54 protein-coding genes and 6 pseudogenes (1 of these 60 running past the window's edge) are annotated in these 55,895 nt (G+C 71.9%); 31 read left to right on the top strand and 29 right to left on the bottom strand.

Annotation, left to right across the window (positions count from 1 at the left end; all coding sequences use genetic code 11):
* Positions 1–53 precede the first annotated feature (53 nt).
* The 6 genes from EFK10_RS43175 to EFK10_RS43200 all read right to left on the bottom strand — a co-directional run bounded on the left by EFK10_RS43175 (position 54) and on the right by EFK10_RS43200 (position 5,614).
* Positions 54–515, bottom strand: a complete 462-nt coding sequence (locus EFK10_RS43175) for a Crp/Fnr family transcriptional regulator (RefSeq protein ID WP_127356256.1) — start codon at positions 513–515, stop codon at positions 54–56.
* A 140-nt stretch (positions 516–655) separates the two neighbouring features.
* A complete protein-coding gene (locus EFK10_RS43180) occupies positions 656–1,168 on the bottom strand; it encodes a flavodoxin domain-containing protein (protein ID WP_127361104.1) in 513 nt (170 codons plus the stop codon).
* Between the two features lie 6 nt (positions 1,169–1,174).
* A complete protein-coding gene (locus tag EFK10_RS43185; RefSeq protein WP_127361105.1) occupies positions 1,175–1,432 on the bottom strand; it encodes an SHOCT domain-containing protein in 258 nt (85 codons plus the stop codon).
* 15 nt (positions 1,433–1,447) lie between these two features.
* Positions 1,448–2,164 carry a CBS domain-containing protein gene (locus tag EFK10_RS43190; protein ID WP_127361106.1) on the bottom strand — a complete coding sequence of 239 codons (717 nt, stop codon included), beginning with the start codon at positions 2,162–2,164 and terminating at the stop codon, positions 1,448–1,450.
* Positions 2,165–2,193: 29 nt separating this feature from the next.
* The gene (locus tag EFK10_RS43195; protein WP_127361107.1) at positions 2,194–4,911 is read right to left on the bottom strand and encodes a bifunctional acetate--CoA ligase family protein/GNAT family N-acetyltransferase; all 2,718 of its coding nucleotides are present in this window, start codon (positions 4,909–4,911) and stop codon (positions 2,194–2,196) included.
* Positions 4,912–5,029: 118 nt separating this feature from the next.
* Positions 5,030–5,614: a CBS domain-containing protein gene (locus EFK10_RS43200; protein ID WP_127361155.1), complete on the bottom strand. Its 585-nt coding sequence runs from the start codon at positions 5,612–5,614 to the stop codon at positions 5,030–5,032.
* A gap of 211 nt (positions 5,615–5,825) precedes the next feature.
* Here EFK10_RS43200 and EFK10_RS43205 point away from each other — a divergent pair, with 211 nt between their 5' ends.
* Positions 5,826–6,701, top strand: a complete 876-nt coding sequence (locus tag EFK10_RS43205; protein ID WP_127361108.1) for a universal stress protein — start codon at positions 5,826–5,828, stop codon at positions 6,699–6,701.
* A 415-nt stretch (positions 6,702–7,116) separates the two neighbouring features.
* Here the strand turns inward: EFK10_RS43205 and EFK10_RS43210 are convergent, their stop codons facing one another.
* Both EFK10_RS43210 and EFK10_RS48210 read right to left on the bottom strand, forming a co-directional pair.
* The gene (locus tag EFK10_RS43210) at positions 7,117–8,820 is read right to left on the bottom strand and encodes a SulP family inorganic anion transporter (RefSeq protein ID WP_127361109.1); all 1,704 of its coding nucleotides are present in this window, start codon (positions 8,818–8,820) and stop codon (positions 7,117–7,119) included.
* 117 nt (positions 8,821–8,937) lie between these two features.
* Positions 8,938–9,108 (bottom strand): hypothetical protein, encoded by a 171-nt coding sequence (locus EFK10_RS48210; RefSeq protein ID WP_164836408.1) that lies wholly within the window; start codon positions 9,106–9,108, stop codon positions 8,938–8,940.
* A gap of 349 nt (positions 9,109–9,457) precedes the next feature.
* On the opposite strand from EFK10_RS48210, the gene EFK10_RS43220 reads away from it, so the two are divergent.
* From EFK10_RS43220 to ppdK, 7 genes and pseudogenes are all read left to right on the top strand, one after another.
* The gene (locus EFK10_RS43220; RefSeq protein WP_127361111.1) at positions 9,458–11,860 is read left to right on the top strand and encodes a phosphoketolase family protein; all 2,403 of its coding nucleotides are present in this window, start codon (positions 9,458–9,460) and stop codon (positions 11,858–11,860) included.
* Between the two features lie 146 nt (positions 11,861–12,006).
* Positions 12,007–12,636: a hypothetical protein gene (locus EFK10_RS43225; protein WP_127361112.1), complete on the top strand. Its 630-nt coding sequence runs from the start codon at positions 12,007–12,009 to the stop codon at positions 12,634–12,636.
* A 26-nt stretch (positions 12,637–12,662) separates the two neighbouring features.
* Positions 12,663–13,032, top strand: a pseudogene (locus tag EFK10_RS43230) (type I glyceraldehyde-3-phosphate dehydrogenase); the annotation flags it as partial.
* Positions 13,033–13,142: 110 nt separating this feature from the next.
* A pseudogene (locus EFK10_RS43235) lies at positions 13,143–13,457 on the top strand (HAD family hydrolase); the annotation flags it as partial.
* 2 nt (positions 13,458–13,459) lie between these two features.
* On the top strand, positions 13,460–15,847 hold the full coding sequence (locus EFK10_RS43240) for a glycoside hydrolase family 65 protein (RefSeq protein ID WP_127361114.1): 2,388 nt from the start codon (positions 13,460–13,462) through the stop codon (positions 15,845–15,847).
* 116 nt (positions 15,848–15,963) lie between these two features.
* Positions 15,964–16,863, top strand: coding sequence for a universal stress protein (locus EFK10_RS43245; protein ID WP_127361115.1), 900 nt, complete (start codon positions 15,964–15,966; stop codon positions 16,861–16,863).
* 39 nt (positions 16,864–16,902) lie between these two features.
* Positions 16,903–19,533, top strand: a complete 2,631-nt coding sequence (gene ppdK / locus EFK10_RS43250) for a pyruvate, phosphate dikinase (RefSeq protein WP_127361116.1) — start codon at positions 16,903–16,905, stop codon at positions 19,531–19,533.
* Here ppdK and EFK10_RS43255 read toward each other — a convergent pair.
* From EFK10_RS43255 to EFK10_RS43280, 6 genes are all read right to left on the bottom strand, one after another.
* Complete coding sequence (locus tag EFK10_RS43255) at positions 19,526–20,167, bottom strand: CBS domain-containing protein (RefSeq protein ID WP_127361117.1); 642 nt, start codon at positions 20,165–20,167, stop codon at positions 19,526–19,528. The two genes, ppdK and EFK10_RS43255, sit on opposite strands and share 8 nt — an antisense overlap.
* A gap of 128 nt (positions 20,168–20,295) precedes the next feature.
* Positions 20,296–21,285 carry an Acg family FMN-binding oxidoreductase gene (locus tag EFK10_RS43260; protein WP_240677828.1) on the bottom strand — a complete coding sequence of 330 codons (990 nt, stop codon included), beginning with the start codon at positions 21,283–21,285 and terminating at the stop codon, positions 20,296–20,298.
* A gap of 268 nt (positions 21,286–21,553) precedes the next feature.
* Positions 21,554–21,802: a hypothetical protein gene (locus EFK10_RS43265; RefSeq protein ID WP_240677829.1), complete on the bottom strand. Its 249-nt coding sequence runs from the start codon at positions 21,800–21,802 to the stop codon at positions 21,554–21,556.
* A gap of 44 nt (positions 21,803–21,846) precedes the next feature.
* Positions 21,847–22,503 (bottom strand): pyridoxamine 5'-phosphate oxidase family protein, encoded by a 657-nt coding sequence (locus EFK10_RS43270; protein ID WP_127361118.1) that lies wholly within the window; start codon positions 22,501–22,503, stop codon positions 21,847–21,849.
* A 22-nt stretch (positions 22,504–22,525) separates the two neighbouring features.
* Positions 22,526–23,596 (bottom strand): zinc-dependent alcohol dehydrogenase family protein, encoded by a 1,071-nt coding sequence (locus EFK10_RS43275; protein WP_127361119.1) that lies wholly within the window; start codon positions 23,594–23,596, stop codon positions 22,526–22,528.
* 48 nt (positions 23,597–23,644) lie between these two features.
* Entirely contained in the window at positions 23,645–24,499 is an 855-nt protein-coding gene (locus tag EFK10_RS43280; protein ID WP_127361120.1) for a universal stress protein, read from the bottom strand.
* 184 nt (positions 24,500–24,683) lie between these two features.
* Between EFK10_RS43280 and EFK10_RS43285 the strand changes: the two genes are divergently transcribed.
* The 4 genes from EFK10_RS43285 (at position 24,684) to EFK10_RS43300 (ending at position 27,240) form a co-directional block, all read left to right on the top strand.
* Entirely contained in the window at positions 24,684–24,881 is a 198-nt protein-coding gene (locus EFK10_RS43285) for a hypothetical protein (protein WP_127361121.1), read from the top strand.
* On the top strand, positions 24,878–25,342 hold the full coding sequence (locus EFK10_RS43290) for a CBS domain-containing protein (RefSeq protein WP_127361122.1): 465 nt from the start codon (positions 24,878–24,880) through the stop codon (positions 25,340–25,342). The genes EFK10_RS43285 and EFK10_RS43290 overlap by 4 nt, the downstream gene beginning before the upstream one ends.
* A gap of 374 nt (positions 25,343–25,716) precedes the next feature.
* On the top strand, positions 25,717–26,136 hold the full coding sequence (locus EFK10_RS43295) for a CBS domain-containing protein (protein WP_127361123.1): 420 nt from the start codon (positions 25,717–25,719) through the stop codon (positions 26,134–26,136).
* A 279-nt stretch (positions 26,137–26,415) separates the two neighbouring features.
* Complete coding sequence (locus EFK10_RS43300) at positions 26,416–27,240, top strand: class I fructose-bisphosphate aldolase (RefSeq protein ID WP_206305822.1); 825 nt, start codon at positions 26,416–26,418, stop codon at positions 27,238–27,240.
* A 170-nt stretch (positions 27,241–27,410) separates the two neighbouring features.
* Here EFK10_RS43300 and EFK10_RS43305 read toward each other — a convergent pair whose 3' ends face one another.
* From EFK10_RS43305 to EFK10_RS43315, 3 genes are all read right to left on the bottom strand, one after another.
* Positions 27,411–27,836 carry an Hsp20/alpha crystallin family protein gene (locus EFK10_RS43305; protein WP_127361125.1) on the bottom strand — a complete coding sequence of 142 codons (426 nt, stop codon included), beginning with the start codon at positions 27,834–27,836 and terminating at the stop codon, positions 27,411–27,413.
* A 513-nt stretch (positions 27,837–28,349) separates the two neighbouring features.
* The gene (locus EFK10_RS43310; RefSeq protein ID WP_127361126.1) at positions 28,350–29,231 is read right to left on the bottom strand and encodes a universal stress protein; all 882 of its coding nucleotides are present in this window, start codon (positions 29,229–29,231) and stop codon (positions 28,350–28,352) included.
* Positions 29,232–29,296: 65 nt separating this feature from the next.
* Positions 29,297–29,599 carry a hypothetical protein gene (locus EFK10_RS43315; RefSeq protein ID WP_127361127.1) on the bottom strand — a complete coding sequence of 101 codons (303 nt, stop codon included), beginning with the start codon at positions 29,597–29,599 and terminating at the stop codon, positions 29,297–29,299.
* Between the two features lie 243 nt (positions 29,600–29,842).
* On the opposite strand from EFK10_RS43315, the gene EFK10_RS43320 reads away from it, so the two are divergent.
* From EFK10_RS43320 to EFK10_RS43350, 6 genes and pseudogenes are all read left to right on the top strand, one after another.
* Positions 29,843–30,520, top strand: coding sequence for a universal stress protein (locus EFK10_RS43320; protein WP_127361128.1), 678 nt, complete (start codon positions 29,843–29,845; stop codon positions 30,518–30,520).
* A 291-nt stretch (positions 30,521–30,811) separates the two neighbouring features.
* Positions 30,812–31,573 (top strand): hypothetical protein, encoded by a 762-nt coding sequence (locus EFK10_RS43330; RefSeq protein ID WP_240677830.1) that lies wholly within the window; start codon positions 30,812–30,814, stop codon positions 31,571–31,573.
* Between the two features lie 563 nt (positions 31,574–32,136).
* A complete protein-coding gene (locus EFK10_RS43335) occupies positions 32,137–32,388 on the top strand; it encodes a hypothetical protein (RefSeq protein ID WP_127361129.1) in 252 nt (83 codons plus the stop codon).
* Positions 32,389–32,502: 114 nt separating this feature from the next.
* Positions 32,503–32,793: pseudogene (locus EFK10_RS43340) on the top strand (hypothetical protein); the annotation flags it as partial.
* Positions 32,790–33,260 (top strand): pyridoxamine 5'-phosphate oxidase family protein, encoded by a 471-nt coding sequence (locus EFK10_RS43345; RefSeq protein WP_240677831.1) that lies wholly within the window; start codon positions 32,790–32,792, stop codon positions 33,258–33,260. The pseudogene EFK10_RS43340 and the gene EFK10_RS43345, both read left to right, overlap by 4 nt.
* A gap of 241 nt (positions 33,261–33,501) precedes the next feature.
* Positions 33,502–34,386 (top strand): universal stress protein, encoded by an 885-nt coding sequence (locus EFK10_RS43350; protein WP_164836410.1) that lies wholly within the window; start codon positions 33,502–33,504, stop codon positions 34,384–34,386.
* On the opposite strand, the gene EFK10_RS43355 is transcribed toward EFK10_RS43350, so the two are convergent.
* From EFK10_RS43355 to EFK10_RS43390, 8 genes are all read right to left on the bottom strand, one after another.
* Entirely contained in the window at positions 34,368–34,640 is a 273-nt protein-coding gene (locus EFK10_RS43355; RefSeq protein WP_127361131.1) for an acyl carrier protein, read from the bottom strand. The genes EFK10_RS43350 and EFK10_RS43355 overlap by 19 nt on opposite strands.
* A complete protein-coding gene (locus EFK10_RS43360) occupies positions 34,637–36,028 on the bottom strand; it encodes a dihydrolipoamide acetyltransferase family protein (protein WP_127361132.1) in 1,392 nt (463 codons plus the stop codon). The genes EFK10_RS43355 and EFK10_RS43360 overlap by 4 nt, the downstream gene beginning before the upstream one ends.
* A 1-nt stretch (position 36,029) precedes the next feature.
* A complete protein-coding gene (locus tag EFK10_RS43365; protein ID WP_127361133.1) occupies positions 36,030–37,025 on the bottom strand; it encodes an alpha-ketoacid dehydrogenase subunit beta in 996 nt (331 codons plus the stop codon).
* A 2-nt stretch (positions 37,026–37,027) separates the two neighbouring features.
* Complete coding sequence (pdhA, locus tag EFK10_RS43370) at positions 37,028–38,113, bottom strand: pyruvate dehydrogenase (acetyl-transferring) E1 component subunit alpha (protein ID WP_127361134.1); 1,086 nt, start codon at positions 38,111–38,113, stop codon at positions 37,028–37,030.
* The gene (gene acsA, locus EFK10_RS43375; protein WP_127361135.1) at positions 38,110–39,903 is read right to left on the bottom strand and encodes an acetate--CoA ligase; all 1,794 of its coding nucleotides are present in this window, start codon (positions 39,901–39,903) and stop codon (positions 38,110–38,112) included. The genes pdhA and acsA overlap by 4 nt, the downstream gene beginning before the upstream one ends.
* Before the next feature lie 159 nt (positions 39,904–40,062).
* Positions 40,063–40,260 carry a DUF2180 family protein gene (locus tag EFK10_RS43380; protein ID WP_127361136.1) on the bottom strand — a complete coding sequence of 66 codons (198 nt, stop codon included), beginning with the start codon at positions 40,258–40,260 and terminating at the stop codon, positions 40,063–40,065.
* Between the two features lie 273 nt (positions 40,261–40,533).
* The gene (locus EFK10_RS43385; protein WP_127361137.1) at positions 40,534–41,685 is read right to left on the bottom strand and encodes a site-2 protease family protein; all 1,152 of its coding nucleotides are present in this window, start codon (positions 41,683–41,685) and stop codon (positions 40,534–40,536) included.
* 18 nt (positions 41,686–41,703) lie between these two features.
* Positions 41,704–42,546 carry a CBS domain-containing protein gene (locus EFK10_RS43390; RefSeq protein ID WP_240677832.1) on the bottom strand — a complete coding sequence of 281 codons (843 nt, stop codon included), beginning with the start codon at positions 42,544–42,546 and terminating at the stop codon, positions 41,704–41,706.
* 206 nt (positions 42,547–42,752) lie between these two features.
* Here EFK10_RS43390 and EFK10_RS43395 point away from each other — a divergent pair, with 206 nt between their 5' ends.
* The 11 genes from EFK10_RS43395 (at position 42,753) to EFK10_RS43440 (ending at position 51,821) form a co-directional block, all read left to right on the top strand.
* Entirely contained in the window at positions 42,753–43,208 is a 456-nt protein-coding gene (locus tag EFK10_RS43395) for a hypothetical protein (RefSeq protein WP_127361139.1), read from the top strand.
* 5 nt (positions 43,209–43,213) lie between these two features.
* Entirely contained in the window at positions 43,214–44,125 is a 912-nt protein-coding gene (locus EFK10_RS43400; protein WP_240677833.1) for a V-type ATPase subunit, read from the top strand.
* On the top strand, positions 44,112–45,533 hold the full coding sequence (locus EFK10_RS43405) for a V-type ATPase 116kDa subunit family protein (RefSeq protein ID WP_206305824.1): 1,422 nt from the start codon (positions 44,112–44,114) through the stop codon (positions 45,531–45,533). The genes EFK10_RS43400 and EFK10_RS43405 overlap by 14 nt, the downstream gene beginning before the upstream one ends.
* Entirely contained in the window at positions 45,530–45,952 is a 423-nt protein-coding gene (locus EFK10_RS43410) for an ATP synthase subunit C (protein ID WP_127361141.1), read from the top strand. The genes EFK10_RS43405 and EFK10_RS43410 overlap by 4 nt, the downstream gene beginning before the upstream one ends.
* A 2-nt stretch (positions 45,953–45,954) precedes the next feature.
* On the top strand, positions 45,955–46,176 hold the full coding sequence (locus EFK10_RS43415; RefSeq protein ID WP_206305825.1) for a V-type ATP synthase subunit F: 222 nt from the start codon (positions 45,955–45,957) through the stop codon (positions 46,174–46,176).
* Positions 46,173–46,700, top strand: a complete 528-nt coding sequence (locus tag EFK10_RS43420) for a V-type ATP synthase subunit E family protein (RefSeq protein ID WP_127361142.1) — start codon at positions 46,173–46,175, stop codon at positions 46,698–46,700. The genes EFK10_RS43415 and EFK10_RS43420 overlap by 4 nt, the downstream gene beginning before the upstream one ends.
* Entirely contained in the window at positions 46,688–48,472 is a 1,785-nt protein-coding gene (locus EFK10_RS43425) for a V-type ATP synthase subunit A (protein WP_127361143.1), read from the top strand. The genes EFK10_RS43420 and EFK10_RS43425 overlap by 13 nt, the downstream gene beginning before the upstream one ends.
* A 60-nt stretch (positions 48,473–48,532) precedes the next feature.
* Positions 48,533–49,915 carry a V-type ATP synthase subunit B gene (locus EFK10_RS43430; RefSeq protein ID WP_127361144.1) on the top strand — a complete coding sequence of 461 codons (1,383 nt, stop codon included), beginning with the start codon at positions 48,533–48,535 and terminating at the stop codon, positions 49,913–49,915.
* Complete coding sequence (locus EFK10_RS43435; RefSeq protein WP_240677834.1) at positions 49,912–50,607, top strand: V-type ATP synthase subunit D; 696 nt, start codon at positions 49,912–49,914, stop codon at positions 50,605–50,607. Before EFK10_RS43430 ends, EFK10_RS43435 begins: the two co-directional genes overlap by 4 nt.
* A gap of 146 nt (positions 50,608–50,753) precedes the next feature.
* Complete coding sequence (locus EFK10_RS51575) at positions 50,754–50,873, top strand: GAP family protein (protein ID WP_240677835.1); 120 nt, start codon at positions 50,754–50,756, stop codon at positions 50,871–50,873.
* Between the two features lie 270 nt (positions 50,874–51,143).
* Positions 51,144–51,821 (top strand): CBS domain-containing protein, encoded by a 678-nt coding sequence (locus EFK10_RS43440; RefSeq protein WP_127361145.1) that lies wholly within the window; start codon positions 51,144–51,146, stop codon positions 51,819–51,821.
* 99 nt (positions 51,822–51,920) lie between these two features.
* On the opposite strand, the pseudogene EFK10_RS51580 reads toward EFK10_RS43440, so the two are convergent.
* From EFK10_RS51580 to EFK10_RS43460, 4 genes and pseudogenes are all read right to left on the bottom strand, one after another.
* A pseudogene (locus EFK10_RS51580) lies at positions 51,921–52,031 on the bottom strand (Acg family FMN-binding oxidoreductase); the annotation flags it as partial.
* Positions 52,028–52,123, bottom strand: a pseudogene (locus EFK10_RS43450) (IS5/IS1182 family transposase); the annotation flags it as partial. The pseudogenes EFK10_RS43450 and EFK10_RS51580, both read right to left, overlap by 4 nt.
* An 86-nt stretch (positions 52,124–52,209) precedes the next feature.
* Entirely contained in the window at positions 52,210–53,127 is a 918-nt protein-coding gene (locus EFK10_RS43455; RefSeq protein WP_127361146.1) for a DUF1918 domain-containing protein, read from the bottom strand.
* A 192-nt stretch (positions 53,128–53,319) separates the two neighbouring features.
* Complete coding sequence (locus EFK10_RS43460; RefSeq protein WP_127361147.1) at positions 53,320–54,060, bottom strand: hypothetical protein; 741 nt, start codon at positions 54,058–54,060, stop codon at positions 53,320–53,322.
* Between the two features lie 234 nt (positions 54,061–54,294).
* On the opposite strand from EFK10_RS43460, the gene EFK10_RS43465 reads away from it, so the two are divergent.
* The gene (locus EFK10_RS43465; RefSeq protein ID WP_127361148.1) at positions 54,295–55,260 is read left to right on the top strand and encodes a ferritin family protein; all 966 of its coding nucleotides are present in this window, start codon (positions 54,295–54,297) and stop codon (positions 55,258–55,260) included.
* Positions 55,261–55,423: 163 nt separating this feature from the next.
* Positions 55,424–55,895: pseudogene (locus tag EFK10_RS43470) on the top strand (IS6 family transposase); it runs 270 nt beyond the window's last position.

Raw genomic sequence — 55,895 nt, forward strand, 5'->3', positions numbered from 1 at the left:
GGTGCCATGCATGGGGTCCTCCTTCACCGGGCCGGCGGTGAGCCGGACGGCGCTCATCGCAGGGGGCCGCTGCCGTGCGGTCCGTACAGGTCGAGCAGGCGGGTGCGGGCGCCCTGTAGCCGGTGCGCGACGATCTCGGCGATCCGGCGGGAGATGGCCCGCCCGAACACCGGGTCGGCCTCGCACAGGGCTCGCACCACGGTGGCGTCGAACTCCATTGCCCGTACGGGGCTTTGGGCTTCGGCGCCCAGATGCCAGGCGTACGGCGGGAAGAGCCACGACCAGCCGAGCAGGTCGCCGGGACCGAGGGTCTCGACGGCGGCGGCGCGGCGGCCGGGGACGTGGAGGTCGAGGGTGACCGAGCCGGTGTGGATGATCCAGAAGCAGTCGGCCTTGCGTCCTTCTTCGAAGATGCGGGTGCCTGCGGGGAAGGACACCTCGCGGGCGAGCTCCATCAGCCGCTCGCGGCCCTCCGGGGGCAGCACCCCGAGCAGGTTTGATGTGGTGGTGGTCATGACGGCCCTCCGGGCCAGTGATGTCGGTTCGGCAGCCACAGGAGCTGTCACCACCATCGTGGGACGATGCCGCTGTTCAGGGCATGGGCCGGGCGGTCCGGGTCGCCCGGCCGCTCGGCCCATGCGCTGCGTCACCGCGGTCAGCGATGTTCCGCGGCGGGGGTGAGCTCGGCGGCGATGTCGTGGGCCCACGTGCGGACCTGTTCGCGGTCGCGGAAGTCGCCGCCCTTGCCCTGCTGGAGGATCTGGCGGGCGATGAAGCCCTCGGCACCCTCGGTGAGCCTGCCGCCGAACGTCACGTGGTCGCGGGCGTCCAGCCGGGCGATGATGCGGGCCACGCCCCGCGCGGGCGGGATCTCGCGTTCCGTGGCCGAGGCGTCGAGCGGGCCGCTGCTGAACAGCCAGACCGGCCGCTGGGTGAGTGCCTGACGGTGCTGGCGGGCGAAACGGGCGGCGTCGCACTGCCAGCCGCCCGCGTACAGGCCCGCTCCCAGCACCACGGCGTCGTACGGTGCGATGTCGCGGACCGCGGCGGCGGACCGGACGTCGGTGTCGATGCCCTGCTCGCGCAGTTCCTCGGCGATCCACTCGGCGATCTCGGCCGTGGAGCCGTTCTTCGTGCCGTAGGCGATGAGTACGCGCTGTGCGGTCATCGTGGTTCACCTCGTCTTGTGTGGCGGCTCGCCTTGTTCCAAGGTGCCGAGACCCCGGTAGTACTCGTCGTCGTCGGATCTCGCCGCGCGCGAACCGCTCGCGAGCAACTGCTGCGGGGACGGCCCGGGGACGTGGGGCCCGGCCGCCGGGCGGCGGCGCACCAGCGCCACCGCGGCGATGGCCACCAGCGTCCAGAACCCGAGAGTCCCCAGGGCCATGAAGGCGTAGCCCCAGCCGTTCATGCCGTGGCCGTACATGTACACGGTGTCCGCCCTTCGTCAGAGCTTGCGGAGCCAGTCGTCGGCGACGCCGTGCACCGCCGGTTCGGCCGGGCGCAGCCGAGAGTCGTCGTAGCGGTGGGTGAGGTGGTTGACGACGGCGACCACGCCGTTGATCTGGCCGGTCATGTGTGCGGCGATGGTGACTTCGCTCTGCCGCTCCAGCCGGCCGTCCAGTGTGACGACGCCGTCGGTGACGGAGACGCCGATGGCGTGCGGGCTGAGCCACAGAGTGCGGACCAGGATCTCGTCGATCACCTCGGCGCGGATGTCCTCGTCGGTGCGGAGGAAGATCTGCAGCAGGTCGCGGCGGGTGACGATGCCGACCAGGCGGTTCTCCTCGTCCAGGACGGGCAGCCGTTCGACGCGGTGCTCGGCCATGGTGCGGGCGGCGCGGGCGATGGAATCGTCGGCGCGGACGGTGATCGGCGGGGTGGACATCAACTGCCCGGCGGTGCGGGCGCGGGCCTTGACGGCCGCCCTGCGTGCGGAGCGGGTCAGGCGGAAGCGCCGCATCCCGCCATACTCCTGTTCGGCCTGACGGATCATCAGGTCGGTCTCGGAGATGACCCCGATGACCTTCTCGTCCTCGTCCACGACCGGCAGGCCGCTGATGCGATGCTGCGCGAGCAGCGCCGCGACTTCCTTGAACGGCGTTGCGTACACCGCCCGGGCGACGTCGCTCGTCATCACGTTGCCGGTCTTCTGGTGCTTCATGGCGTTCTCCTTTCCGGCTTCTTCAGAGGTCAGCGGAGGCGGCGCAGGTACGGGTCGTGGGCGTGGCGGGGCAGAAGGCGGATGCGGACGTCGAGGGCGGTGATGCCGTCGGGCCGGGCGATGACCGGGTTGAGGTCCGCCTCGGCGAGCTGGGGCAGGTCGCTCGCCAGCTGCGACAGCCGCAGCAGCAGCTGCTCCAGCCCTTCCAGGTCGACCGGTCCGCTGCCTCGGTGGCCGAACAGCAGCGGGGCACAACGGGGTGCGGTGATCAGGTCGTGTACGTCGCGGTCGGTGAGCGGGGCGAGGCGGGCGGCGTGGTCGGCGAGGATTTCGGCGGCGGTGCCGCCGAGGCCGAACAGAACCAGGGGGCCGAAGACCTCGTCCTGGACCACGCCGGCGACCAATTCGGTGCCGCGCTTCGCCATGGGCTGGACCAGGACGCCGGTCATGACGTCACCGAACCGGGCCGACAGGTCACGGTAGGCGGCACGGACCTGCGCGGCGCCTTCCAGGTCGAGCAGGACCGCAGACTGGTCGCTCTTGTGCAGCAGGCCCGGCCAGTGGGCCTTGAGGACCACGCGGCCGTCGGCGAGGCGCGCGGCCGCGTCGATGGCTTCCTGCTCGGACTCGGCCCAGGCCTGCGGAAGGTGCGGGATGGCGTAGCGGTCCAGCAGGTCCGCACACGTACGGGGGTCGAGCCAGCCGCCCTCGGGGTTCACAGTGAGGAAGGCGTCAACGAGCGCATGGGCGCCTGCCGTGTCGGTGCCGGTCAGCTCCGGGACCGTACCCGGCGGCTGGGCGAGCCAGCGGGCGCGGGCGGCGGCGTGGGCCAGGGCCCGGGCGGCGTCCTGCGGGTCGGTGTACGCGGGGAGGGCGCCGCCGCCCGGGGTGCGCAGGAGCCGGACCCGGTCCGCCTGGTCGAGGAGGACCGCGGCGACCGTTCGGGAGGGCTGCTGCGGGGCGGCGTGGGTGAGGGCCCGGAGGGGATCGTCGCCGGTCGCGTCGGCCAGTGCGGTGGGCACCAGGGCCACCAGGACCGCGTCCACGGCACCGTGTGCGCAGAGCCGGTCCACGCAGGCCCGCAGGGTCTCGGCGCCCACGGCGGCGGTGGCGTCGACCGGGTTGGTGGCGCTCGCCCCTGCGGGGAGCAGGCCGATCAGCTCGGTGACCAGGCCGGTGGGAAGTTCGGGGACGGTCAGACCCGCCTCGGCGCAGGCGTCGGCGGCCAGGACGCCCGCGCCGCCCGCGTTCGACACGACGGCCACCCGGGCCCCGGCCGGGAGCGGTTGGGAGTGCAACAGGGCTGCGGTGTCGAGTAGTTCGCCGATCGTACGGGTGGCGATGACCCCGGCCTGGGTGAACAGCGCCTGCCGGGTCATCGTCGGCGTCGCGGCCGCGGCGGTGTGCGAGGCCGCGGCCCGCCTGCCTGCGGTGGAGCGGCCGGCGTCGACGGTCAGCACCGGCATCCGCCGGGCGACCCGTCGTGCCGTACGGGAGAAGGCGCGCGGATTGCCGAACGACTCCAGGTGCAGCAGGGCCAGGCCGGTACGGCCGTCGTCCTCCCACCACTGCAGCAGGTCGTTGCCGCTGACGTCGTACTTGTCGCCAAGCGACACAAAGCTCGACACGCCGATCCCGAGCCGTGACAGCCCGCCGAGCAGCGCGATGCCGACCCCGCCGGACTGCACCGCGACCCCGGCCGTGCCGGGTAGCGGGCAGTGCGCGGCGAACGTCGCGTCCAGCCGCACCGGCTCCTCGGTGTTGGCGATGCCCAGGCAGTTCGGGCCGACCAGCCGCATGCCATGGCGGCGGCACGTGGCCAGCAGGGCGGCCGCCTGACCGGAGTCGAGGCCGGACGTCAGGACGACCAGGGCGTGCACGTCGGCCTTGCCGCACTGCTCGGCCGTCTCCGGCACGGCGTGCGCCGGCACGGCGAGCACCGCGAGGTCGGGCGGGCGCGGAAGTGCGGTCACGGCAGGGAAGCAGGGTGTGTGCTCGATGGCGTGGGCATGCGGGTTGACGGCGTACAGGCGGCCGGTGAAGCCGGCACGGTGGATGTTCTTCAGGACCGCGCGGCCCACCGACCCCGGCTTGGTGCCCGCTCCGACCACCGCGATGGAGCTCGGGCGCAGCAGCGGCCGCAGGCTCGCGGCATCGGCGGTACGGCCGCGTTCGTCGACCGCCGACAGGTAGTGCTCGTCCGGGGTGAGCGTCACGGTGCAGTGCACTTCGGTGCCGTCGAAGCGGCGGGCAGTATTCAGACCGAGGTCGGAGAACACCTTGAGCATCAGGTGGTTGTCGGCCAGGGCATCGGCGGTGAAGGCCGTGATGCCGTCCTGGCGGGCGGCATGCACCAGGTGCTCCAGGAGCAGGGTGCCCACGCCGTAGTGGTGGAAGTCGTCGGCGACCGCCAGGGCGATCTCCGCAGAGGTGGGGGTCCCCCCGGCGGAGCCAGGGGGAGGATCCGTGCCGGTCTCGTACTCGGCGACGCCCACGATCCGGCCGTCGAAGGCGGCGATCAGAGTACGGTGGCCGGGCCGCCGCGGGGCACAGAGCCGGTCCGCGGCCATCCGGACCGAAAGCCGGCTCACTCCGAAGAACCGCAACCGCAGGTTCTCGGCCGACATCTCCTCGTACAACCGCAGCACCTGGTGGTGGTCCTCCGGCCGCGCGGGCCGTATCTCCACCGTCCGGCCGTCGGCCAGCAGCGCGTGGGTCGCTCGCACGCTGTGCGTGGTGTCAGTCATCGCGGTCCTCTTCTCCTCGGATGCCGTTTCCACGATCCGCCGACGCGCGGGTGACCGGCTGGGGCTGGCCGGGGGCGGGGAGAGGGCCGTTCGGCCCCGATCCGTCCGGCGCGGTCGGTCAGGCATTGAGCTTGTGACCCAGATGGCTCCGGACGTCGACCACACCGTCCACACCGCGGCACAGCCGCTCCAGGACGGGGGTGAGGCTCGCTTGTCCGACGGTGCCGTTCAAGGTGACGCGTCCGTCGACGACATGGACGGTCACGGAGTGGGGGGCGAGGCCCAGCGTCCGCGTGAGGACGTCGCCCTGGATCTCCTCGCGGATCGCGCTGTCCTGCCGCAGGAAGACCCGCAGCAGGTCGCTGCGGCTGACGACGCCGATCAGCCGACCGGCGTCGTCCACCACGGGAAGGCGCTTGACATGGTGGCTCTCCATCACCCGGGCGGCTTCCACGACGGTCCACTGCGGGCGGGCGACGACCGCCGGGCTGGTCATCAGCCCCTCAGCCGTGATCGCATCCGCCTCCCTGCGCAGCACGTCGGCTTCGGACACCACGCCCACGGGACGGTCCCCGTCGTCCACGACGGGGACGGCCGTAATGCCGTACTGAGCGAGAAGCTTGGCGATCTCCTTGAAGGCCGTGTCCCGGCCTGCGCGGACGACCTCCCTTGTCATCAGGTCCCTGACGCATCGATGCTGCATGGTCACGGCCGTCGCCTCCTTCGCCCGGTTGCCCCCTTACCTCCACTGTCCGCACGGAGGGCCGGCCGCGCGTGGGCCGGTCGGCCCTCCGTCCAGCGGCCGACCGTCCCCGATTGGGACCGCACCGGCCCCTCGCCCGCCATGACGGGACAGTGCCACGCTGCCAATGCGAGAGCTGCGATCGGCAAACGCACGAGAGGCGGTGGGGACGATGGAGTTTCCCCTGGTGGTCGGTGTCGACGGATCGGAATCAGGCCTGCAAGCGGTGGACTGGGCCGTGGGCGAGGCAGCACGGCACGAGGTGCCGCTGCGTCTCGTGTACGCGTCCCTGTGGGAGCGCTACGAAGGGAGGATGCCGTCCTTCGGCCCCGGCAGGCCGTCCGAGCGGGTCATGGCCGAGCACATCATCGCCTCTGCGGCGGAACGGGCCTGGCTGGGCAACCCGGACGTGAAGCTCTCCACCGACGTGCTGCCCGAGGACACCGTGTCGGCGCTCCTGCGCGAGGGCCGCGAAGCCTTCGCGCTCGTCACCGGGCACCGCGGCCGGGGCGAACTCGCCGGCGCGCTGCTCGGATCGGTCGGTCTGGCGGTGGCGTCCCGCGCCCAGTGCCCGGTGATCGTCGTACGCGGAGCACAGCCCAACGCCCAGGGCACCTTCGGCCGCGTGGTGCTCGGCGTCGGAGAAGCGGGCGAGGGCGAGGCGGCTGTGGCGTTCGCCTTCCGTGAGGCCGAACTGCGCGGCGGCGGGCTCGATGCCGTACGCGCCTGGCGCTGCCCGGCGCGCGAGCTGCCCGACTTTCCGACGCACCAGGCCGAGGCCGCCGATCCGCACCGGCGCGAGGCCGAGCGGCTTCTGGACGACGCGCTGCGCGCCCCGGCCCGTGAGCACCCAGGGGTTGCTGTGCGTCGTGAGACGCGCGAAGGCACGGCGCGCGACGCCTTGCTGGACGCGGCAGTCTCGGCGGATCTACTCGTGGTCGGTGCCCGGCGCAGGCACGGCTCCTTCGGCATGCAGCTCGGCCCAGTGAACCACGCGATGCTGCACCACGCCGCCTGCCCCGTGGCGATCGTGCCGCAGACGAGCTGACCCCCTCCCCGGCAACCGCCCGAGCCCGGCCCAGCGGTCCCCGGCAGACAGTGCCGAACGGCCCGTAGGCCGGGCTCGGCAGGCCCTGCCCTCCGTCTCGGCAAATGGCAGGCATCGAAGCAGGACGACGACGTACGCAGAAGTGCAGAAGTGAGGCAGCGATGACCGTGACAGCCCGAACGGGCATGGACACCGCGATCGGCGCATGGCGCGGCTTCGCAGGCCGGACCTGGCGCGAGCATATTGACGCGCGCGACTTCATCCAGGCCAACTACACCCCGTACGAAGGCAACGCGTCCTTCCTGACCGGCCCGACCGCACTGGGCCCCATCACCCACGCTCTGCTCCACCACTCCCACTGCCCGGTCCTCCTCGTCCCGGTCCCGTGGATCCGGAGGACGGAACCCACGCCTGACTACCTCCGGCGGCGGCGCCAGTCCTGGTACGCCGCCACGGCGGTGGGCAGCGTCGGGAAGATCCTTTCCGGGCCGATCGCCTCGGTCAGCCCGTACGCGTCCAGGTCGTCGCGCAGATCCTGCTTGACGCGAGCGAGGGCGAACACGATGCTGTGGCGGTCGAGTTCGCGGCGCAGGGAGTCCACTGCGTCCAGCGCGGTGATGTCGACCTCCACATTGGCTTCCGTGTTGAGGACGAACCAGGCCACCGGCCCCGGGTGCTCGTCGACAGCGGCCAGCGCCCGGCGGCGGAAGTCCTCGGCGTTGGCGAAGAACAGCGGCGAGTCGTAGCGGTAGATGACCAGGCCGGGGATCGTACGGGCCTGCGGGTAGTCGTCCACGTCGTGCATGCCGGCCACGCCGGAGACGAACCCCTCGACGGCGTCGTGCGGGCGGGCCACCCGGGCCAGCATCTCGGCGACCGACAGGCCGACGGCGACCAGCACCCCGTACAGGATGCCCAGCACGAGCACGCCGACCAGACAGCCCAGCGCCAGCATCAGTTCCCTGCGGCGGAACGAGCCCAGCCGCCGGAAGCCGGGCAGGTCGATCAGCCGGACGGCGGCGTAGACGACGATGGCACCGAGTACCGCAGCCGGGATGTGCGACAGCAGCGGGCTGAGGAAAAACAGCACCGTCAGCACCGCCGCGAACGCGACCAGCGAGTACGCCTGCGTACGGCTGCCCGCCGTGTCGCCCAGCGCCGTACGGCTGGCGCTGCTGCTCACCGGGAAGCCGTGCAGCACCCCGGCGCCGAGATTCGACGCGCCCAGGGCCAGCAACTCCTGGTTGGGGTCGAGCGAGTGCCCAACCCGTGCCGCGAACGCCCGCGCGGTGAGGATGACGTCCGTATAGCCGACCAGCAGCACACCGAGCGCGGGCAGCACCAGGTCCGCCAGGTCGCCGACGTCGGGCAGCGCAAGCCCCGGCAGACCCGCCGGTACGCTCCCGATCACCGCGATCCCGTGCCGGTCGAGGCCGAACGCGGCGACGACGGCGGTACCCAGGATCACGACCAGCAACGGCCCCGGCACCGCACGCCAGTACCGCTGCACCACAAAGAGGACCGCCAGGGCCAGCGCGGCGAAGACCGCCGTGGCCGGGCGGAGCTGCGGAAGATGCCGGGCAAAGGAGAGCAGCTGCGGGAAGAACTCCGTCCCGCGCACCGGCACCCCGGTCAGCCGGGACAGCTGGTCCACGATCATGGTCAGGGCGACCCCCGCCATATAACCGACCAGGACGGGCCGGGACAGCAGCTCCGCCACGAAGCCCAGCCGCGCCACCCATGCCAGCAGGCACAACAGCCCGACCACCGCCGCGAGGGCCGCCGCCAGTACGGTGTACCGCGTCTGGTCGCCGGCCGCGAGCGGCCCGACCACGGTGGCGGTCATCAGCGCAGTGGTCGACTCCGGCCCCACCGACAGCTGCCGCGACGAGCCGAGCGCCGCGTATAGCACCAGCGGCGCCAGAATCGCCCACAGCCCCACGATCGGCGGCAGCCCCGCCAGCCCGGCATACGCCATCACCTGCGGGACCAGATACGCCGCCACGGTCACCCCGGCCAGCAGGTCGCCGCGCAGCCAGGCCCGCCGGTAGCCGGCCAACACCGCGATCCCGGGCAGCAGCCGCTCCCAGGTCCGCCCCTTGTGAGGAGATTCGGTCAACGCCCGTCCCTCCGCCCGCCGACGTCTCTTCCTACGGCGAGGACTCTACGGGCGGAGAGAGGGCCGACCGGTCCGGGAACAGGACATTCGGCCCGGTGTTCGAACCGGGGTTACGAGTCAGGCTGACGGCAGGGCACCGAGTGAACCGCGTGAGGAGACGACGGCCATGAACACCACCCTGAACGCCCACTTCTGGACCTGTTCACTCTGCTGCTGATCGCCGGGACGCTGCTCACCGTCGCCACGACGCTCGCCACCGAGTCGTTCCTCGACCGCCGGCACGCTCACCGGCGCACACGGTCGGCCCAGGTCCGTCAGGCGCGGACAGCGCCCCGGCTGAGCCCGCGGCCGCTGCACCACACGCATCACTGACCGCCGGTGCTGTCGCGCACGACGGGGACGCCGCCGCCTCCCTCGCAGATCACCAGGATGCCGGCGGCTACCAGTTGGCGAATGACGGGAGCCTCGGCGCCAGCCGTCGCCGGTCCCGGTCGACCGGTGTAGGGCCGACCGATGAACGTGGCCCGATCCGGGCCTCCCCGACCGGGTACTGGGCCCATTCGGCCCAAGAGGCGGCGTGCGCGCGCACCGCATGGTGGAACGTGTACGGCTGCGTACCCCCATCGAGGAGGCCCTCATGACTCGGCCCGACCCCACCCGCGACGTCCCGGCAGCGGCTCCCGCCGTCCTCACCGACGGGGAGCTCCGGGCGCTGGACGCCCACTGGCGTGCCGCGAACTACCTGGCCGTCGGTCAGATCTATCTGATGGGTAATCCGCTGCTGGACGGGCCGCTGCGCCCGGAGCAGGTCAAGCCGAGGCTGCTCGGCCACTGGGGCACCTCGCCGGGCCTGAACCTGGTCCACACCCACCTCAACCGGGTCATCAAGGCCCGTGGCCAGGACGCCCTGTGCATCTGGGGTCCGGGGCACGGCGGACCGGCGGTGCTGGCCAACTCGTGGCTGGAGGGCACCTATTCGGACACGTATCCGGACGTGAGCCGGGACGCGGCCGGGATGGCCCGGCTCTTCCGGCAGTTCTCCTTCCCCGGCGGGGTGCCCAGCCATGTGGCCCCCGAGACGCCCGGGTCGATCCACGAGGGCGGCGAGCTGGGCTACGCCCTGTCCCACGCCTACGGCGCCGCGCTGGACAACCCGGACCTGCTGGTCGCCTGCGTCATCGGCGACGGCGAGGCGGAGACCGGGCCGCTGGCGGCGTCCTGGCACTCCAACAAGTTCCTCGACCCGGTCAACGACGGCGCCGTGCTGCCGATCCTGCACCTGAACGGCTACAAGATCGCCAACCCCGCCGTGCTGGCCCGCATCCCCGCGCACGAGGTCGACGACCTGATGCGCGGCTACGGCCACGAGCCCATCCACGTCACCGGCGACGAGCCGCTCACTGTCCACGCCGCCATGGCCCGGGCGATGGACACCGCCCTGGACCGGATCGCCGTCATCCAGCGCACTGCCCGCGAGGGGAACGTCACCGAGCGGCCCCGCTGGCCGGTCATCGTGCTGCGTACGCCCAAGGGCTGGACCGGCCCCGCCGAGGTCGACGGCCTGCCGGTCGAGGGCACCTGGCGGGCCCACCAGGTCCCGCTGTCGGCCGTACGCGACAACCCCGAGCACCTGCGGATGCTGGAGGCCTGGATGCGCTCGTACCGGCCCGAGGAGCTCTTCGACGCCGACGGCCGGCCGACCGAGCAGGTCCTGGCCTGCGTCCCCGAGGGCGAGCGGCGACTCGGCGCCACCCCGCACGCCAACGGCGGCCTGCTGCTGCACGAACTGCCCATCCCGCCGCTGGAGACCTACGCGGTCGAGGTCAACAAGCCCGGCGCAACCCTGCACGAGCCCACCCGGGTCCTCGGCAGCCTGCTGGAATCCGTCATGGAGGCCACCTCCAGCCGCCGCGACTTCCGCCTCGTCGGCCCGGACGAGACCGCCTCCAACCGGCTCCAGGCCGTCTACGCCGCCAGCGGCAAGGCATGGCAGGCCGAGGTCCTGGACACCGACGAACACCTGGACCGGCACGGCCGAGTGATGGAGATCCTGTCCGAACACACCTGCCAGGGCTGGCTGGAGGGCTATCTCCTCACCGGCCGGCACGGACTGTTCAACTGCTACGAGGCCTTCGTCCACATCGTCGACTCCATGGTCAACCAGCACATCAAGTGGCTGCGCACCACCCGCCGCCTGCCCTGGCGCCGCCCCATCGCCTCCCTGAACTACCTGCTCACCTCGCACGTCTGGCGGCAGGACCACAACGGCTTCTCCCACCAGGACCCCGGCTTCATCGACCACGTCCTGAACAAGGCACCGGAGGTCGTACGGGTCTACCTCCCGCCGGACACCAACACCCTGCTCTCCGTGGCCGGCCACGTCCTTCGCAGCCGCGACTACGTCAACGTCGTCGTCGCCGGCAAGCAGCCCTGCTTCGACTGGCTCGGCCTGGACGCCGCCCGCGCCCACTGCGCACGCGGCGCCGGCATCTGGGACTGGGCTGGCACGGAGCACGGCACCCAGGAACCCGACGTCGTCCTCGCCGCCGCCGGTGACGTGCCCACCCTGGAAGTGCTGGCGGCAGCTCAGCTGATCCGCCAGCACCTGCCGCAGCTGGCCGTCCGCGTCGTCAACGTCGTCGACCTCGCCCGGCTGCTGCCCAACGAGGAGCACCCGCACGGCATGTCCGACCCGGAATACGACGCGCTGTTCACCGGCGACAAGCCGGTCATCTTCGCGTACCACGGCTACCCCTGGCTGATCCACCGCCTCGCCTACCGCCGCACCGGCCACCGCAACCTGCACGTCCGCGGTTACAAGGAGATCGGGACCACCACCACGCCCTTCGACATGGTCGTCCGCAACGACCTCGACCGCTACCGGCTGGTCATGGACGTCATCGACCGCGTCCCCGGCCTTGCTGTCCGCGCCGCCCTCGTACGGCAGTTGATGGAGGACACCCGCCTTCGTCACCACGCGTGGATCCGCGAGCACGGCACAGACCTCCCCGAGGTCGCCGATTGGACCTGGAACGGCTGAACGGGCCCTGGGAACAGGGACGTTCGGCCCCGCACAGGGACCTGCCGACCCCTCCGCCCCCAGCCGTGACAGCGGGACATTGAAGGTGCAACGAGAAGCGAACAGCTACCACACAACGCCTCCAGAACTCTGAAGGGATGGGCATCATGGCAGTCCACGAGACCCCGCACCCGCGCCGTCACACGGGGTTCCACCTCCCGTCACTGCGCGGCTCCGGGACCGCTCCCGCGTCCGGTGAGGCCGCGACCGCGACGGCCACGGCGACCCGCGCGCACGTCTTCGCCGGCGTCCGGCTGCTGACCGGGTTCGTCTTCCTGTGGGCCTTCTTCGACAAGACCTTCGGCTGGGGTTACGCGACCGGCTCCGGCAAGGGCTGGATCGACGGCGGCTCGCCGACCAAGGGCTTCCTCAGCGGCGTCGCCGCCGGATTGATGGAGTCCACCTTCCACGACTGGGCCGGGGCCGGATGGGCCAACTGGCTATTCATGCTCGGCCTGCTCGGCGTCGGCCTCGCCCTCGTCAGCGGCGTCGCGCTACGGCTCGCCGCCGTCGCCGGCACCGCCATGATGGCGCTGATGTGGATGGCCGAATGGCCGCTCGCCAAGCACCTCTCGGACGGCTCGCTCAGCATGTCGCCCAACCCGCTGGTCGACTACCACATCATCTACGCCGCCGTGCTGGTCGCCCTCGCCGTCGCCTCCGCCGGCAACACCTGGGGACTCGGCAAGGCCTGGGCACAGCTCCCGATCGTCCGCGACCACAGCTGGCTGGTCTGATCCCATCGCCCATCCACCCACTCCCGGCCCGCCGCGCCGTCGGCCTCGTCGTCCCCGCCCTGGCCGGGGCCCTGGACGGCATCGCCGTCCAGGGCCCCGGCCGAGGACGGGTCGCTCACCGACCTCACCCTGCTGCTGCGCCGGCCGGTCACGCCCGAGGAGATCAACGCCGCCTTCACCGAGACCGCCGAGGGACCGCTGCGCGGCATCCTGCGGGTGAGCACCGCACCCATCGTCTCCCGCGACATCGTGGGCGACCCCGCTTCATGCGTCGTGGACGCCCCCCTCACTCAGGCACACGGCGACCTGGTGAAGGTCTTCGGCTGGTACGACAACGAGTGGGGCTACAGCAACCGCCTCCTCGACCTCACGGAACACGTCGCGGCGCGGTTGTGACTGCCGTCAGTCGTGGTGCCATGGAGGGGAAGCACGTCCCGCCGCGAAGGGATCCCCCCATGGCACCCGCGTCCCCGCTCGTTGTGCGACTGCGGACGGCACGGGCCGTGGTGCTGGACCGGGCAGGCGTACGGGACCTGTTCCGTGCCGTGGTGGACGGCGACGAGGCTGCCCGGCTGCGGCTGCCCGGCAAGCCGGACCCGGCGCTGTTCCTGGAGGCGGCGCGGCGGCTCGGTGTCCCGGCCGGGGACGCGGCCGTGGTCGAGGACGCGCTGGCCGGGGTGGAGGCAGGCAGACGCGGCGGGTTCGGCCTGGTGGTCGGCGTTGACCGGACCGACGGGCCGACCAGCGCCGCCGACCTGCGCGAGCACGGGGCCGACCTGGTGGTCGGTGACCTGGCGGAGCTGCTGACCGGGGAGGAGTGACGATGCCCGACTGGACCTGGAGCTACGAGGGTTACGACCCGGCGCAGGAGCGGCTGCGCGAGTCGCTGTGCACGTTGGGCAACGGCTACTTCGCCACGCGCGGCGCCGCCCCCGAGACCGCCGCCGGTCCGGCGCACTACCCGGGCACCTACGTCGCGGGCTGCTTCAACCGCCTGACCTCGCAGGTGGCCGGGCGCGCGGTCGAGAACGAGGACATGGTCAACCTGCCGAACTGGCTCCCGCTGCGCTTCCGGACCGACGGCGGTACCTGGTTCAGCCCGGACGCCGGTTCGGAGGGCGGTTCCCTGCTGGAGTACCGGCAGTCCCTCGACCTGCGTCAGGGCACCCTGACCCGCCGTATGCGGCTGAGAGACGGACAGGGCCGAGTACTGGCTGTCGAGCAGTGTCGGCTGGTGCACATGGGCGACCCGCATCTGGCCGCGCTGCGCACGGAGTTCACGGCGGAGGGCTGGTCGGGCGAGCTGGTGGTCGAGTCCGCGATCGACGGCGATGTCACCAACGCGGGCGTCGACCGCTACCGGGACCTGAACGGCCGTCATCTCACCCGCTGGCACACGGGCGCCTCGGGCACGGACACCGTGTGGCTGAGCTGCCGCACCTCGGCCTCCGACATCCGCGTCGCGATGGCCGCCCGCACCCGCGCTACGCAGGGCGTCCCGACGGCCCGTGTGCTCGAACCCGGGGCTCGCGCCGCTGTGCACCGCCTGACGGTGCCGGTCGCGGCCGGGCAGACGGTCGTCGTGGAGAAGACCGTGGCGCTGCACACCTCACGCGACCCGGCCATCACCGACCCCCAGCACGCGGCCATCGACCGGGTGCGGCGCGCACCGGACTTCCCCGGCCTGCTCGCCACCCACACCGCCGCCTGGGAACGCCTGTGGCGGCGCACTGAGCTGGAGGTGCCGAACGAGGCCGGTCACGTCCTGCGGCTGCACCTGTTCCACGTCCTGCAGACGCTGTCCCCGCACACCGCCGAGCTGGACGTCGGCGTACCGGCGCGGGGGCTGCACGGCGAGGCGTACCGGGGCCATGTCTTCTGGGACGAGCTGTTCGTCCTGCCCTATTTGAACCTCCACCTTCCCGAGGTCTCCCGGGCCCTGCTGGCCTACCGCCACCGCAGACTCGGCGCCGCCTGCCGGGCGGCGGCCGAGGCCGGACGCAAGGGCGCCATGTACCCGTGGCAGAGCGGCAGCGACGGTCGCGAGGAGACCCAGTCCCTGCACCTCAACCCGCGTTCCGGCCGCTGGCTGCCCGACCACTCCCGGCTCCAGCGCCACGTCGGCTCCGCCGTCGCCTACAACGTGTGGCAGTACGGCCAGGCAAGCGGGGACACCGAGTTCCTGCACACGGCGGGCGCGGAGATGCTGCTGCAGATCGCTCGCTTCTGGGCCGACACCGCCACCTGGGACCCCTCGTACGAGCGCTACCGCATCCGCGGTGTCGTCGGCCCCGACGAATACCACGACGGGTATCCCGGCGCCGACGCACCCGGGCTGGACGACAACGCGTACACCAACGTCACGGCCGCCTGGGTACTGGCCCGTGCCCTGGACCTCGCCCGTGCACTGCCGGGCCCGCGCCGCAAGGAGCTCTTCGAACGCATCGCCTTGGAGCCGGCCGAACTGGAGCGGTGGGAGGACGTCTCCCGCCGTCTGCGGGTGCCCTTCCACCAGGGCGTCATCAGCCAGTTCGAGGGCTATGGCGACCTCGTCGGGCTCGACTGGGACGGCTACCGCAAGCGGTACGGCGACATCCGGCGCCTGGACCGGATCCTGGAGGCCGAGGGCGACACCGTCAACCGCTACCAGGCCTCCAAACAGGCCGACGTGCTGATGCTCGGCTACCTCTTCTCGCCCGCCGAGCTGGCCGGCCTGTTCGGGCGCCTCGGGCATCCCCTCGACGACGACACCTGGCGCACGACCGTCGACCACTACCTCGCCCGCACCAGCCACGGCTCCACCCTCAGCGGCCTTGTCCACGGCTGGGTGCTGACCCGGTCCCGGCGCGCCGAGGCGTGGCCGTACTTCCAGGAGGCCCTCACCGGTGACGTGGCCGACCTGCAAGGGGGCACCACCGCCGAGGGCATCCACCTGGGCGCCATGGCCGGCACCCTCGACCTCGTACAGCGCGGCCTGACCGGTCTGGAGACCCGGGAGGACGCCCTGTGGCTCGACCCGGCGCCGCTGCCGGAACTAAAGGAATTCGGCTTCTCCGTACGCTACCGGGGGCATTGGGGGGTGGGCCTGCGGGTGCGTTCCGGGCGGCTGGGCATCAGTGTCCCGGATTCCGAGGAGGCGCCGATCCGCGTCGTCCTGGGCGGCCGCACTCTCACGATCGCCCCCGGCGACTCCCGCACGCTCGACCTCTGACCGCACGACCCGCCCGCATGGGCCGGTCGGCACAGGGGCAGGGACCTGCGACCCCTCCCTCGGCTCCTGGCCGGCCGGGAGCATGGAATCGGGATCCCATGAAGGAGGTCGGCACCATGTCACGCACCGTTGTCGCAGGTCTGGACGGTTCACCGGAGAGTCTGGTCGCAGCGGACTGGGCTGCCCGTGAGGCCGGGCTCCGCGGGGTGCCGCTGCGCCTCGTGCACGCTTGGGACTGGCAGCCGTACTCGTACGCCCCGCTCGCCGGAACCGAGCCCCAGCGCCACTGGGCCGAGCGTGTGCCGCGGGAAGCGACGCAGGAGCTGCGGCGGCGCCACCCCGATCTGCGGATCGACGCGGAACAGGTCAAGAAGCAGCCGGTCGACGCGCTGCTGGCCGCTGCCGGGGAAGCGGAGCTTCTGGTGCTGGGGTCGCGCGGCCTGAGCGGGATCGGGGGATTCCTGGTCGGCTCGGTCGCGCTCTCGGTCGTGGCCCACGCGACTCGGCCGGTGGTCCTGGTCCGGGCGGGCGAGCGGGAGGAGGACGAGCACCTGCGCGATGCCTCCGGGCAGCCTTCCACGCACTCGCCGTACCGGGACGTCCTGCTCGGCCTCGACCTGGCACGGCCCAGCGACACCGTGATCGAGTTCGCCTTCGACGCCGCCCAGCGCCGCGCCACCGGGCTGCGCGTCATCCACGGCTGGAGCCTTCCGCCCTACTACGGCTACGGGGCCACCATCGACCCCCGGCTCAGCGCCGAACTCGCCGAGCAGCAGACGGGCGCCCTGGCCGAGGCGCTGCTCCCGTGGCGCGAGAAGTACCCCGCTGTCGACGTGACCGCACACGCGGCGGTCGGCCCGGCCGCCAACCACCTCGTCGACGCGGCAGCCGAGGCGTCTCTGGTGGTCGTGGGCCGCCGCACCCGCGGTGTGCCCGTCGGCGCCCGCATCGGCCCGGTCACGCATGGCGTGCTGCACCACGCCGCCGCGCCCGTCGCGGTCGTCCCGCACGACTGAAACCGCCATCCGACAGATGTGAGAAGGGGAAGGCCCGTCATGCCGAAGTACGTGTACGGATTCGCCGAGGGCCGCCGCGAGATGGCGGACCTCCTGGGCGGCAAGGGTGCCAACCTGGCGGAGATGACCCGCCTCGGTCTGCCGGTGCCGCCCGGCTTCACCGTCACCACCGAGGCCTGCCGGGCCTTCCTCGCCGACGGGGAGGAACCCGACGGCCTGGGCGAGGAGTTCGGGGTCCACCTCACGGCGCTGGAGGCGCGCATGGGGCGGCGTCTGGGCGACCCGGACGACCCGCTACTGCTGTCGGTACGCTCGGGAGGGCGGTTCTCCATGCCGGGGATGATGGAGACGGTCCTGGACATCGGCCTGAACGACGACTCCGTACACGGCCTGGCCAAGGCCTCCGGGCGTGAGCACTTCGCCTGGGACTCCTACCGGCGCCTCATCCAGATGTTCGGCAGCACCGTGATGGGCGTCGACGGCGAGCTGTTCGCCGCCGCGCTTGCCCGCCGACCCGAACCGGACGACGTGCGGCTGCTGGCCGAGGACTTCAAGGCCATCTTCCGCGACGCCACCGGCGAGGAGTTCCCGCAGGAGCCCACCGAGCAGCTGCAACGCGCGATCCACGCCGTCTTCCAGTCCTGGAACGGCGAGCGCGCCCGCCTCTACCGCAGCCGCGAGCACATCCCCGACGACCTCGGCACCGCCGTCACCGTCCAGACCATGGTCTACGGCAACCTCGGCCCCGACTCCGGCAGCGGCGTCGCCTTCACCCGCGACCCGGCCACCGGCCGCCCGGGCACCTACGGCGACTACCTGCCGGACGCACAAGGCGAGGACGTCGTCGCCGGGGTGCGCAACGCCCTGCCGCTGGAACGGCTCGAAGAGCTCGACCCGCTGACGTACACGCGACTGCGCGACTACATGCGGATCCTGGAGGAGCACTACCGCGACCTGTGCGACATCGAGTTCACCATCGAGCACGGCAGGCTGTGGATGCTCCAGACCCGGGTCGGCAAGCGCACCGCCGAGGCCGCCTTCGCCATCGCCGCCCAGCTGACCGACGACGGCACGATCGGCCCGGACGAGGCGCTGGACCGGGTGAGCGGGCAGCAGCTGGCCCGGCTGATGTTCCCGCGCTTCGACGACACGGCGGCCGGCACCCCGCTCGCCCACGGCATCCCCGCCTCGCCCGGCGCGGCCGTCGGCGCCGCGGTCTTCACCTCCGCCGAAGCCGTCCGCCGAGCCGCCGCCGGGGAACAGGTCGTGCTCATACGGCGTGAGACCACCCCGGACGACCTGCCGGGCATGGTCGCCGCCCAGGCGGTCCTGACCAGCCGCGGCGGCAAGACCAGCCACGCCGCCGTGGTCGCCCGCGGCATGGGCAAGACCTGCGTCTGCGGCGCCGAGGAACTCACCGTCGACCTGGCCGCCCGGCACTTCACTACCCGCGACGGCACCGTGGTCGCCGAGGGCACGGTCCTGTCCGTGGACGGCACCGCGGGCACCATCCACCTCGGCGCTCTGCCGCTCGTCGGCTCGGCGGTGATGCGGTCCTTCGAGACCGGCGACGAGTCCGCGACCGGCACCGCCGCCGTGGCCCGCGTCATGCGGCACGCCGACTCCGTACGCCGCCTCGGCGTGCGGGCCAACGCCGACACCCCGCAGGACGCCGCCCGCGCCCGCCGCTTCGGCGCCCAGGGCATCGGCCTGTGCCGCACCGAGCACATGTTCCTCGGCGAGCGCCGCCCACTGGTCGAGGCCATGATCCTCGCCCGTACGGATGACGAGCGCGAACGCGCCCTTGCGGCCTTGCTGCCGCTCCAGCGCGAGGACTTCACCGGAATCCTGGCGGCCATGGACGGCCTGCCCGTCACCATCCGCCTCCTCGACCCGCCGCTGCACGAGTTCCTGCCCGACCGCACCGACCTCGCCGTCCGTATCGCCTCCGTCGAGGCGGTCGGTGGCACCCCGGACGCCCGCGACCTGCGGCTTCTGGAGGCCGTCGAGCGCACCCACGAGGAGAACCCGATGCTCGGCCTGCGCGGCGTGCGCCTCGGCCTGGTCGTGCCGGGCCTGACCGCCATGCAGGCACGGGCCATCGGCGAGGCGGTCGCGCAGCGCCGGCACGGCGGAGGCGACCCGCGCGCGGAGATCATGGTCCCGCTCACCGCCACGGTGGAGGAGCTGCGGATCGTCCGCGACGAGATGGAACAGGTCCTGGCCGCGGTGTCCGAGGAGACCGGCACCGATGTCGGCTGCCCCGTCGGCACTATGATCGAGCTGCCCCGGGCGGCGCTCACCGCCGGCCGGATCGCCGAGGCCGCGGAGTTCTTCTCCTTCGGCACCAACGACCTGACCCAGACCACCTGGGGCTTCTCGCGCGACGACGTCGAGGCGGCCTTCTTCTCCACCTACCTCGCCAAGGGCATCTTCCCGGTCTCGCCGTTCGAGACCCTCGACCGCGACGGAGTGGGCCGCCTGGTGCGGATCGCCGTCACCGAGGGCCGTGCCTCCCGGCCCGGCCTGAAAGTCGGAGTCTGCGGCGAGCACGGCGGCGACCCCGACTCGGTCCACTTCTTCCACCAGGCCGGCCTGGACTACGTCTCCTGCTCGCCCTTCCGGGTCCCGATCGCCCGCCTGGAAGCTGGCCGCGCCGCGCTCAGCTGACGGTTACCGGAGGGCTGGAGGTGATGTCGAAGGTGACATCCACGACGCCCTCGACGGTACGGACCAGCCGGGCTGCCAGCGGCACCACCGAGGTGTCGTGGACGAGGCCGCCGAGCGTCACGACACCCTCGTCCACGCGCACCTCCACGGACTCCCAGGAGGCGGGCAAACACTCGGCGGCCACGCGGCGTACGTCCCGCGCGATGTCCGCGTCCGGCCGCACGAACACCTTGAGCAGGTCACCGCGGCTGACCACGCCCCTCAGCCGGCCCTCGGCGTCGACCACGGGCAGCCGCTTGACCCGGTGCAGCGCCATGGCCCGCGCGGCCTGGGCGAGAGAGGCGTCCGCGCGGACGGTGACGGCGGGAGCCGTCATCAGCTGCCCGGCGGTGACCGCTTCGGCCCTGGCCGTCTCTCCGCCGGGGAGCGGAGCGACGTCGCGGGCCTCCTCCTTGCGCAGCAGGTCCGCCTCGGAGACCACTCCGATCACCCGGTTCCGGCCCTCCAGGACCGTTACGGCGCTGACCTTCCACTTCGCGAGCGTCCGCACGATCTCCTTGAACGACGCACCGCGGGCCACGGCCACGACGGTCGAGGTCATCACATCGCCCACGGTCGGCGGGTTCGGGATCATGGCTGCCTCCTTCACCGGAACGTCCGGGCTGTCCAGACCATCGTCGAACGACCACGAGGTCCCGGGCAGGGGCCGTCCGGTCGCTGCCCGGGACCCAACGGCCCCCTTGTCGGGGCGCGCGTCGCGGCTCAGGCGATATCGAAGACGTCTCGCAAGGGGCGGCGCGCTGTCATGGGGCCTGGGGGGCCGTAGCCGAGGCGCAGCACCATCTGCACGTACCCCATCCCTGACTGCGGGTCGCGCACCATCCAGCGCAGATCGGACCATTCGAGGGCGTGCGAGGTGAGCGAGGTGGACAGCCCGTTCACGGTGGCCAGGAGCAGGACGCGCTCCATCGCCTCGCCCGCGCGCAGCCAGTCGCTGTGCCGGTCGTCGGCCGTGCCCAGCAGCACCAGATGCGGTGATTTCTCGAACTCGGCCGCGCCGCGGCCGGCCACCGGGCGCCTGCCTGCGAAGTCGCGCACTGGAGCACGCCCTCCCCGCTTGCGGGGCCCGAGGGCGGACTCCGGGATCCCGTCGGTTGCCGTGGCTGCGGCACCGGCGCCGATACGGGTCCAGCGGGCCAGGTCCTCGGAGCGGCCCGGGTCCGTCGCGTCGCGCCCCTCCGCGTCGTGCACCAGGTCCAGCAACGCCTGCGCATGCCACTCACCGGGGAAGATCAGCTGCGCTCCCTCCAGACGGGCGGCCTCGGCCAGGGCTGCCTGCACGGCGTTCGGGATGTCCTTCTCCTCGAACGGATGGCGGCTGGTGTGCCGACGGCGGATGGCGGGATGCAGAACGGCGAGGGCGCTGTCGGGGTGCGCGGTGTCGGCCAGTCGGACCGTGGCCAGCAGTTGCGGGTCCGCAGGGTCTGGCAGTAGCTCGGTGACCGGCTCCCAGCCCGCTCGGGCGGTGGCGACACGCAGGTTGAACAGGGCCGCGCCGCAGCCGAGGTGGAGGGCACGGGTGTCGGGGTCGGAGTGCGGCATGGTGCGTTCGAGGTCCGAGCGCACATGGAACGTGCCGCGGGCGCGGAAGAAGCGGAACCGCCACGGCTGCGCGTTGTGCATGGATGGGGCGGCTGTGGCGTCCTCGACGAGGGCGGTCACAGTCTTCGTGTCGAGTGTTCGGACCGGCACCGGGGGCCTCCCTCCGGCAAACGACGGGCCTGATGGCGAAGGCGATCCGTCTCTGCCTCCACTATTCCACGATGGGCCCGGCCTGCTCCCCGGAGACGGCGGTGGCCGAGTTCCGCGGCACCGCTCGGTACGGGCCGCCCTACGGCGCGGGCTCCGTTCGCCATGATCAGGGCCGGGTAGATGTCTCCAGGACCTTGGAGACGATGATCGACACCTTCTCCATGGTGATATCGGCCATGGTGGACACCGTTCGTTCCTGCAGGGGCGGTCAGGCGTGCTGGTGGGTCTTGCCGCGCCGGGGCATGGCCGAGCCGATGCCGGGCAGATCACGGCCGGGCAGCAGGCGGTTCCAGTACAGCCACTGGAACGCCCGCTTGCCGAGGTGGTTGAGGCGGGACTCCTTGAGCAGCGGCAGGCCCATGGAGACCGGATAGTGGCCGGGCAGCGGCTCGGTGTCGTATGCGCCTGTCCCTGTGCCCCGCTGTCCGCCGGGCTGACAGCGGGGCGCGGGGGCCAACTGTCCTTCTGGGCTTACCCGTTCGGGCACACTCACGGCAGGCGTCAGCGCACCAGGATCCGCCGTCCCGTGACGCGCACCGGTTCGATGCGCACCCACAGCTCACGGTCGCCGCCCGCCCACGGCCCGGTGCGGGCCGCGTCGGCGAGCCGCCGGACGGCGCCCGGGTCAGTGACGTGGTCGGCGTGGCCCACCACCAGCACGCTCCAGCCCTGGCTCAGCGCCTCGTCGATGTGGTCGACCTCGAACGCCGTCTCGGTGCCGGCGGCCAGTGCGGGCGTGGCGCCGGCCGCCGTCCTGAAGGCGACGGCGCGGTCCGCGACGGTGTAGTTGACCGGGGCGATGGCGGGGCCGTCGGGCGTGGACACCGCGATGCGTCCCACCCCGTGCGTGGCCAGGTGGGCCCAGCACTCATCGGGCGCCAGCTCCACCAGTTCGGGATGGCGAGCCGCCCGGCCGGTGCCGGGCGGCAGGTCGGCGTCGCCGCCGTGCAGGCGGCTGAGGGAGGTCTCCAGTGCCTCGGCCAGCCGCAGCATGAAGCCCAGGTCCGGCGCTGCGGCGGGCTGTTCCTCCACGTACTGCAGGTACCCGGGTGCGGTGCCCGCGCGGTCGGACACCTGTTCCCGGGTGAGGCCCAGCTGCTCGCGCCGCAGGGCGATCCGGCGGCCGATGTCCCCGGTGGCCTTCGTCTGCTCGGTCATGGCCGGTCACGTCCTCTCATGTTCACGCGGTCGTGAGAGCCACCGCGTCGTGGTGCTTGCCGCCGAGCACGACCTTCAGCGCGCCGGTGTCGGCCGCCCGGGAGAAGACGTCGTACGCCTCCTCCATGGCGTCGAGTTCGAAGCTGTGGGTGACCAGCGACGACGCGGGCAGCCGCCCGGCGGTCATCATCCGCAGCAGGGTGGGGGTGGAGTACGTGTCGACAAGCCCGGTTCGGATCGTCACGTTCTTGAGCCACAGGTCCTCCAGGTGAAGCGTCGCGGGCTTGCCGTGCACGCCGACGTTGGCCACGTGCCCGCCCGGGCGCACCATGCGCGTGCACATCTCGAAGCTCTCGGGCACGCCCACCGCCTCGATGACCACGTCCGCCCCGAGGCCCTCGGTGAGGTCCGCGACCAGCCGTTCGGGGCCTTCGGCGACGTTGGCCACAGCGTCCGCGCCGAGCTGCTTGGCCGCCTCCAGGCGGGGCTGTGCGAGGTCGACCGCGATGATCCTGCCCGGCGAGAACAATCGTGCCGTGGCGATCACGGCGAGCCCGATGGGCCCGGCCCCGACCACGACGACCGTGTCCCCGGGGCGGACCTCGCCGTTCAGGACACCCACCTCGTAGGCGGTGGGGAAGATATCGGCCAGCAGCACCGCGTCCTGGCTGTCCACCGCGCCGGGCAGCGGGTGCACGGACAGGTCGGCGAAGGGCACCCGTGCGTACTCGGCCTGCGTGCCGTTGATCAGGTGGCCGAGGATCCAGCCCCCGCCGCCACGGCACTGCCCATACGCGCCTTCCCGGCAGTACCGGCACCGCCCGCAAGCCATGATGCAGGAGACCAGCACCCGGTCCCCGGGCCGGACCGTGCGGACTTCGCTGCCTACCTCGACGACCTCGCCGACGGCCTCGTGGCCGAGGATCGTGCCGGACCGGACGTCCGGCACATCACCTTTGAGGATGTGCAGGTCGGTGCCGCAGATGGTGACGGCGTCGACGCGGATGATCGCGTCCGCGGCGTCCTCGATGCCGGGGTCGGAGACGTCCTCCCAGGCGGACTGCCCAGGACCGTGGAAAACGAATGCCTTCATGACCGTTCCCTTCGTGCGTTGTCTCGTGTGGTCATCCGCGCGGGCCGATCACTCGTGCGGGACGATTACGACCGGGCAGGCGCCGTGGTGCACCACGGCCTGGAGCACGGGCCCGATGCGTGCCCCCATGCCATGCGGGTGCGCAGGGCGGCCCACGATCAGGAGCGCCGCGCCGGACGCCGCGCTCACCAGCCTGCGGGCCGGACTGCCGGAGGCGACCTCCTCGCAGACCCGCACCTCGGGGAACTTCGCCCGCCAGGGCTCCAGCGTCGCGCTGAGCGCGCGTCCCGAACCCTCCCGCGCGTCGCGCAGGTCGGTGTCGCCCAGCCATGGAGCGTGGCTCAGGACCCCGGGAACCCGTCCTGCGTGGACAGCACGCAGGACGCTGCCGCGACGGGCGGCGGCGGCGAAAGCGAATTCAAGGACGCTGTCGCACGGTCGCCGCAGTGTGAGCCCCACGATCACCTCGCCCCCAGCGGCATCGCCGTTGTCGGCCCGTACCAGCACCACGGGAGCGATCACCGTGGCCGCGAGCTCCATGCCGGTCGATCCGAGGAAGAAACCGGCGACGGACCCGACCTCGGGGCAGCCGAGCACGAGCACCTGCGCGCGCTCCGCCTCCGTAAGCAGCACACCGGCGGGAAAGCCGGAAACCTGCTCCGCGTCGATGACCAGGTCCGGGTACGCGATGGCCAATTCGGCCCGTGCCGTCCGCAGGGCCCGTTCCGCCCAGTGGTGCCAGGCCGCCTCCCGCTCCGGCAGCAGTTCCGGCTGCGGCTCCGCGGGCCAGGCGTTCACCAGCCTCAGCGGCACGCCCCGCAACCGCGCCTCACGGGCGGCCCAGCCGGCCGCGGCAAGACTCTCCCGGGAACCGTCCAGCCCCACCGTGACAGGGCGCGCCATGACGGCCTCCTCTGGCTCGGGGGCGGCGATACGCCCCCGTTTGGGATCCCCTGTCTTCCAGCTTGGTCCGCCGCCCGGCGGGGCGCATGGGCCACTCGGACCCCGTACCCGGGTCACGCGACCCGCGCCGCGTACAGGCCGTAGCGTGGACACTCAGGTAATCCGCTCCGCGAAGGAGACGGCCATGGCAGCCAACTGCACGATGGCCACGGACGGCACGGCGCGCGTCGCCACCACCGCACTCCGCCTTACCGTGCCGGATCTGTCGCCCGAGCGCACCGCCGCACTGCTCGCCGTGGTCGAGCGGTGCACCGTTCACAACACCCTCGAGCGTCCACCCGAGGTCACTTTCGACGTCGTCCGAGAGGGGACTGGGCCATGAAGGTCTCGGAGTACATGATGGCGCCCCCGGTCACGGTGTCCCCGGACACCACCGTCCGGCAGACGGCTCTCCGCATGGAAGACGCTGCAGTGGGGTCCGTCCTGGTCGCGACGGGCGACCGCCTGCAGGGCATCGTCACCGACCGTGATCTGGTGGTGCGGTGTCTCGCGCAGGGCGGCGACCCGGACACCGCGGTATCCGACCTGATGTCCCCGTCCGTCGCCACGCTGGATGCCACCGATGACGTCGAGGCCGCCTACCGGACCTTCCGCAGGGCCGGGGTGCGACGGCGCCCCGTCCTGGACGGACACCGGCTCGTCGGCGTGCTCACCGTCGATGATCTGTTCCTGGATGTCTTCCAGCGCCTCGCGGACCTGCTCGGTTCCGTCGCCTGGAGCGTCCTGCGCGATCCGCCCGAGCTGGCGGCCCTGCGGCGCCCCACGGCCCCGGCGAAGGGCTGAGCCTGCCCCGCAGGCCCCGGACGCCTCAGGTTCCGCGGCCCGACGGACGACGAAGCCGCGCTTTCGGACAGCGTGGTCCTTGACGCGACGTCGTCGTACGAGGTCAGACAGGCGGCCCTTCCGGACAGGAGAAACCTCGGCTTCCGCACGGCAGCGGTGCGCCTACCGGGTGCGCGGGCCCACCGGGAGCTGCCGCCCGGGCATCCCGACCTGTCGGACGCCCTGCCGGCCGCCAGCCCGTCCACAATGGCAGACCAGGCCAATCGGCCCATTCCATTGTGAATCGGAACAGCGGATGCTGGCCGTATGCCCCACCGGCATGGGCGGGGCCGACACCCTGGATCCCGCCCCCGCACCAACCCCTGGAGGCGGCCATGACCACTGCCCAGGACATCATGCACACCGGCGCCACCTGCGTTCAGGAAAGCGAAACACTGGAGGACGCGGCCCGCCGGATGAGCGAGCTGAACGTCGGCGCCCTGCCGATCTGCGGGCCGGACGACCGGCTGCACGGCATCATCACCGACCGCGACATCGTCATCAAGTGCCTCGCCAAGGGCAAGGACCCGAAGCGCATGACGGCGGGCGAACTCGAACAGGGCAAGCCCATCACCGTCGATGCCGACACCGACGCGGACCAGCTCCTCCACCTCATGGAGAAGCACCGGGTGCGGCGGCTGCCGGTCATCTCCGAACACCGGCTGGTCGGCATGATCAGTGAAGCCGACCTCGCCCGCCACCTGCCGGAGGAGCAGGTGGGCCACTTCGTCGAGGTCGTCTGCGCGGCCTCCTGACACGGATGCCGCCGACTCGGATTTGGAGCATCCATCGAGTCGGCGGCCGCAGCCCGGGGTCCGACCGGTCCGACCCACCTTCGCGCCTTGGCGCCTTCGCCGAGCAGACGGCGTCGCGCGCGGAGCCGTTCAGTCTCGCAAATCGGGACCAACCGGCCCTTCCGGGCTCTTGGATCCGCATGTGAGCATCGCGGCATGAAGACACAATCAGGCATCTACGGCGCCGGGCTCGGCACGGGGAAGAAGGCCCGCCTCAACCGGATCCTCCACCAGCACGGCATGCGGAACGGCACCGCGATATTCCTGCCTTACGATCACGGGCTGGAACACGGCCCGCGCGACTTTTTCGCCAACCCGGCCGTAAGCGACCCGGCTTACATCATTCGGCTCGCGCTGGAGGGAGGGTTCAACGGCATCGCCCTCCAGATCGGGTTGGCCGAGAAGTTCTACTGGGACTTCGCCGGTGAGGTCCCACTGGTCTTGAAGCTGAACGGGAAGACCGACATCCCCTCGGATGCCGAGGCTCTGTCCCCGCTGCACGCATCCGTTGCCGACGCGGTCCGCCTCGGCGCCGACGCGGTGGGCTACACGCTGTATGTCGGCACCCCGGCTCAGGAAACAGACTTCCGGCAGTACCGACAGGTCCGGGAAGACGCGCAGCGGCTCGGCATGCCGCTGATCGTGTGGGCCTACCCACGAGGCGCCGCGGTCGAAGCGAAAGGCGGCAAGGATTCCTTCTACGCCGTCGACTACGCCGCGCGCACGGCAAGCGAACTCGGCGCCGACATGGTCAAGGTGAACTTTCCCCACCCGGAGAAGGTCTCCGGGGTCAAGGAGTCCTACAGCCACGAGTTCTCCCCCGCGCAAGCCATCGACGCGGTGGTGCGGTCCGCCAATCGCACCCTGCTACTGGTCTCCGGCGGAGAAAAGGCAGGAGACGAGGCCATGCTGGAAAAGGCCCGCCAGGCGATGGAGGCAGGCGCCACCGGGCTGATCTTCGGCCGCAACGTATGGCAGCGTGAGCATGATGAATCGCTTCGGTTCGTAGCCAAACTCCAAGAGATACTCGTCAAATACCCCCAAGCCGGCGCCCCCAGCAGCTGAACCCCCCCTTCTGTGCCTCGCCGCTGGCGCCGGTGCATGAGGACGTCGCGTCCGCCCTGATCGGCAAAGGGCGCAGCCTTCGCACCGCGCGGCCTGGCCGGCCTGTCACCGACCGCTCGCAGCCGCACCGGGCGGACGGGGTTTGCCCTTCGCCCGGTGCGTGCGGTCGGTCAGGTGTGTGTGACCTCGATGTGCTTGGCCGGCGCCTTCTCCTCGCCGAGTCCCACACTGACGGTGAGCATACCGGCGGTGTATTCGGCGCGGACGTCGTCTTCCTTTACGCCCTTGGGCAGGGCGATACTGCGGCTCATGGAGCCGTACCGGATCTCGCAGCGGTGCTTGTCCACGTCGCGCTCACTGCGCTCGGCCTTGATGGTGAGGACGCTCTCCTCGACCGTGACGTCGAGGTCCTTGTCCGGGTCGATGCCAGGGATCTCCGCCCGGATGACGTACCGGTCGCCCTTGGTGTACTCCTCGATCTTCATGTCGTACAGGTCGGCCAGCTGAGGCCAGGCGAAGTGCGGCGGGAGGGTCTCGAACCATTCGGGCAGGTCCGGGAACGTGAATCGGTGCTGCCTGTGTGCGAGTGCGGGCATGACTGCTACCTCCTTGATTCCTCAGTGAGGTTCCGATACCTCCAGTCCACTGCGCGCCGCGTCCGGGGGCAGGGGCCGAACAGGCCCATGGCGGGGGTCCGAAAGTCCCTCATGCCACAACGTCATCACGGAGCCGTGAACGGCGGCAATTGACCGTGACCGCCGTCTGGTGGCTGACCGAATGGCGCTGGCACAGGCGGGCGAGCCCACCGCCCGCGCACCAGCGCGTGCCGGAGGCCCCATCTATGGAACCCAGCCCCCCGCCGCCACGCCTGCTCGGCCTGACGCCGCCTGCGTCGAAGTACTGGAGGAGGCACCGCAGTTCGCGCTGCAACAGCCCATCGCTGGCCGGGCATCCCGACCGCTGCGGAGATAGCCTCACCGCCGCCGCGACCGTCCCGCTCGGTATCGCCTGCGCCGTCCCTGCGCACGGGCGGCGAACCCTCGTTGAGGCGGCGCGTGGAGCCAGTCCTGACGGCGAGTCGCCGGTGCGGTGTCGCGATGCCTGGGCGGTCAGTCGGCGCGGTGCGGGACGACGATGAGCGGGCATCGGGCGTGGTGCAGGGCGCCCTGGCTGACCGAGCCGAGTAGCAGACCGGGGAACCCTCCCAGGCCGCGGCTGCCCACCACCAGGGCCAGCGCGTATTCCGCGGCCTCGGTGAGGACCTGCACGGGATGTCCCCGGATGATCTCGTGCCGGAGTTCCACCTGCGGATACTTGTCCGGCCATCCCGCCGTGGACTCCGCCAGCGCCCGCCGTACCTCTTTCTCCATCTCGTCCGCGGGGACGCCGCTGGGGAACGGTGGCTGCCACGCGGACACCGCGATCAGGCGGGCATCGCGGAACGCGGCCTCCTCGAAGGCGAACCGCACCGCCTCCGTCGACACGGCCGAACCGTCGACGCCCACCACGAGGTGCGGTGGCTCGTGCGTGACGTGCTCCGGCTCCCGGACCACGACGACCGGGCAGGGCGCGTGCGCGACCAGCGGCAGGCCCACCGTCTCGCGGCTGAACAGGTCCCGTACGACGCTCCGGTGTCGTGACCCGATCACCACCATGGAACTGCCCGGTGCCCGCGCCCGCAGAACGTCCGCGGGTGAGCCGTTGGCGAGTTCGGCGACCACCGTAAGCCCCGGATGTCGCTGAACGGCGAAGTCCCGCGCCTCTTCGAGCACCGGGGCGTATGCCGCACGGATCGCCGGGCCCCACGACGTCCACAACGAGGTCAACTCCGCAGAGCCGTCCGCCAGATCGGGCGCATCGACGGCGATCACCAGGTGCAGCGGCAGACGCCGGCGTGCCGCCTCGTCCGCCGCCCATGCCAGGGCGAGCCTGGCGGAGGGCCTGGCATCCAGCCCGACGACAACCGCCCCGCGCTCAACTGACGTTCCCATGTCTGCTCCTCCTCATGTCCGGGGCGCCGGGCGCCCGCGGCCGGTAGCCAGTCCGATCGGGTGAATCACTCGTCCCGGAGCTCGGGCACCCGCAGCGGACTGCAGGCTTCATCGATGCCAGCCAGCTGAGCGATCATGTCTCGGTACTCACACCGGTCCAGGACGCCCGCCAGCCGACCGGCGACGATCAACTGCTCGGCTTCCTCCGCAGGAAGGTCACCGCGCTCAGCGCCCGCGATCCGCCCCACAGGTGCCTCCCGCAACGGCCAGCGAACCGGAGTCCGACCGGACCGCCACGCCCGGGCCAGCAAGCCCCGCGAGCACCCGAGCAGCAGCATGAGGACCAGAAAGATGACGATGACGGTCACGGCGACCACCTCCCGCCGGGAACGGCGTACCTTCCCAGCGTCCCTCCCAGGCCCGCCGAAGGGCCTGGGCCGAACGTCCCCATCAACAGGGCCGGACAGTCCCCCACGCAGACGCGCCGGATTGGCGGCTGCGCCGACCCGCCAGGCCTGCCCGACACCCGAGCATCGGCCGGTCGGCCCCTCGTCCCGGCCCAGGGTCCCTGCCGCGAGGGACGAGCTACGTCGAGAGCACGGCGACGATCGATGACCGACGCTGTTCGCGCGGTTGCCGAGAAGACGCCCGGTTCCCCGGTGAGCAGGGGCCGAACCACTCGCAAGAACGCCGGGCTGCTGGTCGTCGGAGCCCGGGGTTCGGGTGGCTTCGACGGCCTTGCGGTGGGCTCGGTGGCGCTGCGTGCCGCGGCGGCCGCCGCCTGTCCCGTGGTGATGGTCCCGGAGTTGCCGGCCGATGCCGGTGACGAGGCGGAGGCCCCGGCGGCGGGTGGCTCGGCGCGCGTGGTGGCGGGTCTTGACGCGCACGAACCGGTGGACGAGGCGGCGGACTTCGCCTTCGCTGCCGCCAAGGCGCACGACGCCCTCCTACGGGTGGCACACGCGTGGACCCTTCCCGCCACCTTCGTTTCCCCGTTCATGCTGGACGTCACGGAGAAGGACCGCGCCACCTGGGAGGACCAGGAGGTCCTACTGCTGTCCGACGCCCTGCGGGATTGGCGGGAGAAATACCCCGAGGTCGCCGTGCAGCCCGATGTCCGGCTGCTCCATCCGGCGATGGCGCTGCTGACCGCGTCCACGGGTGCGGAACTACTGGTCATCGGGCGACGCACCGACCCACAGACGCCCGAGGGACGCCTCGGGCCGGTCGCCCACGCGGTGCTGCACCACGCCCGTTGCCCGGTGGCGATCGTGCCGCACGCCGGCTGAGCGACCCGCATGAGTACCCGGCCGGTGCTGGTCAGCCGAAGAAGACTTCGAACTCGTCGTACAGCGCGGGATCCACTTTCGTGGTCGTGGCCGTGGCATCGGCGAGGGGGACGCGGACGAAAGTCCGGTTTCGCACAGCGGCCGACTGCCCGCGTTTATGGGCCGACCGTCGTCGGGCGCGGGCCGAACGGCCCTTGGGCGGGCCGCCCGCCCGGCGGGAGGGTGGCAAGCAGACACGCTGACAGCCCTGGCCTGGCGGCCGCGGGCGCACCGACCACAGAGGCGAGGATCATGAGCACTACGCGTACACCCGTCGCCGCTCTCGCGGCCCTGGCCCTGGCCGGCACCCTGGCCACCGGTGCATGCGCCGCGAACGGCAGCGCCTCCAGCACCGGATTCCCCAGCCGTACGCCCACCGCCTCGGCCAGCGGCACTCCCACCACTCCGGCAGGCCCGACCAGCGGGTGGGGGCCGGGCATGTGGAACGGCGACTGGAGCTCCGGCATGATGGGCGGCAATGGGGGCTCGTGGGGGCCCGGCATGATGGGCACCGGCATGATGGGCAACTGGTGGCTGGCGGGCAACGGCAGCCGGGTGCAGACAATCGACCAGGCCCGTCAGCGGGCGACGGCGTTCGCCGACCGGCTCGGCCTGCGAGTCGGCGAGGTGATGCAGTTCTCCCGGAACTTCTACGCCGAGCTGGAGACCACCGGTGGCCGTCCGGCCACCGAGGCCCTGATCAACCCGGCCGTCGGCGCCGTACAGATCGAGTACGGGCCCGCGATGATGTGGAACACCACCTACGGCATGAACTACGGCAACCAGGGCCAGGCCCGGGTTTCGGCCGCACAGGCCCAGAGCATCGCCCGGCAGTGGCTCCGCGACCACGGCAACACGCTGACCGCGGGCGACCCGGAGTCCTTTCCCGGCTACTACACCCTGCACACCATGCGGTCCGGGAAGATCAGCGGCATGCTGTCGGTCAACGCCTCCACCGGCACGGTGTGGGAACACACCTGGCACGGCACCTACATCGCCACCAGCCAGCGATAACCCACAGTGGCCGCCCCCTCTCGCCCTGAGGCGCGAGCGGCTGTGCCGCTCGCCGCTGGTCAGAGACCCATTAGAGGCCATGCCACGAGGGTGATGACGCGTTCGCCGACACCCAATGCCAGTGGCCAACTATCGCTCTTCCCAGGGTGAGCGACAGCGGCCATCCGCTCGGGCAGGACAAGGCAAGTAGACACCAACAAATCCCGCACATAATGCCGTCCGCCACGCCGCCGACCGTTCACCGACGGTGGACATCACCCTCACCGTCCGCGCCGCCGCCCGGCTCGTGATCGATGTCGCGGACCGGCATCCGGGCGTGCCGAGCCAGATCCCGGAGACGGCCGGGGAAGGGCAAGACGATCCGTGTCCAGCTCGCGCTGCCCGACAGCTGCTGAGTCGGCGGAAGGCTGGGGCGAACGGGATCATGTAGGGGCCGTTCGGCCCCTACCGCAGGTCAGCGGCGGCCATGTCAACTGAGCCGGGCGGAACGGGTGCTCCGGGGCGCGAGCACCCAGAACCACCCCGCCACACAACAGCGCCACATCGTAGGAAGAACAGGCTTGATGATCGGAATCGTGGGGCACGCGGACCTCACCGCGGTGACGTTGAAACGAATCGAGAGCGAGTTGCGCGCTCGGCTGGAAGGGCTGGTGCCACCGGGCACAGCGGCACTGGCCCGGGTCGGCGCCGGGCTGCCAGTAGCCTTCGCACGAGCCGTCCGCAAGGCCGGGCTGGCGCTGGTGGCGGTGCTGCCGGCCCAGGGCTCGCTGCCCGCGCCGCTAGCCCCGTCCTTCGCACTTCACTCCTGCGAGTGAAGATCCGCTGACCCGATTGTCGGGATCTGGCTAGAATCGAGAAGTCCGCATGCTGAGATTCGATCTCCTTGGCCGCCGGACTTCGATCTCTACGCCCATGTGCGAAGTATCCGGCTATCCGGGCCCGACGCGGTGGCCGCCGGCGAAATGCTGGTGCTGGCCGAGCACGTCCGCCTGGTCGACTTCGACCCCCGCGACCGCGACGCGTGCGTGACCGCGGATGAGAGCCTCATCCAGCCCTGCCGCAGGATCCTGGCGGTGTGGGACGGCTCGTGGTCCACCGGCCGTGACGCCACCGCCCACCTGGTGGCCTACGCCCGCAGCCGCGGCGTGCCGGTGGAGATCGTCTGGCCGGCCGGCGCCGCCCGCGACGGCGGATACGGCCTGGTCAGGACCGCGTCATGAGCAGCGACGAGAGCGTCCGGCGGCACGTCATGGGCACCACCGGCGACCACCACGGCCGCCCGACCGCCGCCCGGATGGTCGACCTGTCGAAGACCGAGGCGCTGCGACTGCTGGCCGGCGTCACCTGGGGGCGGGTGGTCTTCTCCCTCCACGCGTTGCCCGCCGTCCGCCCGGTCAACCACATCCTGGACGACCGGCACATCATCATCCGCGCCCACCCCGGCGCCGCGATCCTGCGCCCAGCCGGAACCGGCAAGGTCGTCGCCTACGAGGCCGACCAACTGGACGAGACCGACCACACCGGCTGGAGCGTGATCGTCACCGGCACCGCCACCCTGGTACGCGACCCGGACCAACTGGCCCGCTACGAACTGCTGCTGCACCCATGGACGGACGGTGCCATGGAACACGTCGTACGAATCAGTCCCCACATCGTCACCGGCCACCGGCTCACCCGGGAACCGTAGTAGTCACAGCGCATCCCTGAGCCCTTCGCCGGGAGGTGCTGGGCCAGGATCGCCGTCAATGCGACCTCCTTCGACACCTCCAGCCAACGCCAGACGGCAGCGCTCCGCCATGCGCCGGATGGCCTCCGCTCGGCTGGCCCTAGCCGGCCGGGACCTTCGGCCCTGCCCATGGGCCTGATGGGATCTCCCCGCCGCCCGGAGGCGGTGTCAGCGTGGAATGACCCGGCGACGAGGAGGGACCATGGATGCCACGCGCGGGCCGGTCGTCGTAGGGACGGACGGATCCGAGAACGCCGTGCCGGCGGTGCGGTGGGCCGCCGCCGAAGCCGCTGCCAGGCGCGTGCCCCTGCACATCGTGCACGCCACCGGCCTCGACGCCTGGGGCGGGCACCTGCCCGACGATGCGGCCCAGTTGGTGCTCGACACCGGCCAGGACATCCTGGACAACGCAGTCGCGCAGGCCACCGATCAGGTACCGCAGCTGCGGGTCACCCGCACGCTCAGCCGGGACTCCGCAGTACGGACCTTGCTCGACGAAGCCGGGGCAAACGGGACAGTCGTCGTCGGCTCGCGCGGGCTCGGCGGTTTCTCGGCGCTTCTGCTGGGCTCGGTCGGACTCCGGGTCGCCGGCCGCGTGACGGGGCCGCTCGTCGTGGTCCGCGGCGCGCCCGAGACCGTGACGAAAGGCGTCGTGCTGGCCGCCGTACGGGACGAGCGGGATCTCGACGCGGTTCGCTTCGCCGCGGAGACCGCCGGCCGCCGCGAGGCGTCGCTGCGCGTGCTGAGCGCCTACACCTTCTTCCAGTACGCCGGGAGCATGGTGCCGATGCTCGACGACGTCAGGGAGGTCGCCGAGGAGCAGGCGGACGCCGCCTCCCGCGTCCTGGGTCCCCTGCGGGATGAATTCCCCGGCCTGGCGGTGACCGCTGACGTGGTACGAGGACCGTCCGCGGCCGGTGCCCTGGTCGCCGCGTCCGCGCACGTGGACCTGCTGGTCATCGGTGCCCGCCGGCCCGCACACGCGATCGGTGCGCCACTGGGCCGCGTCGCCCACGCCGTGCTGCACCACGCGCACTGCCCCGTGGCGATGGTCCCGTGCGGTGACCGTCACGGCGACGGTGGCTGACCGGCACGGCCCGCCGCCCGCGTGACGAGGAAGTCCGCACTCTCCGACAGGGTGGTCAGAGCAGGGTAGTCGTTCTCGTCGATGGCGAGGCCGGTGCGTTCGATGAGCGTCTCGACGAAGCCGAGGAAGTCCAGTGAGTCCATTTCGAGCGCGTCGCGGAACTTCTCGTCGGGTCCCAGGCGCGTGAAGTCGGCATCCGGCACGATACGTGCGATCGAGTCCTTGACGATCTCCAGTGCTTCGGTGCGGTTCACAACTCCTCCGGTTTCTGCAGCAGGTGGTCCACCGCGGTGAGATAGCGTGCCCCGACGGCGCCGTCGGTGGCGCGGTGGTCGGCGGACAGTGTGGCTGTCACCACCGGCCGCACACCCAGCAGACCGCCGGTCGCGAACGGGCGCTCGACGACTCGGCCGAAGCCGACCAACGCCACCTGCGGCGGGTAGATCACGCCGAAGACCGACTCCACCCCCTGGTCACCCAGGTTGGTCACGGTGATGGTCGGGTCCGTGGTCTCCGATCCGCGCAGCCGCCCCGTGCGGGCGCGGGCGACCAGGTCCTTGAGTGCGGCCATGAGTTCGGGCAGCGCGAGGGTGTCGGCGTGGTGCAGGGCGGGGGCGACGAGACCGCCGCCGCGCAGCGAGACCGCCACCCCCAGGTGCACGCCGCTGCCGGGGGCGAAGCGGTCCTCGGTCCAGAAGCCGTTGAGCTCGGGCACCTGATCGGCCGCCAGGGCCGCCGCTTTGAGCAGCAGCGCGGCGGGCACCAGGCGCTCGGACACCGGGCTGTGCCGGTTGTGCTCGTGCATCCACTCCAGGGCGGCGGCCAGGTCGATGGTGGTGGACAGGTAGTAGTGCGGGATCTCCCTTTTGGAGCGGGCCATCAGGGCGCCGATCGCGTGCCGCATCGCCGTGGCCCGGTCGGCCGCCCGCCGTGCCGGAGCCGGCCGTACCGGGGCCGGTGCGGCAGCTGAGGCGGTGACCGTCCCCGCCGCCTCGGCTGCCGCCCTTATGTCGGCGGCCCTGACGACGCCGTGCGCGCCGCTTCCGGGGACGTCTGCGAGGCTGACGTGCAGTTCCTCGGCGAGGCGGCGGGCGAGCGGGGAGGCCGGGATGCGGCGGCCGGCCGGGGCTGCGTGTTCGACATCGGTGCGCGTGATGCGTCCGCCCGGCCCGGTTCCGTGGACGGCCGACAGGTCGATGCCGCGGTCGTGGGCGAGATGGCGGACCAGCGGTCCCGTGGCCGCGACGGGGGCGGGGGCGGGCGGGCGTGCCGCGTCCGGCGCGAACGGAGCTGGGCGCCGCGCTTCGGCAGGGGCCTTGTGCGGAACTGCGCCGGGTGTCTTCGGCCGGGCCGGGACCGGCGCCCGGCGCCGCCGTGGAGCTGCCGATGCGGGGTGGGTGGCCTGCGGGCCTGTCCCGATCACGGCGAGCGGAGTGCCGACCGGCACCGTCGTGCCGGGCTCCACGAGCAGGTGCTGCACCGTGCCGGTGTCGAAGCACTCCACCTCGATCGTGGACTTCGACGTCTCGACCACCGCGACCACGTCTCCCTTGTGCACCTGCTGCCCGGGCCGCACCAGCCATTCCAGGAGAACGCCCTCGTCCATGTCGGCGCCCAGCGACGGCATCGTGAACTCGGCCATGTCAGTCGACCGCCCGGTGTGCGGCCTTGACGATGTCGACTGCCTGAGGGAGTGCGGCCTCCTCCAGCTGGCGGGCGTACGGGATCGGCACCTCCGCGCTGCACACCCGCTCCACCGGGGCGTCCAGCTCGTAGAAGACCTGCTCGGTGATCCTGGACGAGACCTCGGCGGCCAGGCTGCCGCTGCGCCAGGCCTCGTCCACGACGACGGCCCTGTGGGTGCGGGCAACCGACCCGGTGATCGTGGCGTCGTCGAGAGGGCGCAGCGTGCGCAGGTCGACGACCTCGGCGCTGATCCCGTCGGCGGCCAGCGTGTCGGCGGCGGCCATGGCCTTGGGCAGGCAACCGCCGTAGGTGATCAGGGAGATGTCGGTGCCCGGCCGGCGGACGGAGGCGGTGTCCAAGTCCACTGGGCCGGCGGCCGGGTCCAGGTCGCCGGAAGCGCTGTACAAGGTGCCGTGCTCGAAGATCAGCACCGGATCGGGGTCGGCGAGGGCGGGGGCCAGCATGTGACGGGCGTCCTCGATGGTCGCCGGGGCCAGCACCCGGATGCCGGGGATGTGCGCATACCAGCCCTCCAGGCTGTGGGAGTGCTGGGCGGCGAGCTGGCGGCCCGCGCCGGTGGTCATCCGGATCACCAGGGGGACCGGGAACTGGCCGCCGGACATATGCAGCACGGTGGCCGCGTTGTTGAGGATCTGATCCAGGGCGAGCAGGCTGAAGTTGACCGTCATGATCTCGACGATCGGCCGCAGCCCGGCCATCGCCGCACCGATCCCGGCTCCCACGAACGCGGACTCCGACAGCGGGGTGTCGCGGATCCGCTTGGGGCCGAACTCCTCCAGCAGGCCGAGGCTCACGCCGAAGCAGCCCCCGTACCTGCCGACGTCCTCGCCCATCAGGAAGACCCGCTCGTCCGCGTCGAGCGCCTCACGCAGGGCCTCGCGCAGCGCTTCGCGGTACGTGGTCTTCGCCTCGCCCGCCGGTCCGTTACCCATGGTCAGTTCACCTCCGCCGACCGGCTGGTCACAAAGCGCAGCAGGTCCTCCGCCGGCTCTGTCGGCGCCTTCTCGGAGGCCTCCACCGCCTGGTCGATCTCCTCGGCGACCAGCCGCTCGATCGTGGCGAGCGCCTTATCGTCCCACTCGCTGCGGGCGCGCATCCGCTCGGTGAGAGTCGCGATCGGGTCGCGTTCCTTCCACTGCTCGATCTCCGCCTTGTCGCGGTAGCGGTCCGGGTCGTACATGGAATGGGCGCGGAAGCGGTACGTGCGCAGTTCGAGGAAGTGCGGTCCGCTGCCCGCGCGGATGCCCTCGACGGCCTGGCGGGCGGCGCGCTCGACGGCGTGGACGTCCATGCCGTCCACCGCCCAGGCGGCCATGCCGTACGAGGCGGCGCGCATGGCCAGGTCGGTCTGCGCGTGTTCCCTGGGCAGGGCGGTGCCCATGGCGTACAGGTTGTTCTCGCAGGCCAGGAGAAGCGGCAGGCCCCACAGCGCGGCCAGATTCGCCGTCTCGTGGAACTCGCCCTCGGCGAGGGCGCCGTCGCCGAAGAAGCAGCAGGTCACCCTCGGTTCGCCGCGCATCCGGTCGGCGAGGGCGAGTCCGGCGGCGAGCGGCAGCCCGCCGCCGACGATGGCATTGCCGCCGTAGAAGCGGTGACCGGCGTCGAACAGGTGCATGGAGCCGCCCCGGCCGTGGCTGCAGCCTGTCGCCTTGCCGTACATCTCGGCCATGACGGCCTCGGCCGGTATGCCGCGGGCCAGCGCGTGCCCGTGCTCGCGGTAGGTGGAGACCACCGCGTCGTCGGGGGTGAGGGCCTCGCTGACGCCGACGGCCACCGCCTCCTCGCCGATGTACAGGTGGACGAAGCCGCGGATCTTCGCCGCGCTGTACAGCTCGACGCACCGCTCCTCGAAGCGGCGGATGAGCAGCATCGCCCGCAGCAGGTCACGGTCGTGCGAGGTGTCCGCGCCGGCCGTGTCCGGACGCGTGCGCCGCGGCGCCTTGGCTGTCCTGGCTGGATTGGCCGTCCTGGCTGTCCTGACTGGATTGGCAGCGGGCTTCGGAGTCCGGGCGGCGGTCATGCGGATCCCTCCAGGGTGGAGATGTCCCCCTCGGGCAGCCCGAGTTCACGGGCGCGCAGCAGCCGGCGCATCACCTTGCCGCTGCGGGTCTTGGGCAGGTTCTGGTCGAAGGCGATCTCCCGGGGGGCGACGGCCGGGCCGAGACGGCGGCGGGAGAACGCCAGCAGTTCCCGTTCCAGGGCCTCGGAGGGGTCGTGGCCGGGCTTGAGTGACACGAACGCCTTCACGATCGCGCCCGCCACCGGGTCGGGGCGGCCGATGACCCCGGCCTCCGCGACCGCCGGGTGCTCCATCAGTGCGCTCTCCACCTCGAACGGCCCGATCAGGTGCCCGGCCGACTTGATCACGTCATCGGCCCGGCCGACGAACCAGAACCAGCCGTCGGCGTCCTGCCGTGCCACGTCCCCGGTCAGATACCAGCCGTCGGCGAAGGCGGCGTCATAGCGCACCTTGTCGTGCAGATAACCGCGGAACATCGACGGCCACCCCGGTCGCAGCGCCAACTCGCCCTCCGCGTCCGGGTGGTGCAGCACTGTCACCCGCCCGCCGGTCACCAGCGCCCGGCCGTCCTCGCCTCGCTCCAGCACCGCCGCCTCCACGCCGGGCAGCGGGCGCCCCATAGCGCCGGGCCGGATCTCGGTGCCGGCGAAGTTCGCGATCATGATGCAACCGGTCTCGGTCTGCCACCAATTGTCGTGGATCGGCAGCCCCAGCGCCTCCTGGCCCCACAAGACCGCCTCGGGGTTGAGGGGCTCACCGACCGACGCGATGAAGCGCAGGGCGGACAGGTCGTACTCCTGGGGCAGGTCCGTCGAGGCGTGCCGCGCGGTGCCGCGCATCAGCATCCGTACGGCGGTGGGGGCGGTGTACCAGACGCTGACCCGTTCCTCGGCGAGGATCTGGTACCAGCGGCGGGCGTCGTAGTCCCCCTCGTCGACGACCACGGTCACGCCGTGGGTGAGCGGGGCGATGACGCCGTACGACATGCCGGTGACCCAGCCGGGGTCGGCGGTGCACCAGTAGATGTCCTCGGGGTGCAGGTCCAGGGCGAAGGCGGCGGTGGCGTGGTGGGCGACGACCGCCTCGTGGACGTGGACGGCGCCCTTGGGCGTACCGGTGGTACCGCTGGTGAAGTGGAGCAGCGCCATGTCCTGCGGGTCGGTCGGCGGGATGGTGAAGTCGTCGGAGGCCGCTTGCATCAGTTCGGCGAAGGACACGGTGTCGGGCAGTGGCTCGGTCACCGGGCCGACGAACAAGACATGCTCCAGCTCGGGCAACTGATCGCGCCGGTCGGCGACCTTGCGGCGGTACAGCGCCTCGGTGGTGACCAGGACGCGGGCGTTGCCGAGCCGCAGCCGCTGCCGCACCGGGTCCGGGCCGAAGGCCGAGAAGAGCGGGCACAGCACACTGGTGTTCTTCAGCGTGCCAAGGACCGTCGTGTAGAGCTCCGGGCAGCGGCCCAGCAGCGTGAAGACCCGGTCACCCCGGTTCACGCCGAGGGACCTCAGGATGTTGGCGAACCGTGCGGTGTCGAGGGCCAGGCCGGCGTAGCTGACGCCGGTCACGGTGCCGTCGCGGGCGATGCAGCGCAGTGCGGTGTGCCGGCCGTTGCCGGCCGCGATATGCCGGTCCACCGCCTCGTACGCGATGTTCAGGCCCCCGCGCCCGGGCAGCCCGGACAGCTCCGCCCGCGCCCGCTGCCAGGAAAAGGCCCGGCGGGCCTGCGCGTAGTCGGCGAGGTTCGGCGCCACGCGCGGATTCGTGTCCTTGCGGATCCTCTCCCATGCCACGGCAACTCTCCTTCCGCGGGGTCTGTAAGCCGACCATCCCGGAACGGGGAGCGGAGCGCAGCGGGCCGAACGGCCCCAGTCGGGAGCCGGGCCGCCCCTTTCGGCACATCCGCTTCCCATTCTCCCGGAAATGACGTCGCCCGCCCGGGCACGCGCACCTCAAGGCTGGTGCTCGGCGTCGTGGCAGGTGAGGCGGTGTGCGGTGAGGGTCGGGGAGGTCAGGCCCCTGCCGTCGACGCGCTGGATGTCGTCCGAGGCGACCGGGACGTGATCCGGGCAGAGGGCGGCGCCGCAGCGCCGGCACACGGCTGTGGCGGCAGTTGTTCGCCCGAGCTGGGCGCAGTCGTAGCAGTTCATGACCGGTCCCTCCGGCACGTGAGCTTGTTGGTGCCTTCCTTCCAGGATCCGCAGTTCTGGCGCGGCGCGATGGGGGCAGGCCGGGGCGTGCCGGACCCGGTCGGCCCTGCGCCATGGGCCGTTCGGCCTCGCAGCGCGGTGCGGGGGGTTGGACGGACCCTGAGTCCGCCGCACCGTTCCTGCGGTACTGGATGCTCGTCTCGGGTGGTGTCGGCATCGCGCCACGCTGAAGGAGGCCGCCGAGCGGGAGTCCGGCGAGCGGTGAGCCGCGCATCACGCCGGTTGGTTTCCGGCGGCGCGCTGTGCGGCGTCGCTCAGCGTGTGCTGCTGGAGCAGTCGCAGCAGGTCGTGGGGGGTGACGATTCCCACGAGGCGTTCGCCGTCGACGACCAGGATCCGCATTCCGGCCTGCGTGTGGACCCGGTCGAGGACGTCGTTGAGCAGTTCGTCGGGGGCGGCGAGGGTGAGTTGTGACAGTGGCGTCGCCACGTCGCGTACCCGCACCGTCGCCCGGCTGCCGGCCGGCACGGTGGCGATCCGGCGCATCTGGACGATGCCGCTGGGGTGGCCGTCCAGGTCGAGGAGCGGTATCGCCGAATGGCGGGCGCGCACCGCGACCTCGTCGATGAAGCGGTCCACCGTCAGCCAGTCGGGGGCGGTGGTCACCGGGCTGGACATGGCTTCGGCCACCCGCACTCCGCGCAGGGTCGTGGTGAGCACGGCGCGCTGGCGTTCGGCGCCGGCGGTGAGCGTGATGAACAGGCCGATGAAGGCCAGCCACAGACCGCCGGTCGCCCCGCGCAGCAGCGACAGCCAGCCGAAGGCGATCAGCAGAATCCCGATGACCTGTCCGCCCCGATCAGCCGCCAGCTCGGCGCGGTCGCGTTCCCCGGTACGCCACCACAGCGCCGCGTGCACCAACCGGCCCCCGTCCAGCGGCACGGCGGGCAGCAGGTTGAACACGCCGATCAGCAGGTTGGCCCAGCCGAGCCAGATCAGAAGGGCGGCGGGCACCGCCCAGCCGGAGGCAGTGTGCAGGCCCGCCCCCGCTGCGATCGCGACGCCGCCGATGAGCAGACTGGTCACTGGTCCGCTGGCCGCCACTGCGAGCGCCACCGGGGCGGTGCCCGGTTTCCCCATGCGGGTCATTCCGCCCATGGCCCACAACGTCACGTCCTCCACCCGGACACCGTTCCTGCGGGCCGTGGCCGCGTGCGCCGCCTCGTGCAGCAGCAGGCTCGCCATCAGCAGCACGGACCCGGCCAGGCTCATGAATGTGTATACGGCGGCCGACCGGCCGGGAAGCCACGCGGGCAGCGTCTCGTGCCCCAGTCCGTATCCGATGAGGATCACCAGCAGCGGCACACTCCAGTGCATGCGCAGCGGCACCCCGAATATCCGTCCGATCCGGAACGAGCCGTTCATGGGTGCCGCCGCCCTTGGTCAGATCGCCGTGAGATGGTTCGAGACTGTGACCACGTCGTCGATCTCCTCGATGGATTCGAGCAGCGTCGGGATGAGCGAACCGTCCACCTTGCCGCCCACGCTGACCACGCCGTTCTCCACGGTCACCTCGACGGCGCCGGGATCGAGAAGGAAGCCGTGCCGGATGATCCGGGACTCGATCTCCTCGCGGATCCTCGCGTCGTCGCGCACCAGGGCCCGCACCAGGTCGATCCTGCTCACCACACCCACCAGTCGGCCCTGGTGGTCGACGACCGGTAGCCGCTTGAGGTGCGAACGGGCGGCCAGCCAGGCCGCATCGGCCACCGGCGTGCCCGGACGGACCGTGATCGCCGGGGAGGTCATCAGGGTGGACGCGGTCTCGCCGTCACTCTTGTCGTACAGGCGGTGCTCCCGGAGGCGGCGGATCGGACCGGGGTGAGGGGCCGCCACCAGCACCGCTGCCTTGGCCAGGAGGTCTGACTCCGACACCACGCCGATCACCTGGTCATCGGCGTCGACCACGGGCACAGCGCTGAGGTGCTCCCGGGACAGCGTCCGGACGATCTCCAGAAAGGGCGTGTCGTCCGGCACGGAGACGGCCGGCACGCTCATCACGTCGCGCACATGCGGGGCGACCGATGCCGGCTTGTCCTGACGCCGGGGAGGCGGCTCCTTCGGCCGAGGCGGCTGTTCGCCCGCCTGCCCCGCGGAAACGGCGGCGACGGCACCGAGATAGCGTCGCAGCGTGTCCTGGCGGTGCTCTTCGTCGGGCCTCCAGCCACGTCCGGGCAGGACACGTCGCGCTTCTTTCCCCGCGGAATGACGTTCGAAGCCGCTCACCGCAACCTCCCAGAAGCGCATGGCCGGATCCCCTACGGGACCAGTCTCGCGCCGCCGGAACGGATGACGCAGGGCCGGTCGGCCCCGGGTCAGGGACGGGCGGCCCAACTCCACGAGACGCGTTCCTTCCTAGCGTGGACACTGGATTGGGACCGACACGACCGACTCGTAGGAGTGCTGCTGTGGCGGGATTCCGGGATTTCCTGATGCGGTTCCGACCGGTCGGCCTGCCCGGCCCGGCCGCCGCGGGAGCGGTGCCCGCCGACCGGTCGGCCGAGCTGACCGCCGAGCTGGAGCCGCCGCTCGCCCTTCTGGAAGAGGCCGAGACCGAGGCGCGGACCGTGCGGGAGGAAGCGGTCAAGGAAGCGGCGCGCCGCCGTCAGGCGGCCGAGCGGACCGCCACAGACATCGTCGAACAGGCCCGCGCCCGCGCACCGGCCGTACGGGAGCACAGTGCCGCCCGGATCCGTGACGCCACCGAGGCCGAGGTCGCACAGGTGCTCGCGGCCGCCGAGCACGATGCCACTGCCCTGCAAAGCCGGGTGGAGCGTCGTACGCCCCCACTCGTAGAGCGCGTTGTGGCTGCTGTGGTCGAGGACCTGGCTGCCCCGCAGGACGAGCTACGGGAAGGCGGCTCGCCGCAGTGGGCGCCGGGTGGGTAGCGGGCGTGACGCGGGCCAGGGCCATGCTCTCCAGGTGCCTGGGCCCCTCCGGTGCCCAGGACGTGGCCGCCGCCGCGACACTCGACGACGCCCTGCGGTACCTGGGGGCCACGGCGTACCGGCACGATCTCGGCTCGGAGGCCGGCCTGGCCGACGCCCAGCGGGCGGTCTCGGCGACCCTCCTGTGGCATCTGCGGGTACTCGCCGGGTGGCAGCCGCGCGCGGGGGCCGCCGCCATCCGGCTGCTCGCCTCCGGATTCGAGATCGCCAATGTGGACGACCACGCCCGTGCGCTGTCGGGCGCGGAGCACTCCCCGCCCGCCCGGCGGCCCTACCGGCTGGGTGCGCTGGCGACCGCGTGGCCCAGGTTGTCCCTGACCGGCTCGCCGGCCGAGTTGCGGGCCGTGCTGGCCGGGTCCGTATGGGGTGACCCCGGAGCCGACTCCCCGGCCGCCGTGGCCATCGGCATACGGATCGCCGCCGCCCAGCGCACCGCGGCGGCCGTGCCGCAGGCGATGCGATGGGCTGCAGGCCGCCTTGCCCCGCTGGTGGGCCGCGAAGTGTTCCTCGCCGACCGCGCCCTGACGCCGCCGACCGCGCGCCGCGCCGCCCTGGTGCTGGGCTGGGAGGCCGTGGGGGCGGCGTCGTTCGACGATTTCCTGCGGCACCTGCCGGCCACGGCGCGCTGGGCGGTGGACGGTATCGACGCCCCGGCGGACCTGTGGCGGGCGGAGACCCGGTGGTGGACCCGGTTGCGGCAGGACGGCCTTGAGCTGCTGCGCGGCTCCGGCCTGGATTCCTCGCCGGTCGTGGGCGCCGTCGCCGTGCTCTCGGCCGACGCGTGGCAGGTACGGGCCGCCCTCGAACTGGCCGCGCGCGGCGGCGGATCGCTGGAGGCCTTCGATGTCCTGGCCTGAGGCCGCGAGGCCGGTCCGCATGCAGCGCGTGGCGATCGTCGCGCCGCAGGCGACCCTGCGCGACACGCTGGTGCGCATCGCCGAGGCGGGCAATGTCGAGATCGACCGGATCGACGACCCCTCGCACGCCGCACCGGGGCCGGCCGCACGCCGCCTGCAGCGGCTTCGCACCCAGCCGGCCGATGCCGTTCTGTGCTTGGCCCCGCCGGACCTCGACACCCTTGAACAGGCCGGTCGCGCCGACCTGCTGGCGGGCGAGGCACAGCTTGAGGAACGGATCGGCAGCGCCGTCCGGCGCGGGACCGTGGCGGCGCTCGCCGGCTGGTGTCCCGCCACCGAAGTGCCCCCGACGGCCGCACGGCTCGCCGACATCGGGGGCGTTCTGGTACCACTGCGGGCCCCCGGCGGCACCGACCCCCCAACTCTGCTGCGCCGCACCGGCCCGGTGCGCCGCTCCTTCGCCCCGCTGGTACGCACCTACGGGACCGTCCCGTACGCCGACGTCGACCCCACCATGGCCGCCGGGATCGTCTACGTGGTCATGTTCGGCGTGATGTTCGGCGACGCCGGACACGGGGCGCTGCTTCTCCTCGCCGCCCTGCTGCTGTATCTCGGCCGACCCCACCGGCTCGCGCCCTTGCGGCGGCTGTGGCCGTTCGTGGCCGGAGCCGGGCTGGCCAGCACCCTGGCGGGCGTCGCGTACGGGGAGTTCTTCGGCCCGACCGGCGTGCTGCCGGTGCTGTGGCTGAACCCGCTGGACCAGCCGATGCGGCTGCTCGCCGCCGCGGTGGGGCTCGGCGCCGTGCTCCTGGCGCTGGCGTACGGAACCGGGATCGTGAACCGCTGGCGGGAGGGCGGAGCCGCGAGCGCCCTCTACGCGGCGTCGGGCATCGCCGGCGCTGTGGTCTTCCTGGGCCTCGCCGTATTCGCCGGCGGTGCCTACCTGGGCCGCGCCGGCTATGCGCTGGGAGGCGCCGTGCTCGTGCTCACCGGTCTCGCGCTGGCGGGGTCCGGGCTGTTCACGGCCTCTGCGGGCGGGGTCGGCGGCGCCGTCCAGACCGGCGTCCAGCTCTTCGACATCGTCGTGCGCATCGGCTCGAACGTCGTCTCCTTCGCACGGCTGGCGGCCTTCGGGCTCACCCACGCCGCGCTCGGCGAGATCGTCTGGCACGGCACGACAGGGCTGGCCGGCAAGGGACCGGCGGCGCTGCTCGTGGCCGTGGTCGTCTTCACCGTCGGCAATGCCCTCGCGTTCGCGCTGGAGGCTCTGGTGGCCGGGGTGCAGGCGCTGCGGCTGGAGTTCTACGAACTGTTCTCCCGGGTCTTCGAGACCCAGGGCCGTCCGTTCCGCCCCTGGCACGTTCCCGTACAGCACACGCCCGTACAGCACACGGAGGTGGCGTCGTGATCGCCTGGCTCATCGCCCTGCCCGTCGTCGCGGCGGCCTTCCTCGGCACCCGCCTGCTGCTGCGGCGGCGCGGCCGGGCAGCCGTCCGGCTGATCGTCGCCGCCGACGCGGCTCTGCTCGTCGGCGCACTGGCTCTGCTGACCGTGGCCCTGAGCGGCGCACCGGCCCAGGCTTCGGGGGCCCAGGCGGCCGCCCAGGCCTCGGGTTCTGGCTCGGCGGCTCTGATCGGGGCGTCGATCGCGGTAGCCGGGGCGTCGATCGGCGCGGCCATCGCCGTCGCCTACACCGGAGCCGCCGCGCTGGCGGCGCTGAGCGAACGGCCCGAGCTGTTCGGACGGGCGATGGTCATCGTCGGACTCGCGGAGGGCATCGCCATCTACGGCCTCGTCGTCGCGATCATCCTCATCGGGAAGGCCTGACCATGGGACGCGTGGCAGCCATCGGAGAGCAGGCGCGGGTGGCGGGACTGGCCCTGGCCGGGGTGACCGTCCTGGTCGCCGAGGAACCGGAGTCCGTACGCCGGGCATGGCACGACCTGCCGCAGGACGTCGCCCTGGTGATCGTCACCCCGGCCGCCGCCGACACCCTGGGCCCAGCGCTGCTGGACGGCACCCGGCCGCTCACCGCGGTGATGCCGGTATGAGGCCCCCGGCACCGGATCAGGCGGCTTCCGCCCTCCAACCGGTGCGGGAGCGGCTGCTGCGCTCGGCCCGGGCCGACGCCGAGGAGCTGCTCGCCCGCGCGGACCAGGAAGCCGGCGCCCTTCTCGACGCAGCCAGGGCCCAGGCCGCGGCGATCCTCGACGACGCCCGCAAGCAGGGCGAGGCCGACGCCGCTCAGGGCCACACCGCCGAGCTCACCCGGGTCCGCAGAACCACCCGCGCCCGCGAACTCGCCGTCCGCAGACAGGCGTACGAGGAGCTGCGCCGCCGCACCACCGAACGTGTCCGGGAACTGCGGCACACGCCCGACTACCCGGCCATCCGCGACCGGCTGACCCGACGGGCCCGACGGCTTCTCGGCCCGGACTGCGAGGTTGCCGAGCACCCCGGCGGAGGCATCGTGGCCCATGCGCCGGGCCGCCGGGCCGACTGCACCCTGGACGCCCTCGCCGCCCGTGCCCTGGACCGGCTCGGCGCGCAGACGGAGACACTGTGGGCACCGTGAAGAGTGCGCCCGGCGCAGCCATCGTCACCCCGGACGGCGGGCCGGAGCGGCCCTGCCGCGTCCTGCGGGTCGCCGGCCCCCTGGTCGAGATGGAGTACGCCGCCGGCACCGCCATGTACGACGTGGTCTCCCTCGGCGAAGCCGGGCTGCCCGGCGAGGTGGTGGCGATCAAAGGGGGCGTGGTCACGGTCCAGGCGTACGAGTACACCGGTGGCCTGGCCCCCGGGCACAGCGCCCGGCCCCTGGGCATGCCGCTGGCCGCCCGCCTCGGCCCCGGTCTGCTCGGCGGGATCTTCGACGGCCTGCTGCGCCCGCTGTCCGGCAGCGGCGACTGGCTCCTCCCCGGTGCCGGCGCGACCGGGGACGCAGAGCGGCGGTGGCGGTTCACTCCCCGGGTGACGGCGGGGGAACCGGTGTCGGAGGGCGAGGTCCTCGGCGAGATCCGGGGAACCGGGCCGGTGTGTCTGCGGGCTCTCGTGCCGCCCGGCGCCGGCGGCGCGGTGGAGCGGATCGCTCCAGAGGAGGAGCACCACGAGGACGCGGTCGTGGCCGTCGTCGGCGGCACCCAGGTGCGGATGACCGCCGACTGGCCGATCCGCCGCCCGCGCCCGGTCCGTGAGCGTCTGAGCGCACAGCAGCCACTGAACACCGGCCAGCGCGCGATCGACCTGCTGTTCCCCGTGGCCCGGGGCAGTACGGTCGCCGTACCCGGCGGCTTTGGAACCGGCAAGACGATGCTGCTGCAGCAGATCGCCAAATGGTGCGACGCCGACGTCATCGTCTACGTCGGCTGCGGAGAGCGCGGCAACGAGATGGCCGACGTCATCACCGAACTGGCCGCGCTGGAGGATCCGCGGACCGGAGGCCGGCTCGCCGACCGCACGGTGACCATCGCCAACACCTCGAACATGCCGATGATGGCCCGTGAGGCGAGCATCTACACCGGCGCCACGGTCGCCGAGTACTTCCGCGACATGGGCCTTGACGTCGTGGTCATCGCCGACTCGACCTCCCGCTGGGCCGAGGCACTGCGCGAGTTCGCCTCCCGCACCGGCGCGCTGCCCGCGGAAGAGGGCTATCCGGCGGGCCTGGCCTCGGCGATCGCCGCCTTCTACGAACGGGCCGGTGCGGTGACCACGCTCGGCGGTGCCCGGGGCTCGGTGACCGTGATCGGCGCGGTCTCCCCGCCCGGCGGCGACATGACAGAACCGGTCACCGCCCACACCGAACGGTTCGTACGCTGCCTGTGGACGCTCGACCGCGATCTCGCCTACGCCCGCCATTACCCGGCGGTGTCCTGGGCGGGCTCCTTCTCCCGCGACGCGCAGATCCTCGCCCCCGGCTACACGGCGGCCGGCGACCCCGCCTTGTCCGCCCGGCGCGCCAGGGCCGCCGGCCTGCTGGCCGAGGCCGACCGGCTGGCCGACCTCGTCGACCTGATCGGCATCACCGCGCTTCCCGACCAGGAGCGGGTCAGCGTGCTCGCCGGCCGGCTGATGCGTGAGGGCGTCCTCCAGCAGAGCGCACTGTCCGCGCAGGACTCCTATTGCGGTGCGGACAAGAGCGCGGCGCTGGTCGAGGCGGTGCTCGCGGTCGTCGACCGGTGCCGGGAACTCGTCGACGCCGGCGTACCCGCCGCGGCGGTCGAGGAGGCGGACTTCGGACCGTTGCTCCGCGCCCGCGAGGATGCCGGCCCGAACGATGCCGCAGGCGTCGCGACCCGGCGGGACGCGATGCTCGCCGCGCTCGCCGGGCTCCAGGAGGCGGCGTGAGTACTGCACCGCGCGACCGCCGGTCCGGCGGGATGGGGACGGGGTGGAGGGGGTGACGGCGTGACCGGCTTGGGTGAGATCGAATACACGGCGATCCGTGAACTGCGCGGTCCGCTCGCCGTCGTCGAAGGGGTGGCGGGGGTCGGCTGGGACGAGTTCGTCCGGATTACGCTCGACTCCGGGGAGCAGCGGCACGGCCTCGTGCTGGAGGTGGATCGCGGACTCGCCGTGGTGCAGGTCCTGGAGGACACCGCCGGGATGGATCCGGCGCGGGTCCGGATGGCCTTCGCCGGAGAGCCGCTGCGCGTCCCGGTCGGTTCCGGCTGGCTGGGCCGGGTCTGCAACGGCCGTGGTGAACCGATCGACGGCGGGCCGCCGGTCTTCGGGTCCGCCACTGCGGCGGTTGGCGGGAATCCGATCAACCCGGTACGCCGGGAACCGCCCGCCGAGCCGGTGCTCACGGGCGTCGGAGTCGTGGATGCGCTCACCACCCTGGTACGGGGCCAGAAGCTGCCGGTGTTCTCCGTCGCGGGTCTGCCGCACCTGGAACTGGCCGCCCAGGTCGCGGCCCAGTCCACTGCGGCCGGAGAGGCCTTCAGCGTCGTCTTCGCCGGGATGGGACTCACCCACGCCGACGCCTCCTTCGTCCGCGACGCCCTGGAGGAGCGGTCCGCCGCCGGAGAGCTGGTGCTGCTGCTCAACACCGCCGACGACCCGGTCATCGAGCGGATCCTCACCCCGCGGATCGCGCTGACCGTCGCCGAGCACCTCGCCTTCGGCTCGGGCAGGCACGTGCTCGTGGTCATGACCGACATGACCAGCTACGCCGAGGCGTTGCGCGAGGTCTCTGCGGCGCGCGGCGAGATCCCCGCCCGCCGCGCCTACCCCGGCTATCTCTACAGCGATCTCGCCTCCCTCTACGAGCGCTGCGGGCGCATCCGCGGCCGGCCAGGCTCCGTCACAGTCCTTCCGGTGCTCACCATGCCCGCCGGTGACATCACGCACCCGGTCCCGGACCTGACCGGTTACATCACGGAGGGGCAGATCGTGCTGTCCCGTGAGACGCACGCACAGGGCGTCTATCCGCCGGTGGACGCCCTGTCCTCGCTCTCCCGGCTGATGCGCAAGGGGGCCGGTCCCGGCCGTACCCGGCCCGACCACCTCGATGTCGCTGCGCAGATGCTCGCCGCCCTCGCCCGGGCCCGGCAGGTACGTGAGCTGGCCGACCTCGTCGGGCAGGCGGCACTGAGCCCGGCCGACCACCGGTACCTGGACTTCGACGAGGCGTTCCTACGACGCTTCGTGCACCAGCGGCTCGACGAACTGCGGACCCTCGACGAGACGTTGGACAGTGCCTGGCAGGTGCTGCTCACCCTGCCCCGCAGCCAACTCGCCATGCTGCCGTCCGCGCTGCTGGACGCGCACGGCGCGGAGCGGGGGTGAACGCGGTGGCCACCCTGCGTACTCCACCCGGGCGTGCCGGGCGGCTGCGCCTGCGGCACAGCCTGGCGGTCGCCGTGCGCGGAGCCGATCTCCTGGAGAAGAAGCTGCGCATTCTGCGCATGGAGCACCAGCGCCTCGTACAGGCCGAGGAGGCCTGCTCCGCCGCCTGGCGGACACGGCTGCAGGAGGCCGAGACCTGGCTGCTGCGGGGGCTCGTCCTGAGCGGGGAGCACGCCCTGCACTCGGCGGCGGCCGGTCTCGCTCCGGCGGACGTCACCGTCGGCTGGACCGCATCCATGGGGGTGCGCCACCCCTCGGAGATCTCGTGTACGGTCCCGGCACGCGCGCCGGGCGCCGCCGCACCGGGCAACACCGCCCTGGTCCACGCCGAGGCCGCCTACCGGCAAGCGGTGCAGGCTGCCGCAGACTACGCCTGCGCCCGGGCCGCCGCCCGCATCGTCGGCGCGGAGGTGACGAGCACGAGCCAGCGGGTCCGCGCACTGCAGCGCCACTGGATACCCCGCCTGCAGGAGGCCCTCGCCCGCGCAGACCTCACTCTGGAGCAGAGCGAGCACGAGGACTCGGTCCGGCGGCGCTGGGCAGCCCAGGTCTCGACGGAGTCGGACCGGCCGACCGAGCGGAAGCAGTCGCACGGGCCGGATGGCCCCGCACCGACGGCCGACAAGCCGTAACGCCCGGGACAGGGGACCGACCGGGCTTTGCAGGGCCGGGTCACTCCGGGGAGCGTGTGAAACGAGGGCCCAGTCCGCCGCCGTACGCAGGGCAGTGGCGGCGGATCCGGAGACGACGGCCGGGTACCGCCGCGTTCGGAGGAGGAGTGTTCCGCAAGCGCGCTCAGCGGATGATGCCCCGTCTGCGGCAGTGGGTGAACTCCGACAGCTGGCTGGTCAACATCGCTGCCTGCCTGATCTTCATCGCACTCGTCCTCAGCGATTGAGCCGCCGTTGCTCAGCCAAGGAGCGCGCAGAGCGGCTGTGCGGTCGGCGAGCATGCGGCAGGTGATCGCGGTGCCGGGGACGACGAAGGAGCAGTAGAAGGTGCCGAGTAAATGTGGAATTCGGTGTGGACACTGGCCTGAATGAGGCGGTGGGCGTAATGGAACGGGGGTATCCCGTAAATACGGCCAAAGCGGGTGTAACTGCTCGACCTGTATGCGCCCTACGGCGCAGGCCAGGTGCCCTGACGAGGCGAGAGGAGGAGGTCTGAAGTGCCCGAGACTCCGCACATCGTGAGCGATGTGATGACCCTGACGGTCGTGGCCGTCGGACGCGCCGCACCCTTCAAGGAGATCGTCCGGACCATGGAGCAGAGGAAGGTCAGTGCCCTGCCGGTCCTGGAGGGCGAGGGGCGCGTCATAGGTGTCGTCTCCGAAGCCGACCTGCTGCCCAAGGAGGAGTTCCGCGACAGCGACCCGAACCGCAACGAGCAGCTCCGGCGGCTGTCCGACCTCGCCAAAGCGGGGGCGGTAACTGCGGAGGAGCTCATGAGTAGCCCCGCCGTCACGGTGCACCCCGGCGCCACCTTGGCCCAGGCGGCCAGGCTCATGGCCGTCCGGCGCGTCAAACGGCTCCCTGTGGTCGATGACGCGGGCATGCTGCAGGGCATCGTCAGCCGTGCCGATCTGCTCAAGGTCTTCCTGCGGCCGGACGAGGACATCGAGGAGGAGGTCCGCCGCACGGTGGTGTCCTACCTTTTCCCCGCCCTCAGCCACACCATCCACGTGACCGTGCACGACGGAGTCGTCACCCTCCGCGGACAGATCCGCGACACCTCGCTCATCTGGGTTGCCGCGCGCCTCGTCCGCGCCGTGGAGGGCGTCGTGGACGTCGAGTCTCAGCTCACCGGCGAGTCCGCCGCCCCGGCCGGACCGGAAAACGCGCAGTGACAGGCCCGCCAGGACGGAGTTGGCGGACGGCGGGTACTCGTCAGCTATGAAGGAGGCGCAGGCAAGACGCAGGCACTGACTGGCGGCACCCTCAGGCGGTCAGGGCTGGATGTCGAGCACTTCCGGCACCGGGCGGCGCGGTGTGCTGGGGCTTTGGGGACCGTATCCGAGGCGCAGCACCATCTGTACGTGGTCGGTGCCTGATCGCGGTTGTGCGCCTCCTTCCAACCAGGCAGCTCTTCGCCTTCGCGGCGGCGGTGGGGCATGAGGAGTCCGGTGCCGGGATAGCCACCGTCGGCCGCTGCGGCGAGGAGACCACCGTCGCGCAAGCCATGCCCCCGGAGATCATTTACGGGGCAGCCCTTAGCGAGCGGCAGTACGTGGCAACTCACTGATCGGCCGGACTGATGCGACGCCCCGTCAGGCGCCTGGGCCGGATCGACACCCACATCTCGCGTTCGCCCCCCGCCCAAGGCTTGGTGTGGGCGCGATCGGCCAGCCGTCGCACTGCGTCGGGCTCCGTAACAACCCGCGCGAGGCCGACGGCGAGCACGCTCCATCCCTGGCTCATGGCATCGTCCACATGGTCGACCTCGAATGCGACATTCGTTCCCACGGCCGCCGCAGGCACTGAGTCAGGCGCGGTCCGGAAAGCGATCTTGTCATCGATGACCTCGTAGTTCACCGGGATGACTGTCGGGCCATCGGGTGTCGATACCGCGACGCGTCCCACGCCATGCGTGGAAAGCCGGGCACGGCATTCGTCGGGGCCGAGGTCCTGGAGCCGGGGGTGCAAGAGCGCCTGGCCTTGGCCGGGCGGCAGATCGATGCCGCCTCCGCGCAGGGCTGCGACGGTGGTGCCCAGCGCGGCGGCCAGGCTGATGAGACTCGCCAGGCTCGGGTCGGCCGGGTGTTCTTCGAGGTACGCCAGGTAGTCCGGCGCCATTCTGGCGCGGCGGGCGGTTTCTGCCCGGGTGAGCCCTTGCCGCTTGCGTTCGACGGCCACGCGCCGGCCGATGTCGCCAGGGTTGGATGCCCCATCAATCGGGATCCTGTCGGACACGGCACCCACCTCATCCATGCCCGGCCGGGAAAGCTCGTGGGGTCTCCCGGGCCCGTGCCCGACGTGACGGACATGCGCGTCGGGCCCGGGGAACACGAGCGTCACCTCGTCCGTATCCGTCCAGCGCACGTCGTAGGGAGGGGTTCCGTCCTCGTGGTGGAGTCCGACAATCTCGCCGTCGCGCCTGTTAGCGCCGGTGGCCGGGCTTTCGACAACAAGTTGATCGCCGAGGTGAGCTCGCATGATCGCCGCCGTTTCCTCAAACTACTGCTGTACCCAACGTGCCACGCGCGGCGTGCTACCGCATGGGATGAGAAACCCTGATCCAGGGGCCGAATGGGCCGGTCTCGGTCCTACTTGCCCCAAACGGGCCTGGGCGGCTCGCCCGTGGGTGAACTGGTTCTGACACGCTCGACATGTGGCCGCAGCGCCCCATCACCTCGGCATCAGCCGAAGCGACGGGGCGCTGTCGTGCGGGGTCAGGACAGCCGCAGCCCTGCTGCACGCCAGGCTCGCCACCGGCCTGGCCCGCAGCGGCGACCGTAAAGGCGCCGGCCGATGTCCCCGCCGCCGTGGCTGGCCTTCATCAACCAGCAGCGGACACGTCGGTGCTGTCGTGCTGGTTGCTCGGCGGCGACGCCGCGGCGGTAGCCGTTCTCGCGCAGCTCGGCGAGGGCGGTGGCGCTGCTCGGTCTCGGGCTTGCGGCCACGGGATTGGGGGCCGGCCGGGCTCCCGGCCGCGCCGGTGTTGTCACCGGTGCGCTTACGGTCGAAGTCCTGCAGGTCGCCGCGGCGGAAGGCGGGGATCTGCCGTCCTGTGGGACCCTCCACGGTGCCGACCGCCTCCGGGAAGTAACCCGGGTTGCCCCCGAGGTACTTGCGGATGACGCCGGGACCGGCGAAGTTGAACCACGCTGCGGCCTGGTTGATGGAGATCCGGTCCTCGACGTCGCCGTCGTAGAGCTCCGGGTCGGTGGGCAGCAGCTTCTTCTTGCGCTGCTGCAGGCCGGCGTAGAAGGCCTCGAACTGCTCCTGGTCGTAGAAGTTGACCCGGGCGAAGAGCCCGGGGCTTGCGGGGGGCCTTAACCCGATTAAGAGCCTTCTCCGCCTCCGTGTGCTGTTGCTGCTGTGGGAGCCGGCCGATGCGGCGGCCGTCCTTGACCTCTTTCGCAGCACGGCCGCGTCACAACGGATCGAAGGTCGGTGCGGCCATGAGCGCGGTCAGGATCGATCTCCAGAGTGGTCAGCGGGCCATCCATTCCGGGACGGTGCGGGTGCGTGCCGGGCGGCCAGCGACAATGGCACGCTGCGTAGTCACTCGGATGGGTGACGTGAAGGGGCAGGGGTGCACGCGTGCGGGTCGTATGGGGGAGGGCGCTTCCCCCCAAGAGGCCCCCAGAGGAGGACATCATGTTCCGCCACTCGATACGCACGCTTCTGGTCGGCCTGTGCACGCTTACCGCGGCATCACAGGCCGCCACGGCCGTGGCCCTTGCCGTACCGGCCGAGCCGCACCCGGCGGCGCCCGCCGCCCAGGCACTGCGCCAGCAGACGCTCTCCGACCTCACCACCGCTACGAAGGGAGAGGCGTTCGCCTACGCCTCCTACAGCCTCTTCGGCACTCAAGCCGACCGTGAAGCCCACCCGGCCATTGGCAAGCTCTTCCGCACCACGGCACAGACCGAGCTGAACAAGTACCTGCACCAAGCGGCCACCCTGACCGGCCTGGCTGGCACGAACACGGCCAACCTGCGCCAGGCCATCAACGGCGAGACCTACGAGCACCAGGTCATGTACCGCGGCTTCGCAGACCAGGCCCGCAAGGACGGAGACCTGGACGCCGCCAAGCTGTTCACCGAGATCGCCGCGGACGAGGGCCGCCACCGCGACGCCTACCGCACAGCGCTCACGGTCGTGACCACCGGCCGCGGCACCATCCCGGCGCCACCGAAGGCGGACACGGTGTTGGTGCCTGCCGGGCTGCCCCAGGTAAAGGCCGCCCGCACAAAGGCCAACCTGGACACCGCCATGCACGGCGAGGCACTCGCCCACGCCAAGTACATGCTCTTCGCCGCACGCGCGAACCAGACCGGCAACACCGCGCTGGCCCGCCTATGGAAGGGCACAGCCGGGGTGGAAGTGCACGAGCACTTCGCCGGCGAAGCGGTACTGGCCGGACTCGTGCGCACAACCAAGGCGAACCTGCGCAAGGCCATCACCGGGGAGCACAACGAAGCGACCAACCTGTACCCGGGGTTCGCCAAGCGCGCCACCGCCGCAGGTGACACCGCCACCGCCCGCTACTTCCGCGACACCGCCGCGGACGAAGCCCGGCACACCGCCGCCTTCCAGCGGGCACTCAACCAGCTGCACTGACCACCCCCGGGCGAGACGAACAACCCGCGAGGCCAGCCGGGCGGACCCCCGACCGCCCGGCCGATCCGCACTTCTCCCCGTGGCCTGGCGTTGCGGGTGCCGATAATTCATCCGCCCAGGTCGGCAGCTTATGAGCTGCCGACCTGGGCGCTCACGTTTGCTGATCTTCCCGGGGAGGGGTTGTGGTGGAGTCGGGGTCGCCGTCGTACAGGGGTTCCGGTTCCCGGCGGAGATCATCTCCCATGCGGTGTGGCTGTACCACCGCTTCCCGCTGGTCCTTCCGCGAGGTCGAGGAGTTGCTGCTCGCCCGCGGGGTCATCGTCTCCCACGAGACCATCTGGCAGTGGTGCGACCGGTTCGGCCCGCAGTACGCGGCCGCACTGCGCCGCCGCCGGCCGCAGGCCCGCGACAAATGGCACCTCGATGAGGTGTTCATCAAGGTCAACGGGGTGCGGCAGTACCTATGGCGCGCGGTGGACCAGGACGGCAACGTGCTGGACATCCTGGTCCAGTCCCGGCGGGACGCGAAGGCCGCGAAGCGGTTCATGGCCAAGCTCATGAAGAAGCAGCGCCGGGTACCCCGGGTGCTGGTCACCGACAAGTGCCGCTCCTACGGGCCGGCTCACCGGGAACTG

Source organism: Streptomyces soli, assembly GCF_003999195.1.
GTDB lineage: Bacteria > Actinomycetota > Actinomycetes > Streptomycetales > Streptomycetaceae > Actinacidiphila > Actinacidiphila soli.

What these genes read in the sequence shown, in the direction of transcription:
- EFK10_RS43175 (WP_127356256.1), bottom strand. Translation starts at nt 515, where the DNA reads ATGACCACCACCACATCAAACCTGCTCGGGGTGCTGCCCCCGGAGGGC.
- EFK10_RS43180 (WP_127361104.1), bottom strand. Translation starts at nt 1,168, where the DNA reads ATGACCGCACAGCGCGTACTCATCGCCTACGGCACGAAGAACGGCTCC.
- EFK10_RS43190 (WP_127361106.1), bottom strand. Translation starts at nt 2,164, where the DNA reads ATGAAGCACCAGAAGACCGGCAACGTGATGACGAGCGACGTCGCCCGG.
- EFK10_RS43195 (WP_127361107.1), bottom strand. Translation starts at nt 4,911, where the DNA reads ATGACTGACACCACGCACAGCGTGCGAGCGACCCACGCGCTGCTGGCC.
- EFK10_RS43200 (WP_127361155.1), bottom strand. Translation starts at nt 5,614, where the DNA reads ATGCAGCATCGATGCGTCAGGGACCTGATGACAAGGGAGGTCGTCCGC.
- EFK10_RS43205 (WP_127361108.1), top strand. Translation starts at nt 5,826, where the DNA reads ATGGAGTTTCCCCTGGTGGTCGGTGTCGACGGATCGGAATCAGGCCTG.
- EFK10_RS43220 (WP_127361111.1), top strand. Translation starts at nt 9,458, where the DNA reads ATGACTCGGCCCGACCCCACCCGCGACGTCCCGGCAGCGGCTCCCGCC.
- EFK10_RS43225 (WP_127361112.1), top strand. Translation starts at nt 12,007, where the DNA reads ATGGCAGTCCACGAGACCCCGCACCCGCGCCGTCACACGGGGTTCCAC.
- EFK10_RS43240 (WP_127361114.1), top strand. Translation starts at nt 13,460, where the DNA reads ATGCCCGACTGGACCTGGAGCTACGAGGGTTACGACCCGGCGCAGGAG.
- EFK10_RS43245 (WP_127361115.1), top strand. Translation starts at nt 15,964, where the DNA reads ATGTCACGCACCGTTGTCGCAGGTCTGGACGGTTCACCGGAGAGTCTG.
- ppdK (WP_127361116.1), top strand. Translation starts at nt 16,903, where the DNA reads ATGCCGAAGTACGTGTACGGATTCGCCGAGGGCCGCCGCGAGATGGCG.
- EFK10_RS43255 (WP_127361117.1), bottom strand. Translation starts at nt 20,167, where the DNA reads ATGATCCCGAACCCGCCGACCGTGGGCGATGTGATGACCTCGACCGTC.
- EFK10_RS43270 (WP_127361118.1), bottom strand. Translation starts at nt 22,503, where the DNA reads ATGACCGAGCAGACGAAGGCCACCGGGGACATCGGCCGCCGGATCGCC.
- EFK10_RS43275 (WP_127361119.1), bottom strand. Translation starts at nt 23,596, where the DNA reads ATGAAGGCATTCGTTTTCCACGGTCCTGGGCAGTCCGCCTGGGAGGAC.
- EFK10_RS43280 (WP_127361120.1), bottom strand. Translation starts at nt 24,499, where the DNA reads ATGGCGCGCCCTGTCACGGTGGGGCTGGACGGTTCCCGGGAGAGTCTT.
- EFK10_RS43285 (WP_127361121.1), top strand. Translation starts at nt 24,684, where the DNA reads ATGGCAGCCAACTGCACGATGGCCACGGACGGCACGGCGCGCGTCGCC.
- EFK10_RS43290 (WP_127361122.1), top strand. Translation starts at nt 24,878, where the DNA reads ATGAAGGTCTCGGAGTACATGATGGCGCCCCCGGTCACGGTGTCCCCG.
- EFK10_RS43295 (WP_127361123.1), top strand. Translation starts at nt 25,717, where the DNA reads ATGACCACTGCCCAGGACATCATGCACACCGGCGCCACCTGCGTTCAG.
- EFK10_RS43300 (WP_206305822.1), top strand. Translation starts at nt 26,416, where the DNA reads ATGCGGAACGGCACCGCGATATTCCTGCCTTACGATCACGGGCTGGAA.
- EFK10_RS43305 (WP_127361125.1), bottom strand. Translation starts at nt 27,836, where the DNA reads ATGCCCGCACTCGCACACAGGCAGCACCGATTCACGTTCCCGGACCTG.
- EFK10_RS43310 (WP_127361126.1), bottom strand. Translation starts at nt 29,231, where the DNA reads ATGGGAACGTCAGTTGAGCGCGGGGCGGTTGTCGTCGGGCTGGATGCC.
- EFK10_RS43320 (WP_127361128.1), top strand. Translation starts at nt 29,843, where the DNA reads ATGACCGACGCTGTTCGCGCGGTTGCCGAGAAGACGCCCGGTTCCCCG.
- EFK10_RS43330 (WP_240677830.1), top strand. Translation starts at nt 30,812, where the DNA reads ATGAGCACTACGCGTACACCCGTCGCCGCTCTCGCGGCCCTGGCCCTG.
- EFK10_RS43335 (WP_127361129.1), top strand. Translation starts at nt 32,137, where the DNA reads ATGATCGGAATCGTGGGGCACGCGGACCTCACCGCGGTGACGTTGAAA.
- EFK10_RS43345 (WP_240677831.1), top strand. Translation starts at nt 32,790, where the DNA reads ATGAGCAGCGACGAGAGCGTCCGGCGGCACGTCATGGGCACCACCGGC.
- EFK10_RS43350 (WP_164836410.1), top strand. Translation starts at nt 33,502, where the DNA reads ATGGATGCCACGCGCGGGCCGGTCGTCGTAGGGACGGACGGATCCGAG.
- EFK10_RS43360 (WP_127361132.1), bottom strand. Translation starts at nt 36,028, where the DNA reads ATGGCCGAGTTCACGATGCCGTCGCTGGGCGCCGACATGGACGAGGGC.
- EFK10_RS43365 (WP_127361133.1), bottom strand. Translation starts at nt 37,025, where the DNA reads ATGGGTAACGGACCGGCGGGCGAGGCGAAGACCACGTACCGCGAAGCG.
- pdhA (WP_127361134.1), bottom strand. Translation starts at nt 38,113, where the DNA reads ATGACCGCCGCCCGGACTCCGAAGCCCGCTGCCAATCCAGTCAGGACA.
- EFK10_RS43380 (WP_127361136.1), bottom strand. Translation starts at nt 40,260, where the DNA reads ATGAACTGCTACGACTGCGCCCAGCTCGGGCGAACAACTGCCGCCACA.
- EFK10_RS43385 (WP_127361137.1), bottom strand. Translation starts at nt 41,685, where the DNA reads ATGAACGGCTCGTTCCGGATCGGACGGATATTCGGGGTGCCGCTGCGC.
- EFK10_RS43395 (WP_127361139.1), top strand. Translation starts at nt 42,753, where the DNA reads ATGCGGTTCCGACCGGTCGGCCTGCCCGGCCCGGCCGCCGCGGGAGCG.
- EFK10_RS43405 (WP_206305824.1), top strand. Translation starts at nt 44,112, where the DNA reads ATGTCCTGGCCTGAGGCCGCGAGGCCGGTCCGCATGCAGCGCGTGGCG.
- EFK10_RS43415 (WP_206305825.1), top strand. Translation starts at nt 45,955, where the DNA reads ATGGGACGCGTGGCAGCCATCGGAGAGCAGGCGCGGGTGGCGGGACTG.
- EFK10_RS43420 (WP_127361142.1), top strand. Translation starts at nt 46,173, where the DNA reads ATGAGGCCCCCGGCACCGGATCAGGCGGCTTCCGCCCTCCAACCGGTG.
- EFK10_RS43455 (WP_127361146.1), bottom strand. Translation starts at nt 53,127, where the DNA reads ATGCGAGCTCACCTCGGCGATCAACTTGTTGTCGAAAGCCCGGCCACC.
- EFK10_RS43465 (WP_127361148.1), top strand. Translation starts at nt 54,295, where the DNA reads ATGTTCCGCCACTCGATACGCACGCTTCTGGTCGGCCTGTGCACGCTT.